Here is a 57,422-nt window from a genome sequence, read left to right as displayed (position 1 = left end):
ACATTGCTAAAACTGACATTAGAAGCACCATCAACAGGAGACTGGTGTGTAAAATAATAATTATGGATAGCAGGAAGATTAGTAAAGCAGATCCAATAAGAAATTTTTTCATTGTCCGGCTCTCATTTCTTGCCAATGAGTAAAGGTTTTTTAGTTCACTATCATTCATTTCCTCATGCTCAAATTCTCGAGAACTATTTATCTTCATAATTCTTTGACCTCCATACCGATAAGCATAAACCCCAAAGGGAATTGATAGGAGGTATAGAAATATTAGAATAAGAAAATTTATCATTTTAGAGTTTGAAAAAATTAAGTATTTCGCCACCATTGCTATTACTCCGGCAGACAACCCTGAAAAATATGGCAGAAACTTGATAAACTTCGTTTTTTTAGCTGCTTCAATATCTTCTTTGTTATCATGCGGTGTTGAATATACTTGATATGTTTCAGTATCAATAAAGTAATCTCTATAAGCTCCTGTACGGAGTAATAACTTTCCCTTAAGGGGCATTTCCTTTCTCCTTTTTTCTCCTAATATCGTTTATTTCTTATCATGTTTTTTCATATACCGATAATAAAAATTATAGCTAATGAATCTTTAGCGGTTATTGTCTCCTCTTTTCCTCGCCAACATTTTTCAAAATAAATGACATTATGAAGCAAGAGGCCTGGCTTAATTCAATTACTCCATTCGAAACATTCCCATAAGTAAAAGCTCGAATCGTCAGAAATAACCCTAAAATTCCCAAGATGAAAAGAAATACTCTCCATCCTTTTTCGTTTGGAGTATCCAAGCACGAAAAAGCAAAAATCTTAGCTAAGGCAAAAAGTATACCTATAACCGATTCGAGTACCAAAGCCTCTTGATTTACTTCTCTTCTTTCAATTGCTATTATTCCTAAGGGAATATTAATTAATGAAACAGCGAGCGCAAAACCTACACCGAAAGCTGCAAATCTTTTCCCTATTCTCATTTTTTCTCCTTGTCCAAGTAATCATCAAAAGCACTTAAAGCATTCTAAGACCTTTTATACTTTTATTACACACCTTTTTCCCTTTCTTTTTCAGTATCTCTTATTTTTCATGGTTTTTACTCTCATGGTAGCTTTTAATAACCTTGCTTGCAGTATGCCATTTTTTAACTCCTGATATTCCAAGTGTCATAAAAAGCAGGGTCGCTATGTATAAAATTAGGGTATAGTTTGTTGCTGAGAAGACAAAATAAGTAGCCGTTACAATCACAAGAATAATTGAGATTACTAAAACAATTTTTGCGGTATAAAGTTGATTAGTAGTTTCTTCCAAAAGTTTGTCTTTTGCGTCTAAGGAGATTTCTACTAGAATAAACTCGCTCTTAGCTTCTTTCTTTTTCCAATAACTTGCCTCTATCATACCTATGAGATAAAGTAACAACAAAATAAACACGAAACTCAAAATGACAATTAAGCCATTAATAAGTTTACTTGTGAATTGATTTTTTAATCCCTCAACCAATGGTTGCAGTATTACAACACCTACTCCCGAATAATAGATTAAATTTCTTGAACCTGCTGTTTGCTTGACATTTTTTCGAGGAAGTTTATAAATCTCGTAAGTTTCCGAATCTATATAATAATGAAAATCAGACTTTTTCTCTTTTGCTTGTATTAGTATTTTACTCATTTTTTCTTACTCCTTTTATCATATTCATATGAGAACCACATTCCAAAACAGCTTTTCTTCAATTCTTTCTTGAAGTTTATGAAAATAGTTTCTTTCGGTATCTATATAATGATTTAAAAAACTATTCATTTAGAGTGCCTGTTCCAATTTTGATTTGAGTCCGTACTTATTTGGTATTTTCTACACTCTTCCTTGTCTTTTGGTAGTCTTGAATAAGATTTGGATATTTTCCCTTCAAACTTTTTGCTGTTAAAAATGTAAGAATAGCAGCTATCATACGCACTAAGAGTGATATGATATTAATTATCAGTACTGCCACATATAAGCCATAAGTATTTTGATTCGTCGCTACAAATGTTAATGTCGTAGAAATTAATCCTAGTAGCTCGGAAAGATATATAAGAACGGGGCCTGTACTTCTGATTTTCAGTTTTCTACCTTGAATGTGCGCAAAAATTGCAAAAACAAATACAAAAAAATCAAGTATTATTCCATATCCGCTTACATCAATAACTCCCGTAAAATTAATTAGTACGAAAGCAATAATTAATGCAATGTAAATACTTATAAACTTATTAAAGAGATATGCCTTATATAATATTTTTATTTGTTTTTTATCAATATATTCTTCCATTTTTAAACCTCTAAAGAATCCCATCCATATAAAATCGTAAAAACCAAAACAATATAAGAAAAACTATTACAAGTATTGTCAGGAGGTTATTTATTCTTTGCTTCTTTACTTCTGGTTTTGTCAGTATTTTTTTTACAGGGATTTTTCCTTCAGGCAGTATTTCTTTGAGTTGCTCAAAGCTGATTTCTTCCCCATTTTGGATGATTTTTCGAATTTTATATTTGCTACTATAAGTCATCGGTGTAGAGACAATAGTATCAGGTAAAAAAATCCCCCAAAAAACAGGATATATAAGTACCGTTAAAAAATTGCCACCATAGTTTAGAATGACCCAATAATTTATAATCGATACACTCGCAAGCACGAAAACATACACGATGTTTATCAATACCGTTGTTACTTTCGGAACTAGATAAATTTTTATTCCTTTTGTCTGTGGTACATTTGAGTAGCCGCAAAATATTCTACCATAAGCATGGGTAATACGGAATAACATCCAAAAAATCGCTACACAAGTTATAATCAAACAACAAATAATCGGAGAATCTTGAAATACAGCGAAGCTCAACATAGCAAGCAACATTGCAAAAAACAATCCCCCCGTGTACCAGTCAGCAAAAGGCGCCACTTTTTTATCTTGCTCAAAGAATTTATCATCAAATTTCCGAAGCTCCATACCGTGATAAATATAGGAAAAAGGCAGGGGGAGATAGGGAACAAAGCGTAACAAAATAAATGTTGTACCTTGAATTTCTATTCTATCAGTGAAAGTTTTTAACGTGACAATTCTATTATCCATATCATTTTTTCTTTTTTAATTTTCCATAATCTTAAATTAGTGTTAGGTATTCTTTTCTCAATTCCCTAGCAGCTTTAAATGCAAAAATGGCTGCAACAATTTGAATCAGCAAATTGACGATATTTATTAATGCGTATAGATCCAATTCATCCCTATTGCGTGATTTGATTGCAATAATAAATATAAAAGCCCCGCCAATACTTAAGACGTTTGCAATATATATTAAAATCGAAGGGACACTTCTCCTTTTCAGCTTAATATTTTGAATGTGTAACATGACGGCAAATATGATAATAGCCAACCCTAACCCTAGGGTTAGGGTATGATTAAGGGGTATACCTATAATTCTCAACAGGACAATAAATATAACAACCAAAATCCATATATATAGGTCTGTATTATAGCGATAGGCTTTGCGAAGAGTCATCTCTCTTTGAAAATCATTATTTTTTTGAATCATTCTTTCATTTCCTTATTGGTATTTAGCTTATTGAGAACAAGGTTTTTCATATTTTTTTGTCTAGCTATGAACCAACAACTGTAAAGTCCAACTTGCACCAACAGAGTTGCTAGAATGTACATTAGCCACATTTCTATATCTGGCGACATTATATAAGCATTTGCAAGCGGTAGAGCGACCGCAAGGCCTATAACCGAAAAAGTGCCTAAAAAAACAAACGCTCCGACTCCATCTTTGGTTTCTTTTAATATTTTAAGACTTTTTATATCAATATTGTCAATACTTCCTAGTCTCTCGAAATTCTCATAATTTGTACAATGTTCTGCGATTAATAATTTAAGTTTTACAACCATAAAGACAATAACTATGAGAGTAAGTGTTGATAAAATGACCCAGTAGAGGGGAGGAACTCTTGTGTAGAAATAAAATAATCCACCATACAACCCTGTACCTATAACAGGTCCAAGTCCGATTGCTTTCCATACAACACTTTGTGTATCATTATCTCTTGCATAGATTTCTTGATTCTCAAAATCAAAAGCAAATAGTTGTTCCTCATTTCCTCCAATCTGTTTAAGAATAGGTTTTTTAGTCATTTTCTTCCCTTTCTATGGTCATACAAATAGTCATATCCAGCGGACAATACCCCCCCAGCCGACATGGTCAGAGCCAATCAATATTCCTGTTGCAATAGAAGTTATCATTCCTGTAATGTACACCTATTTATTTCCCTTTTACTCGTTTCTCCCTCAATAGTTTTTGTCTCAAAAATGCTGATTTCAGTGATGGAGAAAGAAGGAGAAACAAAAATACAGCGATAGAGAACAAAGTTAAGTAGGTAAAGACTGAGGTGACAATAAATAAATAAGAAAAGATAATCATCGCTGCTAATATAACCATCAGAAAAATGCAAAACACTCGGAGTCCTTTTATACTTTTATCTATCACATACCTTTCTTCAACTACTACTTTTTCATAGTCCCTTTTTTGTTCTCTCCATCCGTCCAATTTTAGATATTTCATAAAACAGAATGTCAAAATAAAAGTAATGGTAATCGAAATAACAATTAACACCATTCTCGTGGCAACAGTTGAATATGGCATAATATGGTGTGTTAAAACCGCACCTCCACTTGTCAATGCACCAGAAATCATGGGAAGTTGACCAGCCTTTTTATCAACTTTTTTTGCTCTCTCTGGCTCAATGTAAAGTGAAGAAAAGATTGAATAATTGAAATCATCTATGAAATACTCAAAATATTCATCTCTAATCAAGAAGATTTTCTTACCTTCTTTAACCGTTTTCGCTTTCTTCACTTCATTTCTCGTGTGTTTGCTATTTTTCATTATTTTTTACGCTTTTTCTTTTTATTGAATATAGAATCATAAACAGCATCAAAGTTCATATTGAGTAATGTTCCGATAGCTATACCGACCCCGAATCCAACAGCTATACCGACCCCCGGTTCAACAAGAGTACCTAAAAACGCACCACAGATAAGCCCTGCCGGCCTCAATGTTCCACCCAGTAATGCAGCTAAGGAACCTGCCCAAACCCAATCTACTATGGCATCTGCCGCAGCTGTTGCTAAGATTGCAATAGCTGTATATCCAAAAGTAACAGCTAGCGCCTTTCCTTTGTATTATTTCTAGCGATATATTTTATATTTTTTCCACTTAGCGCAAATCCTAAAATAAAGCAAATTCCTTGAACTAACTGTAAAAGGCTATTAAATATTTCAAAATAAAAACTACCATTCTTATTGTTAATTTTCGCTCGTTTTCACCTTCCAACCGCTTGCTAAAAGACCTTGACGTAAATCTTCATTTGCTCGAAAAGCATAGTATAAATTTATCATCATGGGAGCCCAAATAATTGACCTCAGATTAAAGATAGATTCGATAATTGCTAAAGTCAAAAGTGTAACAAGGATAAATAGCAATCCTCTCCACTGTCGACGAATAATTAAGGCAAACATTCCCCACAGGAAAACTGTCCAGCTAAAGCCATTTTTTACTCTACACTCTACTGTTTGACCTTGGTTATTAATTTTATAGAAAGTCTCTTTCTCCCCTTTAGGGACGGTGCTAGATGTTTGATTTTCCACTTTATTATCCCTCCATTTCCAATTCCAGTTCTTTTGCAATATTTATACGGATTTTTAACTCATCTTTTCCAAAGAAGAGACTACTTTCAAAAATCAAACAGAACATCATGAGAAGTAGAGATTGGAGTAGTGTCGTTATTAGATAGAGTATCAAACATATTACTAATAATATATTCATAATGGTATGCACTCTTCTGATATTCTTTGGACTACGCAGTGCGATTTGTATAAGTTCTAATTTTTCAGAGCTATCTATATCCATCAAAACATATTTTCTCTTTCTATTTCTAGTACTCTTATTAGCTAAATATCCTAAAAATATTGAAATTGGAATAGCAATAATCAAAAATATATATGTTAGTGGGCTATCCCACCCTAAACTTTTTGATAGTACCGGAATATCCTTTCCTTTTACTAGGGCCATAAAAACAAATATAGTCAAAAACCATATCCCAAATGTATTCTTTGAAGTATAAAATTCTTTTGTATTTGGATCAATATAATAAGTAATGCGCTTTGAGGTTGTTGCAAAATTTATCATTTTCATCTTATTTCCTTACACTTGTTGATTGAGTTAACGTAAAAGTTCCTTCTATCACTTTGTACATCTGATATCCTTATTTTTCTCAAAACTATTTTTTCTCTATCACTTTTTTTGTAAATTCTGAACACTCTTGAACATCCTTTTTCAACAAATGAGAATGAACATTTATAAAAAGCGTTAATGAAAGTATGATAAGGAAAACAACCAAAGTACTCAACATATACAAAATGTATAGCAAAATAGTCAATATATTAAGAAACAGTATTTGTTTTTTATATGTTTTATACGCTTTTACTGCTCCTATCAGGAGAAATTGTTTTTCATATGCGTTTAGATTTGCTCTTATATATTCTTTCTTTATGAGCTGGGAAAGTTTATTACCAGCAATAGCAACAAATATAGGAAGGATTGTTGTGGCCATCAGAATAATAAAGCTAGTAATTTTATCAGGATTTAAACACTTGTCGTACTAAGCAATCCAGAATAGTCAAGCCACCCTGCAGCTAAACTGTGAATAATAACTGTTACCACCGATAAGATTTTTCTTACCTTTCCCTTTTTTATATAATATATCTCCAAACTTTCAGTATCGAGATAATGTGGGGCGTATCCCTGACTAACGCCTGTCGTCCATCTTATTAATTTCATATAGTACTCATTCCTCTTTAGCTCTTCTTTTCATAGCTGGATATATATATTTGTCCCATAAAAAATCAAATAGTGAATTAGCTGCAGCCGAAACTAGCCAAGCAGCAGGTATGCCAATTATCGTTCCATCGAGTGCGGCATTAAGCGCAGCAGTAATCATCATATGAATGCCAGTTTTCATCAATGCACTTGTAGTATCTCCGTCTGAATTTCCAAAGTTAACCAATGCATCTAGGAGCGTTCCAAAAAAAATACTCATCGTTGATAGCACTAATTACTTTTGAAACACCACTCGCAACATCATTACTTTTTACTCTGTATGGATATCTTATATACTTTTTTTAAAACCCCAAACTTGTAATAATGTAGAAAAATCATGCTGTATAGACAAACATTTGCCAACAGAAGCCAAATCGTAGATGATGTAATAACAAAAGAAACAAGAGTTGCTATAAGTATTACGCAAGATACCAGAACAACGAAGAGGGCATATTTGTACTGCTTTTTTATAATTTTCCTAATTTGCATTTGCTCTTCTTTTTTTAGATTTTTAATTAGTTTGACACCTGCCCCTACTCTCCTCCCATCGTACAGAAATATCTTTTTCAGAATAATGTTTGTAATAAGATATACTGCTCCTCCTAAAGCAAAGAAAATCAAGAGCTTTCCAACGGTTATTCTCTGAAAGACAGCAAAAATTAACTCAAGCACACTTATTACTACTACGACTAGTGCGCCAACAACAGCCCCAATATTTTGGTATCTTCGATCGTTGATTTCGCGTTTTTCATCATGATTTGTAATATAGAAAGATTTGTTTTCAGAATCAATGAATAAATCTAACTCTTTATTCTCGCTAATAAAAATTTTTGACATATTTCCTCCAACACAAATCTAGCGATTTTCATTCCACATTTCCTTTAACTTTTGGTAGTCCGTATAATCACAACCACTGGTTATTTTTCCATTATGTTTTGTTATGATATCTAGATTATCCTTTGACGTCCTCAGTCCCACTCCTCCGATTATAAAAGTTGGATAATAGTTAATTTCTTCCACATTGCTCCAACTCAATGGTCCAATTTTTTTTCTTTCCTGTTTAATTTTCTGAGAATTAGCTGATAGACTGTCAAGGAAATATACTTCTTTGAACACAGTCGTGGGAATATATGTTAACCCCTTCTCATTTATAACTATTATTGAGTCACTCTTTAACAATGTAAAACTCAAAAGCAAAAGAACTATACCAACAATCATTAGAAATATTCCCCATGCATGAGCAGTATATGGTATTGGAAGCCCATGAGCTGATGACCCTCCAGGCTTTACAAGTTTTGCAAACCAAATTACATCTATTACATTGCTTTTTAAAAGTAATAGATGTATACCAAGTCCTAATAGTCCCCCTCCAATAAAAATCCAAACTACAAAACCTCCAACCCTTGAAAATAGCGAATTTTTTATGATTGTTTCATTTTTATTATCCATCATATTATTCCTCATCAACTTTCTCTGCAAGATCATCTATAAAATCATTCAGAAGATTATCCACAATCGTTTTTAATCCCCAAGCTAACACCTTAATTATCCCTGCTGCAATTCCTCCAATAGCCAAAGCGAAAGTAAACAGCCCCAAATCCATTGCCACTCCGACAGCTTCTACCCCAGTATCTATAGCTAAAGGTGTACTCCAGCCATCTATGGCATTATTTATGAGATTATCTAGAATTACCTCCATGGCGGAAACTCCGACATTATGATTATGATTATAAGCGACCCAAAAGTCGATTCCTGAAAAGATTTTTTCTATCTTTTCTTCCAGGTCAATAGCTGTTGCAAGTTTTTTGAAGAATTTTGTTGATGCCTTCTCTGATATATAGTGAGATAACCCTTCCACTATATTATCCTTGATGTAATTATAAATTTTGCTAGGCAACTCTGTTATGTATGAATAAATCGAGTTTGCAATTTTAGAGAGGGTATTTTTATTAGATTTGTCATGCCTAGAACCTCCATGATATATTTCTCCATCGTTGACTTTGCTACCAGATGAACCTGAGCGAGAAGCTACTACTGCTCCGCCTGATCTTCCAGAATTGGGACGGGCTGAATCACTTTGATTTTCTCCACCTGAAGAGCCTTCAGAGGCTGAAGCCGTAACTGGTGGAGAGTAGTAATAATAGACATTTACCGATTGATTATAATTCGCAAAACCTCCTGTATAAGTTGTTCCTCCTTCAATATAGTAATCTCCAAAACTAGCCGGAACATTGTAGGTAAATCCAGTTCCATACCAACCTGAGACGACAGCCGAGCCGAGAGGTTCTCCGTCTGTGCCGATATAGTAAAAAGTAACACTGGTCGTGATGTGATAATAGTTAATAATCCGATAAATCTGAGTTTGATTAAAGTAGCCAGAGATAGTGTTTGGTCCCGGATAAGGCGTGAGATAAGGGTCATTTTCATTTGGGATATGGAAGAAATAATTATAGCCCAGCCAGCCCTGATTGACCGTGGTAACACCAATCGGACGATTATCCAAATCAAGCGTTGTATGAACATAAGCAGGGATGTGCTTATAGATGACCGTGATTGTCGCTTTAGGTTGACGGTAAATCCCTGTCAATACTTTTTGGGCGGGATTTTGCAAAGTCAAGTTCCAATAACTTGGATTTTCAATTCGATACGGGTAATTCTCATAACTGGTAAAGGTACGCGTTTCAAGAATCTTTCCCCAATCATCTTTGTCAATCACAGTAATCGAAGCTTGTCTTCTGGTATAGTGAACCGTAATATCCGTCTTAGGTTGATTGTATTTTCCCGTGATTTTCTTCTGACTTGCATAAGTCAGACTATCAAACCAAGGAACTTCCGGATTATAGGTGTAGGAGTCATTGTAAGAGCCTGTGATGGTCTTATTTTGGTAGACGGTCTGGTTGATGTCATTGATAAACTTGAAGGTGACTGTACATTTTTGGGGTTGATATCTGAAAATCAGATGTTGGTAGAGCTGATTAAAATCGACTGGATAACTACTCAGCGTGCCTGCTTGTATCTGGTAGCCTTTAATGGGTAAAGCCTTGATGGTTCTCGCACTGCCATAATAACCTACGATAGTTTGAGAGGGGGCGATTGGATTGCCTTTGGTATCCAGATAGTCCACTTTTACAGTATCTACGTTGGGGTCGTAGTAAAGACTGCGCGTTTGGTTGGGTAAAAGCTGTTGAAAAGCAACTTCGTTGCCCGTGTTGATAAAGTCGTAATTTCCGATATTTGGAATATCGATGATCTGCCAGTCACCGATGTTGCTGGTGATTCGCTCACTTGGCAAAAGTGATAAGCCCGTTTGAGCATTGAGATAGTTAAGGGTTAGAGTGCCTGTATTTTTGACATAGTATACTGCAATGGTTTGTGCTGCATTGGTATAGTTTCCTGTCACACTAGGAGTGACTGGTTTTTGATAGTCTTGGAGCTGTGGCAAGTTATAAGTATAAGCATCGCCAGAATATCCTGATAATGGGATAGACTGAATTATTTTTGCAGTACTCGTTGTCTTATCAACAAGATTAACCGTGACTGAGCTGGCTTGAGCGTAGTAGAGATTGATGTCTCGATTTTGCGCTTGATAGGTACCTGTTAGAGCATCTGAGATGCTTGGGTCAAAACGATGATTCGTGATGGCTGGTGCTACAAGATTATAGTTTTGAAGCTGAATACCTTTGAGGACTTGCGTAGCCTGAATGGGTTGGTGGGTTTCAAAGTCTAAAAAGTGTAAGGTTATCGTTCCAATGTTGGTATACTGAAAAACGGTGGTCGTGTTGCCTATCTTATGATTATAAGCACCCGTGGTAACACCCGTCGTATGCTCAAGCGAATAACCATGAATTGCTGGAGCAGTGCTTTGATAAGTCGTGCCATCCGCCCCGTCGGTCAAAGTTGGGGCTAGTAATGCCTTGCCATCTTGGTCAACATACTGTGTGATATGTTGGGCATTTTTGTAGTAGCTATAAGTTGCTGTTGAAAAAGGATTCGTAGCTGTTGGCGTATAGCTACCACCTGAGTTGAGCGTAGGGCCACTTGAGAGGGTATAATCTGGCACTTTTGGCGCTGATAAGGTGGGAAAAGTATCGCCTAAAACACCTGTCAAGGTAAGCTGACCGTTCGTTATCGTTTCTGCTTGGGCAGGACTAGTAGCTTCCTGTGAGCTGAAGCTCCCTCCAAAAGTCCCATTATAGTCCAAAAGGTCACCTGCTAAATCTACCAGATGGTAGTTCATGACGATTCCGGTCATTGGTAGAGTTGCGCCAAAGCCTTGGATCACTTCGGGTGCAGTGATATCAGAATTGTGAAAAGTGATTTGTGCGTGAAGCTTTCCTGCCGCAAAATTGTTTTGCATAGAGGCATTAGTCGGTACAGAAGCGCTGGGGGAGGTCGAGACAGCATCATCTGCTGTGATACCATCAATGCCAAATGTCATTGTGTCATTCAAATCAGGCGATGTAACTTGTGTGTTGATGGTCACTTTTTGACCAATAGCTGGGGTTATTCCCGGCTCAGTTGGCATATAGACATCTTGTGTTGCTCCACTTGACTGATAGTCATCGATTGCAAAAGTATTAACTACAACTTCTTGTAAAGGCAAGTTGTCATTTTCAATGACAAAGTAGGTGTAGTAGCCTCCAGCACCAGCTCCCGAAACGTTAGCACTGTCCGCTGAAAGTGAAATGCTGTAAGTTCCTACTCCAAGATTTTTAAGACCGGATTGGCTGAAATCATTGGCTTGCATGATGCCATTTTGAAGTCCCCCTGATGCAAGCTGACCACTCGTGTTAAACATATCGCCAATACCAGTAAAAGTGTATTGAGCCGTGGGATTGCCATAATAAGATGTCCCATCAGCTGTAAGGGTCATTCTGTCTGACGTTGGGAGCTGCGAACCAACTATTTCAGAACCATAACCTGCATAGGCACCGACAATAATGTCCCCTGAGTTAAGGGTAAGTGCATAAGTTTTTGAGCGCTCGGTGACAAGACGATAATGGCCAGCAAAATGATAGGTTTGACCACTGTAAAAATTATGAGGTGCTGCATCTAGTGCGAAAGCTTTAGATGCCGAGAAAAGCGCCACAAAAGCAGTCACAAACGAAAGAATAATCAAAATATTTTTGGATTTTATATTTTTCATAGCAACCCCTCATCGTAGCGCAAGCGCAATCTTTTTAATTTTTTGATTATATTATATACCTTTTTAGACAAAATGAGTTAAATAAAGTTACATTATTTTACTTTTTTCCTAAAAAAGCAATATTTCTGATTTATTGATTCCTTTGTTCTGAAATTTTGGACAAAAAAAAAACGACCTTACGGTCGTTTTAATTTACAAAGATTATTTTTCAGTCAAAGCTGCAAGTCCTGGAAGTACTTTACCTTCGAGGAGTTCCATTGAAGCTCCACCACCAGTTGAAATCCATGAGAATTTTTCTGCATAGCCAAGGTTGATTGCTGCTGCTGCTGAGTCACCACCACCGATGATTGATTTAACACCTGGTTGTTTAACGATAGCTTCCATCAATCCAACAGTACCTGCTTGGAAGTCTGGGTTTTCAAATACACCAACTGGGCCATTCCAAACAACTGTTTTAGCACCTTCAAGTTGTGTGTTGTAGTCAGCGATTGTTTTGCTTGCTACGTCAAGTCCCATGAAGCCTGCAGGAATATTTTGGTCAGCAGTTTCTTTAACTTCTGTGTAACCAGCAAAGGCGTTAGCCACTTTGTGGTCTACTGGCAAGATGAGTTTGCCTGCTGCTTTTTCAAGCAATTCTTTGGCAAGATCAAGTTTGTCGTTTTCAACAAGTGAAGTTCCGATTTCGTAACCTTGGGCTTTCAAGAATGTGTAAGCCATTCCCCCACCGATGATAACTTTATCAGCTTTTGAAAGAAGATTTTCGATAACACCGATTTTATCTGAAACTTTTGAACCACCAAGGATGGCTACGAATGGACGTTCTGGAGCTTCAACTGCTTCTTGGATGTAAGCAATTTCGTTTTCAAGAAGGAATCCTGCAACAGCTTTTTCAACGTTTGCTGAGATACCAACGTTTGAAGCGTGAGCGCGGTGAGCTGTACCAAATGCGTCGTTTACGAAGATGCCATCACCAAGTGAAGCCCAGTATTGACCGAGTTCTGAATCGTTTTTAGATTCTTTTTTACCGTCGATGTCTTCGAAACGAGTGTTTTCAACGAGCAAGATTTCACCGTCTTTGAGTTCGCTGATTGCTGCTTCAAGTTCAGCTCCACGAGTAGCTCCTGGGAAAACAACGTCTTGACCAAGTTTTTCAGAGAGTGCTTTTGCAACTGGTGCAAGTGATTTACCAGCTTTGTCAGCTTCTTCTTTTACACGTCCAAGGTGAGAGAAGAGGATTGCACGTCCGCCTTGTTCAAGGATGTATTTGATTGTTGGAAGCGCAGCAGTGATACGGTTATCGTTTGTGATTACGCCATCTTTAATTGGAACATTAAAGTCTACACGTACGAGGACTTTTTTGCCTTTAAGTTCAACGTCTTTTACAGTCAATTTTGCCATTTGGAAAAATTCTCCTTAAGTTTTTGATGATATTGAAAAAGCGCTATGCTTATCCAATTCAATTTGATAGGTTAATTATATCACAAATTCAGCTTTTTTGGTTTTGAGAATTTTAATTTTTAGCCTGTAAAGGCTTACCTTTCAAAGATTTTTCTTTGTTCTGGTTTTTAATCGACAATATATTTTTCAATTCCATAAGCTACGCCATCTTCATCATTCTTTTTCGTGATTAACTTGGCAAGTTTTTTGATTTTATTTGAGGCGTTTTCCATGGCGATGGGGCAGCCAACTGCTTGTAGCATTGACAAGTCATTTTCATTATCACCGAAAGCTGCAAGTTCTTCTTTTTTTAAGTGATTGATTTTAGCGATTGTTTTGATGGCGAAGGCTTTTTGAGCTTTCTTACTTGTGATTTCAAGATAGGATTCCCACGTTTTTTGGATAATGATGTCAGGCAAGTGTAGGGCTTCCAGAGTTAATTTCGTTTGTTCTAGTTGTTCTTCGTCAGGGAAAATCAATAGGATTTTAAAAATTTTTGTTGCGCTCTTTTTTTCTAATTGTTTCGTGAAATTAACAATTTTTGGTTGTTGGGGGGTGAATCTCATCTCTTCTTTAATGGGTTCATCAAGCTGTTCAACATACCAGTTTTCTCGTGTATAGAAGCTGAGGCTGAGTTTTGGATAATTTTTTTTGATGATTTGAACTAAATGCTTGACTGTGGAGCGTGCGAGGGTGTTTTCAGCGATGGTGTGTGTTTTATCAAAAATCAATCCACCATTGAAGGCTATTTGGGGGCTTGTGAGGTCTAATTGTTCAATAAATTCTTCCATTGCTTGGGGTGTCCTTGCTGAAACTAGCGTGAAAGGAATTTGACAATTTTTGATTATTTTTTGGCTCTGCTCAGAAATTTTTCCTTCTGTGTTCAACAGAGTGCCGTCTAAATCTGAAAAGATGTATTTGATTTTTGTCATTTGAACCTCCCTCTTTTTCTATTGTAGCAAAAATGTTTAGTAATTCTTGTGGTTTTTAGATATAAAAAAATCACTGACGAATGGTCAGTGATTAAAAATTCTAATTAGTATTTTTTACGTTTACGTGCTGCTTCTGATTTACGTTTACGTTTTACAGAAGGTTTTTCGTAATGTTCGCGTTTGCGGAGTTCTTGAAGAGTTCCAGCTTTTGTTACTGAACGTTTGAAACGGCGGAGTGCGTCGTCAAGCGATTCGTTTTTACGTACAAGTGTTTTTGACATTTAATTTCACCCCATTTCCAGTGCTAGATTTCGTGGTCTTTCACACGACATTTCTAGTATAGCAGATTAGGTAGTCTTTGTCAAATCACTTCGCGCTGGCTTTTGAGTCGTTCTTTATGAATTTTGATTTTCTTTTCCAGATAGGCCATGGAGGTTTCGAGTTCGTAGAGTTCTTTTTTCATTTCACTTTTGCGGTCTTTCAAGACTTCAATGATCATTTCGTGGTTGTCTGTGTTGGCAAATATTTCTTTGATTTGGGCTAAGCTCAAACCTGCTCGGCGATAGTGACGAATGGCATAGAGGCGTGTTTCACTGTCGATATCAAAATTACGTATTCCCGTTTTGGTGCGGGGAATGCTGAGAAGGCCTTCTTTTTCATAAAAGCGGATATTGTAGGATGAAATTCCTGTTTTATTGGCAATTGTAGCGATTGTGGTCATTTTTTCCCCTTGATTGTTAAAAAGATTATCTTTAATTTTTTTACTTGACTTAGAGTTACTCTAACTTGTTATAATCATATCATGCTCCTTTTGAGCTGTCAATTTTTTAAGATTAGAAAGATAGAAAATGAATAAAATAGAAGAAAAACGCTCGATAAGGGCTTTTATGTTGTCCAACGTGATGGCTGGGCTGGAAGGGTCTATCGTGGCAACTGCTTTACCGGCTATGATGGCTGAGTTGCATGGGATCAAGCTCATGAGTTGGGTGGTGACGATTTATATGTTGTTGATGGCTGTTTCGGCGCCGATTTGGACGAAATTAGCTGAACGCTTTGGTTATAAAAAAATGTTTGTGCTTGGAACGCTGCTTTTCACTTTGGGTTCTTTGGGTGAAGGTTTGGCGCTCAATATGACTTTAGTGATTGTCGCACGGGCTTTGATGGGACTTGGTGCAGGGGTGATGATTCAATTGCCTTTTGTGATTTATGGATTGATGTATCAAGCAAATGAACGGCGAAAGATTATTGGTAACACGGTCGCGGCTTATTCGTTTTCGACGATTGCGGGGCCGATTGTTGGTGGATTGATTGTGACTTTTCTGGACTGGCGCTGGGTTTTCTTTATCAATATTCCCATCGGGCTTTATATGGCTTGGGTAGTTGGACGAAATTTTGATTTGAAAACGACGCATACGAAAAAAGCAATTGATTTTGTCGGATCTGCGACTTTGTCTGTTGCGGTGATTGCCATGATGCTCGTTTTTCAAATGATTGGAAATGAGCATATCAATTTGCTTGCGATTTTTATTTTGTTGTTCTTGAGTTTTTTGTTTTTTACGGGCTTTTATTTTGCTGAAAAACGGGCGGCTGATCCGATTGTTCCGCTTGAATTGTTTAAAAACCCTTCTTTTAATGCTAAAAATGCGATGTTTTTCCTTCAATATGGCTTCTTTGGCTTTTATACGAATTATTTGCCTACTTGGGCGCAAGGGGTCATGGGTGCAACGGCACTGGTGGGAGGAATGGTATTGATTCCTTCGGCGATTATGCTTGTGGTTGGGACGCGTAATGTGAATGTTTTGGTTCAAAAATTTGGCGAAAAAGTGACGATTTATCTGGGGTTTGGTCTGATGATTTTTGGAGCCTTCTTCCTTTTTGCTTTGCCTGAACATAGTTCGATTGTCTTACTTTTTGTTGCGACAGGAATTTTGGGGACGGCTTTTGGAATTGTCAACATCACTTTACAGGTCGCTGTTCAAGAGGCTGTGGCGCAACATTTGATTGGTGCGGCAACGGCGGTTAATGCGCTATTACGGACGATGGGAACGACGCTGGTCTTATCTGGTTTGTCAATTGCGCTCAATCGGACGTTTACTGGGGCTGTAGCGCATGATTCGCGGCTGACGAATAATTTGTTGAACAAAATTTCTGATGCGTCAGCGCTTCGATTGATTCCTCACAATTTGATTGCGCCGCTTCGCCATACTTTGTTTAATGGGATGCATTTGTTGGCGATGATTGCTGGTTTACTTTTACTTTTGGCGCTAGTGGTCAATTGGTTGGATCCTTGGAAAAAGGCGTCGCGTTAAATGGGCTAGAAAAAATACTGACGGATTTTACGTCAGTATTTTTTCTTGTATTTTTTTCGTTGAGAATGGCGTCAGTGATTTGGGCGGAACTTTTTTGCTGACGTCAGTCAATTTTATCGAATAAATGTGGAGTTATGGGCAAGCTGATTGATTTTTTCGGCTTGGTCAAAGGTCAAAATTTTGTTTTCAAGCAACATATTGTATTCTTTGGGCAGGCTGGTATTTTGCAAAATTGGGCCGTCAGTGTTAATTGTAAAGGGGACTTGGTGTTCAAGAAGGGTGCTATAATTTTTTTGCATTTCTTCGAGATTTTTGACGGACTTAGTCTTGAGATTGGAAGTCGGGCAAGTTTCCAAAACAATCTGATGCTCAGCAAGGTAAGCCATCAGCTGTTCGTCATGCACGCTGGCAATGCCATGGCCAATGCGGTTAGGCTTGAGTTTGGTGACGACTTCCCACATTTCAGAGGCGTCGGTCGCTTCGCCTGTGTGAATGGTCAAGCCCAAGCCTTCGGCATGGATGCGTTGTGACAAATCAACCAGATCATCAAAGGCAAACCTAGGGTCAATGGGCCCCGCAAGGTCAAGTCCAATGACGCCACGATTGGCGTATTTGATGGCTTTATCGACGATGATTTTATTGACTTCGGGGCTAAATCGGCGATCCATTGACAAAATAAGTCCTGTTTTTAAGACGGGGAATTTTAAGCTCGCCCGCTCCAAGCCCTGAAGGGTGTAAACGATGATATGGTCAAGGTCAATTTTCCCTTTTCGGGAGCGCAAAAGGGGATTCATCCGAATTTCCACGAGGTCAATCTGGTCGTGTTGGTAGAGTTTGGTGGGCACTTGTTCAGCGAGCCGAAACATTGACTCAGGCGTGGACTGAATTTCCTCGAGAATGTCGTACATTTTCAAATATTCATCGTAGCCAATATTGCCATCAATGACGACAGATTTGGCAAATTCAAAATAGTCCCGATTGGGCAGTTTCATGCCCTGCTCATGTGCCAAGTCCCAGAGAATTTCTGGCGTGACAGAGCTTGAGATGTGCATATGTAAATCTGCTAGTTTTCCAAGTTCGATTGCTGTTTTTGTTTTCATAATTGACAAACGCCCCTTCGAAATTTTATTTTGTTATGATGATGTCAGCATTTTTGACCAGAGAATTTACTGACGCATTTGCGATAGAGAGAGAAATTGCTGACGAAAAGTTATTTGCTCCAATCAATTGGCGTCTGGCCTGTTTTGACGAGAAAATCATTGGCTTTAGAAAAAGGTTGAGAGCCAAAAAAGCCCCGATTTGCCGAGAGTGGAGAAGGGTGTGCGGCTTCCAAAATCAAATGTTTTTCGCCGTCGATCAATTTTGCTTTTTTGCGAGCAAAGCCGCCCCATAAAATGAAAACTTTGGGTCTGTCGTCATCCGATGCAATCTTAATCAATTCGTCAGTCAAGGGCTCCCAGATTTTACCTGCATGAGCGTTTGAAGCAAATTCTGGCACAGTCAAAACGGCGTTGAGCAAAAGTACGCCCTGCTCCGCCCAGTTGGTCAAATCACTATCTGTCTTTGAAAATCCTTCCGCCGCCAGCTCTTTTTGAATATTAACGATGGAATCAGGTCGATTCACCTTGAAACTAGCAGGATAGGAGAAGGCCAAACCCTGCGCTTTTCCCGGCTGTGGATAGGGGTCTTGTCCGACAATCACGACCTTTGTCTGTGCAAGTGCCGTCAGCTCAATCGCTTTGAAAATCTGATTTTCTGGTGGATAAATGGTGCCTTCTCGATAAGTATCATTGATAAATTCCACCATTTTGGGAAAATATTCCTCAGGTAATCTGTGCCGCAAAGGGGCTGACCAATCTGTTTTTTTCATTTTATGCTTCCTTTTCCACAAAAATTCGCAAAACTGTTTTTAAATTTTCAGTTTTTGTTCTTCTAAAATCACTCATATAAATTTCACGATGATGAAATGTTTTATGCACAGGTTTCAACTTGTTGAGCTGGGCAAATTCAAACAGTTTTGAAAAAGTTGCTGCTTCATTATCAAAAGAGCCAATGTGCAAGGTTTGTAGGCAAAGTCCATCAGTGATTTCGCCAAATTGAAGAGCTGACACATCCAATTTTTTCTTAGCAAAAACGAGTTGTTTGGCTTTTTCCACAACGTCAACCGTCACAAAATCGGGCATTCGAATCATCAGCCGCCAAATAAAATCCTCTTTGATGATTTCGCCATTTTCAGGCACATTTTTGCTCGTCCACAAGCCCTCAAGCGGGGGCACGACAAAAGGCTCGAAGTCATCAATCGTAAAATCTTCATTCCGATAAGACATGGAAATCGTAAAGGCCACAGGATACAAAAGCGCCAGTGCTTCCTGAAAAGCCGCACCAGTTGGCGCTCCTTCACCGTCCACCATGATAAAATTCATTTTGGGGATATCCACCAAAGTGATTTTTTTAGGAAAATAATAGTCTTTTTCTAGTTTTTTAACATCCAATTTCTCACTTTTCATAGCTTTATTATAACAAAAGTGAACATTTCCGCAAATTTTACCCAAAATGGCTGACGCTTCTTGCTGAAGGAACTTTTGGTGAGGATAAAAAAATACTGACAGTTTCGTCAGTATTTTTTACTTTAAAATTAAAGATTGGCAACGTTGTGATAAACTTTTTGCACATCATCATCATCTTCGAGGGCGTCAACAAGTCCTGCAAAAATTTCCAAATCTTCGTCTGAAAGTTCTACTTCAGATTGAGGAATCAACTCCAGTTCAGTTGTTGAAAACTCAGTGATACCAGCATCTTTGAGCGCAGCAATCCCTTTGTGCAAATCAGTTGGCTCAGTGTAAACGATGATATTTCCTTCTTCTGCAGTCACATCACGAACATCGATTTCAGCATCCAACAAAATTTCAAAAATCGCATCGGCATCATCGCCAGCAAAAACAATCACCCCTGTGTTATCAAACATATAGCTAACTGATCCAGCCGCACCGATATTTCCACCATTTTTGTGGAAAGTTGTGCGGACATTAGCAATTGTCCGGTTAACATTTGAAGTCAATGTTTCAGCAACAATCATTGAGCCGTTTGGCCCGAAGCCTTCGTAGCGTCCTTGAACAAAAGTTTCTTCACCGCCACCTTTTGCTTTTTCGACCGCTTTGTCAATGACGTGTTTTGGCACTTGCGCTTGTTTTGCACGTTCAATAACGAATTTTAATGCTGAATTTGATTCTGGATCTGGCTCACCCTGTTTAGCGGCAGCATAAATTTCCACACCAAATTTGGCATAGACTTTAGAAGTTGCCCCGTCTTTAGCAGTTTTTTTGGCAACAATATTGGCCCATTTACGTCCCATTGGAATAATCTCCTTGAAATATTATCTAAATTATTGGCAGGCTAGTGACCTGCATGATTTTTTCTATCATATTATATCACAAAAGTCGCGCTCTTGCGTACTTTTTTGTAGCTGCTTAAGGCAAAATAATTGGTTTACGTCCGTAATTTTGTTCCTTGGTCGCTGGATTGCCCAGTTGATAAATTTGATCTGCTTTTTGCGTCAGCACGTCCCACGGATTTTGACCAATCTTGCTCACTATTTTTCCTTTATTTTGCGCCAAAATCTCTTGACCTGCTTTGGTAAAACCAAGAACATGAATGGTTTTGGGCTTTTCAAATTCACGAGGAATGGCAAGGAGCACATAGGTCAGCAAGCGCCGCACTCGGGCTTTTGTATAGCGTTTGGTATAAATCAGATTGACCAATTCGTCAAAGTTTTGCGCTGTTTGAGCAGCTGCTTTTATCCGCACAGAAAGTTCCTGATTGATTTGGAAAATATCCTCCAACGAATTGACCAAAATTTGATAACGCAAAAGCGGGAAAAAATCGTCCCAACCACTTTTAGGCTGTTCATAAAGCGCCCAAATTGCTGACGGAATGTGTTTTTTTAGCGCAGACAAATCCGTCAGTGATTTCTCTGTATTCGTCAGTAAAAAAAGTTGCTGACGCAAAGCCGTCGCACTCGCAAATTCGTCATCCAAGCTCGGAGAATGAAAATGCCCCTGACGTTTCACCGTTTCTAGCTCAATTTTCTTACCTGCCGCTGCCTTAGCGTAAGCTAGCGCCAAGACGTGATTAGGTGTATTTCCATCAAAAGAAAGCTTGGTAAATTCTTGCCACATCAGCTGCGTTTTTTCAGGATAGGACAGGGCATCTGGCAAATTTTTAACAAAACTTTCCATTTCGGCGGCCTTTTGCTCATAAATTTGCGCAATTTCATTGTAATTCAGGTCAGATTCTGAGCCAAAAATAAGCCGGTCAATCCCCAAGTTATCAAGAATTTCCACCGCTCCTGTTGCAAAAAAATCCGCAGACTGCACAGAGACAGTCACTGGCAATTCCACCACCAGATCTGCTCCAGCACGGAGCGCCATTTCAGCACGCGTCCATTTATCAAAAATCGCCGGTTCGCCTCGCTGCATCCAATTTCCGGACATAGCGACCACTTTCAAACCTTTGGCTTGCGCCAACAAATACTCATGTCCCTTATGGAAAGGGTTAAATTCTGCGATAATTCCTGTGATTTCGGTCATTTTTCACCTCTAAAAAAATCTGTCACCAGTGACAGAAATATTTTTTAGTTTACTGATAAAATTGTCAGCAATTTGGCAATTTTTTTATCCGTCAATTCTCTTTTTTCTTAAAAATTTGAACCCACAGATCCGTCAGTAAATGTTTTATTTTTTACATACAAAAAACCAACGACTACTCTGTTCATCAGGCGCTTCGTCAGTAAAATCGGCACAGACCACTGCTTCTTTAAAACCAGCCGTCGCCAGATGCGCCAGATAATCATCAATCGGATAAGTCCGTTCCTCATGAACCTCATCTTTACGTGTAAAGCGCCCATCATCACCTTGAATGAAAAAGCTCAGCTCATGCACAATCGAGTGTGGCACATCCCCTTCAAAAGAATCCCATAGAAAAGCAAAATCTTCCGCATTCTCATGATAAGAATAATTCGGGAAAACTTCATCCACCTGATAAGTCGAATGCACATCAAAAATAAAAGTTCCACCATCATTCAATAAGTCAAAAACCCCATCAAAGGTCGCTTGCACTTCCGCCAGATTTTCCAAATAACACAGCGAATCCGAATAGCAAGTCACCGCATCAAACTTACCCAACCCCGAAAGGGCGCGCATATCCCCAGCTGTAAAATCCAACTGAAAACCTGCTTGACGTGCTTTCTGGCTGGCCAAAGTCAACATTTCCTCAGAAATATCAAGCCCCGTGACCGCATAACCTTCCTGTGCCAAACGCACCGACAAGGCACCCGAGCCACAAGCTAATTCAAAAATAGATTGCGTTTCTTTTGGCAAATGACGCTTTGTAAAAGCTAACCATTTTTCATACAATTCTTGATCCATGACTTGATCATAAACACGCGAAAAATCTTCGTAAAAAGCCATTTTCTCGTCTCTCCTTGCCTAAGCCTTAGCGCTTTTGATGAGTTTATTCAGAGATAAACGCCGAAACGTCCACCAATGGCGCATCTGACCACAATTTTTCCAAATTGTAATGCGCACGTTCATCATGCGTAAACACACTGACCACGATATCACCAAGGTCAATCAAAACCCAGCCAGATTTCACATCGCCCTCGATATGGCCCGCTGCTTTTGCCCCAGCAAGTTCAGCTTGATCCGCAATATTATCTGCGATTGCATCCAATTGACGCGTATTCATCGCTTCCATAATCACAAAATAATCCGCTACAAAAGTCACATCAGCCATATCCAAGGCCACAATATCAAGTGCTTTTTTGTCATCTGCTGCTTTCACAACAACTTCAAGTAATTTTTTTGAATCCAAATTTTATCTCTCTTTTTCTATATTTCAATATTTCTGCTAAGCTTTCGCCAAATGGCGACCTCTCATTTTACCATAAAAAAGCCTACAAGCCAAAATTTGCCCGCTCAGCTCCTCTTTTTCACAAAAACTTCAAAAAACGCTTTTGTGAATGATTGCTCTCGTAGCCTTGATGTTCATAAAATAAATGCGCACCCTGCCGTTGCGAACCTGAGTTCAACCGAATCGCACGAATCTTCCGCTCTTTAGCCTTTTCTTCCAACGCAGTGAGCAATTGAGCGCCAATTCCTTGTCCTTGCATTGTTTCGTCCACAACTAGTCCAAGAACATTAAACATCACTTCCTCAGAATAAACCGCCTCATAAGTTTCCGCCTCAATGAAGCCCACAACCTGCTGACCATTATCAAAAACTAAGAACTCATGTTGTGGATTTTCCAAAACACGCGCAATATTTCGCTCAACAACCGCTTGACTCACAAGATAACCGAGCACCTCAGAAAGATGCGCAATAGCCTGAGCATCAGCTATTTTTACTTTTCTAATCATCAAAGTTCTCCCCTCACTCACTACAAGGTCAGCCAAAAACAAGCAAGTTTTTATCCCAAAAAACTAGAAGCATAACTTTCTCTCACTTCAAATAACCAATAAACGCATTGTAAGCCTCAAAAGTCTGAGGATAAATGGTCAAGCGGCGCTCCGCCAAATAATCCACCAAGCGCATGGTTTCAAAAGCCACCGCTTGATTCAAATCTTGTGCTGCCACTGCCCGCGCCTCAATCACACCAGGAAAAGCACGCCCTTCCTCGATGTAATCCGCAACGTACAACACCTTAGCCAAGCCCGACATTTCAGAGTCACCCACCGTGTGAATCTCAATCGCACGCAAAATTTCTTCATCTTCGAGTCCGAAATCTTCACGCATTTTATAAATCCCGACTTTTCCATGCCAAATATTATTATCCCAATTTTTCAGGTCAGCATCCAAGTCATACTTATCAATCAAAGCCAGAAAAGTTTCATCATCCACTTCTTTACAATAATCATGCAAAAGTCCAGCAAGACTTGCCTTATGCGGGTCAACTCCATATTTTTTAGCAAGAGAAATGGCCGCTTTTTCCACGCCCAACAAATGCTCAAAACGCGAAGTTTTCACAGCCCCCGCCAATTTTTCAAGCAAAGCTTCCCGTGACAAATTAACCTCAGGATAAAAATCAAACATACAAGCCCTCTTTCAAAATATAATCTAAAACTTTTGGTGCCAGTAAGAAATTTGGCTTAACGCCACGGTGCAATTGCTCTCGAATCAAACTTCCCGAGACATCCATCACCGGAACATCCACCCACATGATTGGATAAGAAGTCCCAGCTCGATACCGCAATCTTCGGACACCTACAAACTGCATCATTGTCAGCAATTCATCAATATGTTCCCATTGCGACAAGCCGGAAATCATATCTCCACCAACAATAAAATAGAAATCACACTCTGGATTTTCCTCACGCAATTCTAGCACCGTCTGATAAATTCCTGCACCATTTTTGGCTTTTAAACGACAAGCATCAACTTCTAAGCCCGGATGCCCTTCAAGCGCCGCGGTCAACATGGCAGCCACATGACCATCTGTATTATGCTCCGGTAAAAAAACTACCTTTTCCAGATGAAGCTGCTGACGCACCTGATCAGCAATTGTCAAATGTCCAATATGTACAGGATTAAAATTCCCCCAAAAAAGCCCGATTGCACGTCGTTTCTCATCTTCTTCAGTTTGTAATTCGACCTTTGTAAAAGGCGTCAAAAGCTCTATTGCCATTCTCTCACCTACAATGATTTAATATCTGCTTTGTTTTGTCACTCATTCTTTAAGACGACTTCGCTACGAAGTGTAAATTATTTCACCAAGTTTTTAACTTCAGTTGAAATTTTACGATTTTCCTTACGGTTTGAAACTTTAAAGACAATGATATTTCGTCCAATGATTTGCACCACATCAAGACCCATTTCTTCAATTGCTTCTGCCACATCAGTCGTTGTTTCATCTGAGTTTTGCAAAATATTAACTTTAATCAACTCTCGTGCATCACAAGCTGAGCGGATACTTGTCAAAATTTCATTAGACAAACCACTTTTTCCAATCTGAACAATTGGTTTAATATTAACCGCCAAAGCGCGCAAGTAGCGTTTCTGTTTTCCATTCATTTCCATAAGTTCTTCCTTTTTTCTATTCTATAATTTTTTAATAAGATGATTTTGATTTTCATCATCACCAATTTTCACAAATCCTTTAGCTGAGTAAAATTTTTCAGCTTCAAGGTAATGCTCAGGAAATCGAGTGTGAAGCTCCGTAATTCCCTGCTTTTTTGCATATTCTTCAACGGTTTGTAAGAGTTGCGAACCAATTTTACACCCTTTATATTCAGGTTTGATAAAGAAGCGTTTGAGAAAAAGCCCGTGATCTGAGATGCGATGTTCACCAAGCATCCCCACTACACGATTGTCACCAGAAATTGCTAACCAAAATTCATCACCACACTCAAAATAATTGCTTTGAATATCCAATAAATCTTCTCGCAAATGCGGCTTTCCAAGTGCTTCTTTAGCTAACAAGTAGCAAAGAAACATATCTTCGCGATATTCATCCGTATACCTTATGATTTGATAAGTTGGCTTTGATAAAAGTTGCTCACTCCAATGATTACCATACTTATCGTCATTCAAACGTTCTTTGGCAATGAACCACTCGCTCAAATTCATCTCGTATAAATTCGCAAGACAAGTCGTGTAGTAAAGCACATCGCAAATCTCTTCTTGTACTGAACCTTTCAGTTCTACTGTTGAATTTGCAATTTGCTTTTTCCGCATGGCTTGAGCCAGCTCACCCATTTCTTCAGCTAATTTTAGAAAATAATCTTTCTTTAAATCTGGTTGAAAATCTTTTGATTTTAGATAACTTTGCAATTCGTCAAGTCTTAAATTTTTCGTTTGAAAAACCTCTCAAACGCTGAATAATATTACCAAATCTTATTTTACCATAAGCTGAGCTTGCATGGCGCTTCTTTTATTTAATCCGTTGGTAATTTCCATGCCAACTCAGGGGCAATCAATCCTGTAATCTGATAAGCTCGCTCTCCTTCGGTTACGGATTGAACCAGAGCAAATTTACGGATTTCAGGCAGTTGATAGGCTTTTTCATAGGGCAATTCTAGCTCAAAATGTTCAAAAAGTTCATGCAATTTTTCTAAAATTGCCGTTTTCAACCACTGAACGCCCGCTTCTGATTTAATCGAAAGCTGAACTGCTGGTGCCAAAGTTGGAATAAATTCACCGTCAACTTTATCCATTTTATTGTAAACATTCAGCACAGGGATTGCTGCCAATTGTAAATCTTCCATGATTTTCAGCACTGTTTGCTCATGGATTTCGTGGTGGGGATTGCTTGCGTCCACCACATGAATCAACAAATCCACATTTGCTGACTCTTCCAAAGTCGACTTGAAGGCTTTGATTAGCTCGGTTGGTAACTTTTGGATAAAGCCGACAGTATCGGTCAACGAAACGGTGAAATCTTCAACCAATTTGACGGCTTTTGTCGTCGCGTCAAGCGTAGCAAAAAGTTCATCTTGCTCATATTGCTCCTTGTCCAAGCCAACCAAAGCATTCATAATACTGGATTTTCCAGCATTGGTATAACCAATCAAACCAATCCGAAAAATTCCCGAATTAGCACGTTTTTGGCGAATGGTTTCTCGCGTTTTTTCTACCTTTTTGAGCGCTTTTTCAATATTTTCAATCCGCGTCCGAATGTAACGACGGTCTGTTTCCAGCTTCGTTTCACCTGGCCCTTTAGAACCAATTCCCCCACCTTGACGGCTGAGCATGATGCCTTGCCCCGCCAAACGAGGCAAAAGATAGTTAAGCTGAGCTTGTTCCACTTGGAGCATCCCTTCGTGGGAGCGCGCACGCATGGCGAAAATATCCAAAATTAGCTGCATTCGGTCAATGACTTTGACGCCCAAAGCTGCTTCCAGATTCACATTTTGGCGTGGAGTCAAGCGCTCATTGAAAATGACCGTATCAATCTCGCCCACTTCAATTGCCCAACGCAGCTGTTCTAACTTTCCCGAACCAATCATTGTACGAGATTCTGGGCGTTCACGCTTTTGGGTAAATTGATCAATGACCAAACCGCCAGCTGTCTTAGTCAGCTCAGCTAGCTCGACCATTGAAGATTCAAAAGACTGGTAATTCTCGGCTGTTTCCACTCCGGCAAGGAGTATTCTTTCTTGTTTTTCTTCTAAATTTATCAAATTTTTTGTAAATTTTCCTTTAACTTTAAAATATCAATTTCATGAGGCAATACGTTTTGATTGTCCCAAAATCTGTCATTTTTATAACGTGGAATGACATGAACGTGGCAATGCGTCCCTTTGTCCATGATGGAGCCATTATTTTCAGCAATGGTCACCCCGTCAACCTCCAGCGTTTCAGAGATTTTGCTGACGCATTTTTGCTCTAGCTTTATCAAATCAAATAAAATTTCGTCAGACATTTCTCTAATATCCATGATATGTGTCTTTGACATAATCAATAAATGTCCTGCTTGCACAGGATTGATTTCAAAAACAACTTTGAAATATGACGTTTCCAGTAAAATTTCTTCTGCTTTGATTTGCTGACAAAAGTTGCAATTATTCATACGTCACTATCCTTTTTACTGACGTATTTGTGTCCAGCTCTGGCAAGGCGTCAGCAAAAAATCTTGGAAAAGCTTTGTATTTTGCGTATTCCGTAAGCGGAATCCATTTCAAAAATTCCTTGCTGCCATCCGCACCAAAACTTTTGGATTCAAGCCTTGACAAATCGGTCAGTGGTTTCAGCAGAAAATAAAAGCTCAGCTCATGACAATTTACATCATTTAAGAAATCAGCCTCTTGACCTGTAAAAAAATTTTCATGAATAAAGGCTAATCGCTCAATTTCACAGCGCAGCCCTGCTTCTTCAAAAACTTCGCGTAAACAGGCCTGCTCGGCTGTTTCGCCAAATTGCACCGCACCACCAAGCGAGTAAAAATAATCATTATGATCGTTACCGACCATCAACACAGCGCCATCATTGATGATAATTCCAGCCGCTCGATAGCGAAACCACTGATGATTACGTTCAAATCCAATATTTTGATTCAGCTCTTTCATTTTGAAACCTCCTGACAGATTGACTAACTTCTCTCCCTCAAAAATTCCATCAACTTTTCATTTGTTCCTTCTTTCAAAATAAAGGCAATCAGCGCTTCCTTTTGAAAAATGGGACGAACGAACGCCGCAGGTAAAGCCTCTAAAATAGCAATCATATCTGTTTGAGCCAACGCTTTTATTGATTTCAACATGGTCGCATCCGCCCTTTTCCGCTCAGCTGCTGCCTTGGGATAGCCCGTGTTGAGAGGTTCTTCAAACAATTTCTCAAGAGTAAACCTCAAATTCAACTCACCTGCCCAACCAAAATTCAAACCCAACGGTAATGAAGCACAGTTCCCTTGATTGATTCGTCCAAAAAGATAGGCATCGCTAGGTGTCGGCAAATAGCCAGAAATAACATTGGGCAGTGCATTAGCTGCACTATTCATCCCATTGCCTGACGAACAACCTGTTACTACAAAGTCAACCGCACCTGAATTAAGCAAAAGCCCAACACAAAGCGCAATTTGGACATAAGAAAATTTTTCTTCATTTTCAAAGACACCAAAGTTAACCACCTCAGCAGGCAAATGTGCTGTCGCTCGCCTTGTTTCATCAAACAAAAGTTGATTACGAGCCACTTGGGTGCTGGCTTGAATCACTGCAATTTTCATTGAGCATAACCCCACTTTCCAACCACAATTTTAAAATTTAAACGTTCCTTGTGCTTGATTGAAAAGTGAGGCTGTTGACTATCCCAAATGAGGACATCCTTTCCCAGCCAAAGCCGCAGATAGAAAGACGCTACTTTGAACTTTGCAACCTTTCCTTTCACTCGAAATTCACTGCCATCAGGACGTTCAACTTCCACACTTCTCCCTAAACCACAGGGATTATGATCAAAATCTAAACCAAATTCCACAAAAATTTTGTCCATTTTTACTTCACTTGCCCCACAAGAAACACTTCGTTTTTATCCAATCAAGGCCTTACGTATCACAACTTCCACACCTTCTGGCACCCAAGCTGCAACGATTGCTTTTTGCGGCACGCGCACCCAGCCAAGTCCAGAAAAGACGATATCGGATTTGTCCATTACTTTAAATTCACGACGAACCAGTTTAGCATTAACTAAAGCAGGGGCAAGCAATTCACCCTTGTGTTTTTCGTAAAATTCAGTTGCTCCGGCAAGTTTCGTGCGATGCACATTGATTTCATTGTCAAAATAACCCGTCATCCCTTGACGCTCGCCAGAGATAAAGTCAAAACGTGCCAAACCACCAAAGAACAAGGTTTGTTCAGGATTGAGCTGATAAGTTTTGGGTTTAATTTCTTTACGTGGCGACACATATTTCAAATCTTCAGGCTCAAGATAATGCGCCATTTGTCCACGGTGAATAATCCCCGGTGTGTCAATCAAAGCTGAATCTTCATCCAATGGAATTTCAATCTTATCCAGCGTTGTTCCAGGGAAACGCGATGTTGTAATGACATCCTCAGAGCCAGATGCTGACTTGATGATGGCGTTAATCAAAGTAGATTTACCAACATTGGTCACACCAACCACATAAACATCACGCCCCTGACGATAATACTCAATTGCTTCCATCAACTCAGCAACATCAGCCTTATTTTTCGCTGAAGTCACCAAAATATCTTTGGGTTTCAAGCCACGAGAAGCCGCTTGTTCTTTCAACCAAGCCGTCATTTTCCCGACTTTTAAAGATTTTGGCAAGACATCACGTTTGTTGGCGACCATGAGCAAGTCGTTGCCCCCAGTCAGTTTATGCAAGTTTGGAATCAAAGAGCCATTAAAATCAAAAATATCAACCACATTGACAATCAAAGCATTGTGCTGACCAATTTCCTTCAACAAGCGCAAAAAATCAGCATCCGTCAGACTTGTCGGTGCAATTTCATTATAATGACGCAGGCGGAAACAGCGTTGACAATACAAGTCCTCGTCATTCTCCATTTTTTTCTTCAAAGCGCCCGCAGGCAAAAAGCCGATCTCGTCTTTATTCTCCGTTTGGATTTCTGCACCACAACCAATGCAGTACAATTTTTCCATCATATTTTCATTTTCATACATAGGCCTATTATACCACATTTCGTCAGCGTTTTTTCTCTCATTTTGACAGAGAATTTACTGACGAAATTTCAAAATAATTTACGTCAGCATTTTCTCTACAAAAAAAGTGAATTGATGGCTGTCAATTCACTTTTAAAATTCAAAATGACTAGAAAAAATTTACGTCAGCATTTTCTCTCGTAAATTTTATTGTACAGAGTAGTTTGGTGCTTCTTTTGTGATTTGCACATCATGCGGATGTGATTCTTTCAAGCCTGCACCAGACATTTCGATAAATTGTGCTGACTCATGCAAAGCAATGATATCAGCCGCGCCAGTGTAACCCATCCCCGCTTTCAAGCCACCAAGCATTTGAAAGACGATATCTGTCGCTGTTCCTTTGTAAGCCACACGTCCTTCGATTCCTTCTGGCACAAGTTTATTTGCTTCATTGACAGAACCTTGGAAATAACGGTCTTTAGAGCCATGTTTCATTGCTGCAAGACTTCCCATTCCACGGTAAGTTTTAAACTTACGTCCTTGGAAAATTTCAAATTCACCAGGCGATTCATCCGTACCCGCAAGCATTGATCCAAGCATTACCGCATCCCCACCAGCAGCAAGTGCCTTCACGATATCACCAGAATATTTAATCCCGCCATCAGCAATGATTGTTTTGCCCAATTCACGTGCCACATTTGCCGCATCATAAATCGCTGTGATTTGTGGAACACCAACACCCGCAACGACACGAGTCGTACAGATTGAGCCAGGACCAATCCCAACTTTCACCACATCAACGCCCGCTTCAAACAAAGCACGCGCACCTTCACCCGTCGCAATGTTTCCTGCAATCAAAGTACGATCAGGGAAATGATCACGGATTTCACGAATCTTGCGCAAAACACCCGCTGAATGTCCATGTGCCGTATCAATAACAATTGCATCTGCTCCTGCATTAAACAAAGCTTCCGCACGTTCAAATGTATCCGAAGACACACCCACAGCACCAGCTACCAAGAGACGCCCTTGATCATCTTTCGCCGCATTTGGAAACTCAATCACACGTTCAATATCTTTGATTGTAATCAAACCAGCCAATTTACCAGCTTCATCCACCAAAGGCAATTTTTCAATCTTATGCTCTTGCAAGATACGTGCCGCTGTATCCAAAGTCGTCCCCACAGGGGCCGTAATCAGATTTTCAGACGTCATCAAACTCTTGATTAGTTGATCATAATCCGTCACAAAACGCAAATCACGGTTTGTCAAAATCCCAACCAACTTGCGATTTTCCAAACTATCAACGATTGGCACACCAGAAATCCGATAAGTCGCCATCAAATTTTCAGCTTCTTCGATTTTATGCTCAGGCGTTAAGAAAAACGGATCCGTAATAACCCCAGACTCCGAGCGCTTCACTTTGTGAACTTCCTCAGCCTGTTGTTCAATTGACATATTTTTGTGAACCACACCAAGTCCACCTTGACGCGCCATAGCAATCGCCATTTTTGACTCAGTCACAGTGTCCATCGCTGCCGAGATAATCGGAACATTCAACGTCAAATTTTTGGCCAATTTCGTTTGTAGCTTCACCTCATTAGGCAACACATGAGATTCCGCTGGAATCAGCAACACATCATCAAAAGTAAATCCTTTTTTCAAAAACTTAGTTTCCCAGTTTGACATCGAAAATATTCCTCCATTATCGTAGCCCACCTAAGCAGACCAGTATTTCTATGGCTAGCGCCAATTTTTTATTTTTATCATTCTACCACTATTTGACAAGCATTGCAATAGTAAAAAATTTAATTCAATAAAAATATAAAACTCATTCGAGCAATACCATATCTCTTCACACCCCCTACCAATCTATGTTAAAATAAGATATAATCAATTATGCAGTGATTTTTATAAACAACACTGTTCAAATACGAATTAATCATGTTAGAGCATCGTCTCAAATCCATGGTCTTAACCCCCAAAGTGTAAAAGTTTAGAAAGTAATAAGGTATGAAACTAAAAAAACGCTTCCTCCTCCCCGTCCTCTTAGTCGCAGGTCTAATTGCATCGCCAGCCTTCGCAGAAGAAATCGTCTCAAATGGAAATTATCCAATGGGTTACTTCATTCAGCAGCAAGAATTAGCTCAACTCGCCCAAGAAAATCTTCCTGCGCCCGAGAAACAAATTGCGCCCGAAAGCTCCCCTTCAACTTCTGAAAGTGACGAGACAGCCGAGACGGCCACCCCAATGACGAGATATACCTCCTCAGCAATCAAAGTTCAGCCACTTTCACACATTGTCCCAATGCTTAACCCGAATGAAGCTGCTCTTCCAAGAAGAGATGCCGTTGATATCGCAAGCTATCAATCTTGGATGACACAAGCTGACTTTAATGCCCTTAAATCTGCCGGAGTCAAAACAATCGTTGTTAAACTTACCGAAGGGACATGGTACACTAACCCTTACGCTAAGTCTCATATGCAAATGGCCAGAAATGCCGGACTGAATGTTGCTACCTACCACTTTGTTGAAGACCCGACTCGTATCCAAAACGAAGCGGCTTACTATGCTCAAGTTGCTCAATCTCTTGGTGTTTCAAAAAATACCGTCATGATTGAAGACGCCGAATACCCCTCTTCAGCTTATAATTGGACAGCAGCTTCTCAAGTATTTGCAAACACAATGAAAGCCGCAGGCTACCATAATATTCGCTACTATACCTCTCAATCTTGGGTTAAGTCAGGAGTAATGAATGCTTCGGTCCTAGGTGCTAAAAATTTATGGGTTGCTCAATACCCTGCAGGAACTCCAAGCTCTAACCCAAGCAATTCTTATAACAACGGTTGGAAAGATTCCAACACCACCAACTCTGTTTACGGAGCATGGCAATACACTAGTCAAATGTACTTCCAAGGCACAGCAAGTCTTCGAAGCCATGGCGTAGATACCAGTGTTGATTACAATAACATCTTTGCCCCTGTGGAAAGCTCATCCCCGTCTGGTTATAAAAATATTTACCGTCTTTACAACACGAGAAATATGGAACATCTTTACACCCAAGATGCTAACGAAAAAAACCAACTTCCTAATATTTCTAAAGACTGGAAATACGAAGGGATTGCTTGGTATTCTCCAAACTCATCAAACGCACCCGTCTATCGCGTTTACAATCCAAAATCTGGCGAACACCTCTATACCAGAGACTCAAATGAGATAAACGTACTCAGTAGCAAATACGGTTAGAAAAAAGAAGGAACCGCATTTTATTCTGGTGGGAATACACCAGTCTATCGCCTTTTCAATGCCGCAGCCGGTGTAGGATCTCACTTTGTCACAACAAGCCTTACAGAGAAAAACAGCCTTGCTTCACGTGGCTGGAAATATGAAGGTGTTGCTTGGTATGCGAGATAAATCATTTTAAGCAACCCTTAGCTAAGCTTATTGCTTAGTTTTTTTATTCCCTTTAACTTCATTATTAGGATAGGGGGAGTAAAACTTATTAGTGATAGGGGGCTACGAAAAGTTAATCAAATTTGTCTTTATAAACAAAAAAACTCCTAAAATACAGGAGTTTTAGGGTTGATGGCAGACTCATATCTCTATAAGAGTATCATTGTTGAAGGGTGGCTAGAAATTTTTTATGATATGAATAATTTATCAATCAGCAAGATATGCTTAATCTACTCTAATCATTAAAAAGACAAACCTAAGAAAGCCTAATAATTATAGGCTAGCTTTTAATTCCTAAGACCATAACATATTTAAATACCACAACGTTGTAAAAGCATAAATTTATCAATTTTAGAAAGATCCCCTCTATACAAAAAGTAATGACTTGTTCATACTATCTAATATATAAAGTTAAAACACAAAAACTAAAATTGCTGTAGTTATGAGAATTCCAGAAATCAATAACAATATCGGTAAAAATATTACCTTCATTGTATTTAGTTCTTTTTTAGATACTTGCGTTACCGAAAGTACGTTATACTCCATTATGCCTGCTTGATATCCAGGAATTTTTCCATTTAATTCATATACTTGATTTTTTGCAAAACCAATGGAATTAGGTGTTGAATCGAAATCTCCATCTTTTTTATATACTTTAAAATAATTTAATTTTTCAATTCTACTATAACCTTTAGGTGGAGTCACTTGCATCATAAAATATTGTTGATCCGTAGCCAGACCTCTTATATCAATAATAGATTGATTTTTATGAGTGATGGATTCAAAATTCTGATTCCAATTTTTATCATCTACATTTAATGGAATTGGAGTAGGATTTCCAAAATTATATGTAAAACCTCCTGACATAATCACGTAGTCTGCTGGGTTAATTGTGAATAAATTAGCTTTATCTACCTCAGACCATCCAGATGTTGAATAAATATAATATTTATCTTGTATTTTTTTACCTAAAACATATTGTGCACCTTTAACAAGTTTTTCTTTTTGTTGATCTATAGTGACAAAATTTATTCCACCAGTAGTTATATCCGGAGAAATTACTGAAAGTATTCTATGAGAATCACTACTAACAACCTGTGCAGCAATCTTTAAAACTGAAGGATTGTTGACATTTGAATTTTCTTCTTGTTCAAAGCTGGGTAACAGAATCGGAAGCTCGAAAGGGGTACCATCTGGAAACAAAAAATTACAATTAACCGCCACCTGAGGATCAATTTCCAAATTACCAGTTATTACAACTGGCTCATTTGACTCCGGTAGAGTATAACTATAAACATTAGCCCAATTTTCTTTAATATTTTTGGAAACTTTCTCAACCAGTTTCCCTTGTAAAGATTTCAAATTTCTATAATTTATATTTAAATCATCATAGTAGCTATCTGGTATTATTTCTTGTAATAGTGACGTTACATTCAAAGGCACAGAAGAATCCTCTAATGAAATAGATATATTGGGTGGAGTAAGGATTCTTAATTCATTACCCTGATTCATAATATCTTTTGAAATCGTTATTTGATATTTGAGCTCCTGTTTATTTTCAACCATATATGTTTTTTTATCTGAAGCAGCTAAACTTTTTATCCCCAAAATTTTTAAACTAACCATATTTTTCAATTGCGAAAGATCAATCGAGAACGTATTATTCTGATTTGAAATTTTAATAAAATCAATTATACTTCCGCCTTGAATAATTGCAGTTAAGCCTTTAGCTGATTTTCCTCTACCCACACCCTTATTATTAGTTTTAGGAATCGTTTTATTTTCAGGAGAAATCAATTCACTTATGTTATTGATAGAATTAGTACTGTAACGTTGTTCAGAATTATTAAGATATTGTAAAACATCAAAATTTGTTTCGTATAATATTCTAATTATCTGTTTTATTTCTACATCTGTGTGAATAACCCCTTCACCAATTTCAAGATTATTTCCTAAGTCTAGAGAAGGCTGGTCTTCTGATACTAAAGCTTTCCATACAGATGAGTTTTTTAAATTGTCTGGTATTATCCCTTTTTTTAGATTTTGATATGCTATTTGTATATTTTCATATTCAATTGATATGTTTTCGGCCGGCACTCCTTGATTTGTTACCTTTACTTCAAAAGAATAATCTGTCGCTTTTTCTTCAGCATGAGCATAAGATGCTAAAAAAGTCACTGCTAGTATTACTAATAAAAAATAAAGTGTTTTTATGTGTTTTTTAAACATCCCTTTTTTCCTTTTCTTATGAAAATAAGCCATACATACCTGATAGAGTATTAATCAAAACTAAGAAGTTTGAAAAAACTACTATAATTATCATTGAAATAATAAGAGGTTTATGTGGGCTAATTTTTAATTTAAATTTATCACTACCAACAACGATAGAAAATAAAGGAAGAAGAGGGGTAAAATATCTTCCTTGAACACCCCAAATTTGTCCTGAACCACTTCCACCCAAAGGAAGAAAAGCTATATAGACTGCTAAGACAGATGCTAAAAATATCCCAAGAGCTCCTCGTGAAATGAATCTTGATTTAACATATTTTTCCTCAACCAATAACATACAAATTATTAAAGCAAACCATACACCGGATAACCAAAACGGAACTAAGTTTTCCCCTCTGTTAGTTTGAGTAAGTAGTGTAAGACTGACAATATTCTGGTTAGTTGTATAAGTAATACCAAAAGATGGCCAGAGCCTTGATAATACATATCCAATCCCTCCTCTACTGTACGATATAGCAAAAAATCCAATTCCTCCTAAAACAGCTAACAATGTGATCATGATTTTTTTATAATGATTGCTCTGCTCTTTTGTTTGTATATGACTATATTGTTTTTTCTTCTCTTCTAATATCTTATTCCCAATTATAATTGGGAAAATAGCTAAAAGAATCAGATAGTTTGTTTTTATCCATATTATGCTAATAACACTTATTAACATTAACGGTAAAACATAGAACCTCCATACTCTTTTCTTTGAGACAATCATATTTATTGAGATTGCTATAAGCATCGAAACCCAAACAAAGTTGATAGCATCATAAGAAAGACTAGCTAATGAATTTATCGCTACTGGACTTAATAGAGTGACAGCAAAAACTTCTTTTCCCTTCTTCACCCATTTTATTATAAAAAATAGAAGAATTGAACACACTGACATATTTAATAATCTCGCAATAGTTGTCATCACTCCCAGTGATGGATAAATTTTGTAACCTATGGCAACTCCTAGTGCTGGAATCAAATGCCCAAAATAATCATAATTAAACTTCGATTTCGCTGAGTTAGGAACTCTAGGGATATTTTTCTGCGGTATAATCTCTACCTTCTGTAAATAGTACTGCGAAAAATATTTTTTATTTTGATAAAAAGTCTCTTGCCCTCTCATACCAGAACCTACAGTATATTCACCGTAATTCGAAAGGTTGGTCGGAAGATTTACCATTTCACTTGCAGCAATATAATGATATTGTCCATCTTGTTCGCTAAACATTGGCATTGCAACCGAGAATATTAATCCAAAAAATATTGACAATATTAAATATATTTTATGTATGGAAGTTGGCCCCCGTTGAGACCTTTTCTTTTTATATAACCTTGTGTATTCGCTACCCATTTTTACCTCTAATAGTAAAGTTAATTTTTAACCCTTTTCTTTATCTAGTTTTGGAAAAAGCATGTTTTTAACCTGATAAAACATACCCGTTCTCAAAATAACATTTAGTACTATATATATTATACACCCTATTAGCATTTGTAAGATAAGATTATGATTATTCATAACCATTTTCCCATTTAAAATATATATTACAATAAACATAATAAGACCTGACAAAAAATATTTCCAAGACCAAATCATCATATTGAAGATGTTAAACTCTTTTCTAACAATGTATAACTGATAAACAGCTACTGAAAATTCTGCTATAACAGTCGCAACCATAGCCCCTACTACACCATAAACCGGAATAGTTATTAAATTTATCACTACATTTAAAATTGCACCTATGCTGACAGAAATTGTAAAGTGATTCAGCCTATTAAACGGTAACAAATATTGAACGCCTATAACATTACTCCAAGCCATGAACAAAATGATGGGGGCTTGAATCATCATTAATAAACCAACCGAATTAAAATCTTTCCCAAAAAAGAAAGGTGCAAACTTTAATGCAATGCCCATGACGCCAAACATCATTGGTATAGCTATTGCAGTCATGATTTCAAAAGATTTTTCTAACATTTTTTTTGCTTCTGAGCTATTCCCCTCAGCAAACATATTGGATACTCTTGGAAGCATTACAGTCCCCAACGAAGTTACAAAGGGTGTCAATGCCAAAATTATACTATTTGACTGATTGAAATACCCTACAGCAGTTATTGAGTCAAAAATACCTAACATATTTTTATTTGCTACGACGTATATCTGAATTGCTATCTGTGGTAAAAACAATTGTAACGTAGGCAGTAAATGATGCTTTATTCGTATTTTTTTCAGCTTAGGGCTATCTACCTCTCTCCTTAACGACGGCCATAACGATAAGTTACCAATTAACATGCTTCCAGTGACAATTACTATATAGATAAGCAAGTCTGATTCTTGTTTAACAAAAAGAAAAATAAAAATGACAGAAAGCATTGATACTAAAAAATTTCTGCCAACAGTCCTACTAAACTTTTCTACGCCCATGAAATACCATGAAATATCAAACGCTGACGCAATCAAAGCTACGCTTTGTAACAAATATACCACAAAATTGTCTTTTTGAAAAAAGAGAAAAATTAAAAACAAGAGAATGGAGAATCCAACGGTTATAAATCTTAGAAATGATATCTCCCAAAAAATTTGGCTTCTTCTCTGCCTGTCGACTTGATTATAAGCAATCTCTCTGTTTCCATATGTTGTAATTCCTACATTCCCAATTAGTATAAAATATTGAATAACTGCAAAGGTAAAAGTATTTAACCCGACCCCCTCTGGCCCTAAAACTCTAGATATGTATGGTATTGTTATTATAGGGAGTATAACAATTAGAAGTTGATACGAACTATTAAGAAAGTAATTTTTTACTATTTTCAATTATTTATACCTATCAAAAGATTAGCCTTTCCCACTCTTTTGCAACCTTGTCTATCATAAATTCCTCTACTCTCTTCAACGACTTTTTTTGATAAGATTGTCTTTTTTCAATATCATCAATAAACTCTTCCAACGCCTCAACCATTGCCTCTATATTTCCATTTTCAACAAGAACTCCTGAATTCCCTGAATCTAAAACATATTCACTACTACTTTGTTTAAAGGCTACAATTGGTAAGCCAAAACTCATCGCTTCTACAAGAACTAATCCAAACCCTTCAGACCTCGATGTCATTAAATAAATGGAGCTATTTAAATAGTGTTTTTTTAATTCGTCTCCAGAAATACTTCCCCGTAGAACTACTTTGTTTTGTGCATTGTTAGCTGCTAGATATTTTTCTAGTAATTCCATATCGCCATCACCAGCTACTGATATCTTCCAAGATTCAGGAAGCTTTCCTGCAATTTTTGCTAAATAGTCTATACCTTTGTGTGGATTTGCTATTCTTCCTGTCCAAGAAATAATTTTGCTATCAAGGCTCGAAATCTCATTATTATCCAAAGTCAAAGGGTTATTAATAACCCGTGTGTTCTTATTTATTTCCAAGAATTTTTCTTTATCTTTAGGAGTGAGACAAACTACCTCATCAGCAGCCCTGAGACCTTTAATCCAAAAATTAGTTGTATATCGTAAATATCCATTTAAATATGTATCAGCGCTAAAATGACACCAAGCAATAATTTTTTTATTTGGATTTTGCTTCTTTAAAAATGGGATTAGATATATACTTCCACTGCTTACAATTACTACTTGATTCTTTAGTTTTTGTGCTAACCTTGTGATTTTTTTTGCTTCTCTTGCCATCCACATACGGTTACATAAATCTAAACGTAGCATCCCTAATATACCACTAACCCCTGTAAATATCCTAAAATTTAAATCGCTTTGTCCATATACTGGACAGTTTGCTTGTAAATATTCATTTTCAGGAGCTGATAGAGTAAAAATAGCCACTTCATGTTTTTCGGCCAATTTATTTGCTACTGCGATATTTACCATTTCGGTACCACCAAGATTCCACGAAGGAACGACAAATAATATATTATTATTTTCCACTTTATATCATAATCCTTTTAGTTTTAAGTTCAGCACTATTTTTCAAATACACTTTTATTTGGGAATTTTTTCAAAAAGGCATCATTCATTATGCTTACAATCTCATAGAATTCATTTTCGTCTATAAAATCACCATCTTCTAGGCACAGAACTTTATATTTACTTTTAAACAGTAACTCAAAATTTATTGAAGTTGACAAGTTGACAAGCTTCCCAAATGTAAAAGAATTTGTTGGAAGAAATTGATTGGTTGCTCGTGCGTAATCCAACATCAACCAATGAGACACACTCTTGATATCTTGAGAATTTCTAAATTTGCTTTTTCCCACAAAATCAAAATATTCTGGAAGACTTTCTCTGAGTTTGGCATATATACTTTTAGTATGGGGAGCTGGTAGGTGATCTTCCCTGAAGCCTATAAACTTACCATAATATCTAAGCATTGGGAGCAAATAAATATTTGACAAGGTTGCAAATAGTCCATTTTTTAGAGAGAACATTTTCTTATTTATTAAATACTTTGAACTAACAACTTTATTTAGTGCCAATATATTATTTGAAAACAGAGCATCACTTGGCATGAATGGAGCATACATGATTTGTAAGCGCGGTAGTCCTTTTTCAAAAAAATCTGTTGGAGCCATAGGGGCGTTTAAAAACATATCATCATTAAAATTAACGAAATGTTCTGAAATTCCAGGTATCTTATCAAAACTAAACTCTATAGCATTTGAATTAAAAGTAGGTAGATACTCTTCTGGAATAAAATCTTTATGATTTACCACATTTATTTTCGGATGTTTTGTGTTTAGCCACTCAGGTGTGTGGCCCCATGTCACGACATGTATTTTGTTTACCCATGGGGCATATTTTTCAATTGCACGTAAAAAGAAATGGAAATTTTCCATATTTCTATATCTACTATTTCCATTTTCATGCTGAGTCCCTTTCGCTTGAAGATATCTATGTTCATCTCTTTCTTTAATCCAAGCAGGATCTGCTCCATCTAAATATGTTACGACAAAATCTATCTTTTCATTCATACTTATATACCCAAAACTTTCTTAAAGATATTCCTTATAAAATCATTGTAGTACACTTTCCCAACAATTTTAAGAGTTACTCTCAAGGCTAATCGATTGATATAAACCAATTTTCTTCCTCCCAAACCTCTGGATAAATCTCTATTTTGTTGAAGAAGTTGATCAAAAAGCTTGTTTGAAACTTCACTACTATCCCTTACACATTCAATCATCACATAGTCATTATCATTAATACAAATTCTTTTTACAGAATCGAACGCTTCTGGATGTTCAGTCTTTACAAAGTCTAAAACTATTCTTGTTTTTTCAATTATTGCAAAATTTCGTTCTGAAACTTTTTTGTTTGTTATACTTTCAGGGTTAAAGCGATAATAATAGCCATAGTAATCAACAAAGGTTATTTTTGAGGCAAGAGATAAAACTTGTAAACTTATTGCAGCATCCTCGTACATTGTGATATCTGGGAAGCGCAACTCACTAAATATTTTCTTTCCATAAAGCTTGGCGCAAGGACCCGATGACGCAAATCCAGGTCTGTAAATAGCCTTTATGCTGTCTGCAAATATAGAAGTTTGATTTTCTACAAATTTCGTCCCTTTCGATATTTTATTAACATCTTTGGAAAATTTACACATCGCCATCTCGGAAGTATCTTCTAGTTTATTAATTAACACATCAACTAAATCACTACAAATGATATCGTCCGAATCTATAAACATTAGAAACTCACCACTAAATTTATCAAGTCCAACGTTTCTACAAACGCCGGGCCCTGAATTATCAATTGTGAAGAAAATAATTCTTGATTCTTTTTCAGCATATTCTTGTATAATATTAAGAGAATTATCGCTAGAGCCATCATTTATTAGTATAACCTCTAAGTTGGTATAGGTTTGATTTAATATTGAATCTAAACATTCCTCTAAGTACTCTTCTGCATTATATACTGGGACTATTATTGATACTAGTGGTGTTTTATCTTTCATTTGACCCTATACATTTCCTTTTTGATTATTCGTATAAAATTTCATTAGAAACTTCGCCATGGGCTTGCTCCAATATCTTAGGAACATTTGATACTCTTCTTTTTCTCTATTTTTATCCAGAGTATTATTTGTCGTCTCTGATTCACTATGGATTCGATGTCCCATCAATCTTTTCGGGATATATTCTATATTTCCCGAAACCTCCATTATTCTTTCCCAAGCATCCCAGTCTACAGCCATCTTCATGTCCTCATCGAACCTAAAGTCTCTTAGTCTTTCCATGTTATAGGAAACCGCTGGACAACAGATAAAATTTCCAAACGAGTATACACGTCTCTGATACTTTTTACTCTTACAAAGAGAGAGTAGTTTCAATCCAATACTCTTTATCTTCAAGTTAGTATTTCTTTCCCTAATATTTGATTTTTCATCAATTTCATAATAGTTAGAAAAAACAATATTGCGGTTTTCTTGAGACTCGAATGCACTAATTATTGTTCTACCATAGTCTACATCGTATATATCATCCTGATGAACAATCGTAGCATATTTAGTTTTAACTGTTGCTAATGCCCCGTTCCAGTCTTTCCCGATGCTTCCACCCGCGCCGCTGTTTACCTGAAGATTATACTTTTCGGAAACATTTACAATATAATCATTAGGAGTGGAAGTATACATAACCACTCCTGATAAATTACTTTTAACTGAGGTCTGTGCCATGATTGATTCAATACATTCTTCTAAGTATGGTGTTTCCTTGTATGCGCATATAACGAATGTGTGTATATTGGAATTACTCATTATTTTTCCTACCTTGATTCTTTACCTCTGTATTTCTCTCATAAACTTCTTTTTTTAGCAAAGAGATTTCTTGAATGAGATTTTTTATTTGTTTTTCAGCTGAAATGAGTGACATTTGATATTTTAGTGAAATCGTCAATAGAGCACCTACCAAAATAAATAGTGCTAAAGAGGTCAAGGTTTTAATCCCTAAAAAATGGGCAAGTTGGCTAGCAGTATTTGAAAAAATTGCACCAAATAATATCATTAAAGCGAGAATTAGCCATTTCAACATATGACGAATTTCTGCTCTGTCTTTCCTCACTAATCTGATGATGTAGCCAAAGAAAAGGACTGCTAAAGCAATTGCAATTATACGAAGCTGTATAGGCATCATACTTTCTCCCCTCCTAACAATGAGCTAGCAATAATGGACAAAGAAACACTGATCATATAATTTACACCTTTTATCATATTGATACTGGACACACCTGTTGTACGCTCAAACATTCGAACCCCAACTTCTTTTACGCGAATATTCTGAGCAAAAAGATGCATATAGGTTTCTGGTTCTGGATACTGTCTAGGGTATCTTTTGACAAATTGTTCAATGACTTTACGGTTTCCAGCGCGATAGCCACTTGTAACATCTTGAATCTTTATTTTTGAGGTCGTATAAATCAAGAAGGACAAAATTTTGATTCCCATCTGACGTGATTTTGAAGATTTAAATTCAGAGTTACTATCATCTATAAATCTTGAACCAACTGTAAAATCTGCTTCATCGTTTATAATTGGTTCTAAAAGTTGAGGCAAAGAATGAATATCATGTTGACCGTCTCCATCAAACTGCACCGCAATATCATAATTATTTTCAAAAGCGTACATATAGCCCGTTTGAACGGCACCACCAATCCCAAGATTCTGAATGAGCTCAACATGGTTAATATTATGAGCTCTCAAGACTTCTTCTTCATTATCTGTCGATCCATCATTGATTACTACATAATCCAGATGATACGGAGATTGTTTCTTGTAGTCCTCTACTACTTTTATGTTATCCACAATCCCTTCCCCCTCGTTATAGGCAGGAATGACTAATAATATCTTCTTATCCTCAGTCTCAGTCATTTAACAAAAATTCCTTTCTTTTCATAAAGCCCTTCTTCACATACAAGATAAAATGCAAAACTCCCTTTGCATTCTACGCTTTTTAATCATACTAATATATAGTATATCTTCTTTTCTTAAATTTATGAAGCATTTTCTTCATTTCGTACAAGAAAATCCCCCAAAGTCTCGCCGCAGATTAAAATAATCCTCTTAAATGTTGAGAAAGTTCTGGTAATAAATTAACTCCTAAATCTTTTGTGTAATAATAGAGTACTGTTAAAATTAAGAAGTAAACCAGATTAAAAAGCATCATCCCTTTAAACATCGTTCTAATTGTTGTTTCTTTAGTAACAATGTTGAGGTATTTTTTCATATATATTCCGAATGGAATCAATGTAATTAGGAATGGTGTGTAATATCTTCCTTGACCTCCCAAGCTCACCATGGCCTGTGGTAAATTCAAGGTATTTCTAGTCCATCCTTTAAACATTCCAACTGCAATCATGACTGGAACTGCTAGGAAAATCAATAATCCAGCGACTGCTGTTCTCATTTCTATCTTTTGCTTATTTTCAGCCAGCAATAAGATAAATAAGAAAATAAAATTAAGAACGACAAGCCAAGCAGGCAAACGATAAGTCAGTTGTCCAAAATTCCCAATCATCCCAGTGACGAGAAGATTATCTAAATCAGTATAGAGATCCGATCTAAAGAAAGTATTAAAAAGGACTTGTAAACCTCTAAAAGCTCCTCCATAATTTTTAAATTCATATAGGATGTAGGCTAAAAAAATAAATATTATAGCGAGAGCCGTAAGTTTTTTATGTTTAGCACATCCTTTCCAAAATGAATCAAGAAGCTTGGTAAAATTATTTTTACCAAATAAAATTGTTGGGACTGTGATAAAGAATAACCCTAAAGCTAAGCCGCCCTCTTTAGGAATCAAAAGAAGTACAATAGTCAGTAATGTGTAGACATATCCCTTCCAATCGAGTGGATTTTTTCTTACCCAAAAATTAGTCAGTAGAGAAAATGCAACAAATATGGCAACATAATAGAGAACATCATACGACAAAGACGCCGCTTGTTGAATACTCATCGGAAGCAAAGCAACTGCTGCCATTGTCCACTGTCCCATTTTAGCTTTCTTGATAGCAAAGTAAATGGCAACGCTGTAAACAAAGAGGTTAAACAAACGTCCTGCTAGAACTATGACACCGACACTTGGATGTATAATTCTCCCAATTAGCATTCCTATTGCTTGCGGGAGCCATTTTATATCACCGAAGCTAATTTTCATTCTCAAATTCTTTTCGACAGGTAGTGTCTTTGAGAAGGTTTGTTTCAAAAAATTCCCTGTTTGATAGCCTCTTTGAAGCTTACTTTCTGGTGCTGGAAGTGCGGTAGCACTCTCTGTGGCCAGTTTTTCTTCACTTTGACTAGGTTGATTGGGAAGCAATGAAATTTGACGATCAATTTCTGAAAATACCCTCTTCGGATTTGAGTCAAAAATACTATAAGCATATTTGAAATGTGTATATTCGTCAGGAGCAGAAAATATCGGTTGAATAACTGATGTGAGTACGCCAAACAAGATTGCTAATACAAGAAATAGCGTCTCGATTTTTAATTTTGGTAATTTTTTCACAGTTAATCCTTTTTTCTTTGTTTTTAAGTGAAGTTGGTTAGATCTTTGCCTAATAATTTATAAATTCGATATTTCACAAATCTAATCATTTTTTTAACTAATAATTTTGCGACAAACCTTAATCTGATATTTTTTACATTTTCTGGACTGATATAAAATCGTTGATTGAGCGTGCGGTTATCAATGAAAGCTGTGAGTTCCTCTTCATTTTTTGAAATTTTAAACTGCTCATCTTTGTCCCAGGCCATATAGACTAAAATGCGTTCAATGGCGTGCAAAATAGTATTTTGGGGAAGGGGTTCTTTAGGAATTTCTCTTTCCATAATGTCTAGATTGAACAAAGGTTCTAGAATTTCAGTTTTTGCCCAGAAAAAGGTGCCGTAGCTCATAGTGAAAGTCGTAATATCATGAAAATTCACTTTTTTTCGCATTTTCATTCGTTTCCAGATGTCATTCATAATTGGAGCAATCATCTGATTTTCGTTATCTGCATTTACAACTTTGTTAAATCTGAAGAATGTTGGTATATCTGCAATAACAATTCCTAATTTTGAGTTTTTCTCAAAATTATACATGATATTATCTGCTGGTTTAATCAACATATTCATCAGCTCTGTTCGCCATGATTCACCAGCAAAGAATGCAGCTTCAAGTGAACGTTTTGTGTGAAAATGACCAACAATTTCATATTTACGGAGTGTTTCTTTTAGTGATAAAAATGGTAGCACATCTCGTCCATAGTTTGATGTAAGAACTAATGTCGCTTTAATATTTTGTTGCTCGAGTACTTCTCTTATGACTATTTCTTTATCTTTTGTATTTGTTGTGAGGTACAAATCATAATCAAAGTGAAAGTTCTTAAATGCTTCCAAGAACTCTACGAGAAGATCTGGATAAAAAACGTGCAAATGAACTGCTATTTTTTTACTAATCGAAACTTTTTCTATCTGTTTTAAATATCCTCTCGCTAGCATATAATTTGCGTCTGGATAACCAACAGTAGCTAGATGATCCACCAATTGCTCTACGGGGTAGCTTGTCTGTTTTTCGATATAATCCACCATATACTTAGCAATTCCTGCATTCTCGGTTCCTTGAAATGCTTTTACTTTAATAAACGGAACTTTCCGTTGCAAAATCACATCTGGTGCATAATATGAAAAATCGGGATGGAGTAACTTTGAATCATCTAAGTCTCTAGTATCTAAAATACTTTCATACTGGAAGCCAGCTTTTAAAAATGCCGTGGTTGATTGAACTTCATAATTATCGATAACATCTTGAACATTTTCAAAGTCTTGAATGTTCGTCCAAAAACTTTTGAATTGCTCAGATTGAATCACTTTCTTACTAAATACTTTGTAATAAGATTGAATGTGCTCTTCAAAATAATGGCGTCTTGACTCTTCATAAGCTCTGTGATTAGTAATCCCCCAAAAATCTGTATTGCTAGCCTCGTATTTTTCATAATAAGGTAACATATCATAGAGGGGGCCAAAGCAAGTGTCATTCATAATGGTCAATGAATCATAAGATTCAAGATTTTCAAGACCTACAAGTTCCATTCCGTCACGCCAAGCTGCAAAGTCAAATCCTTTATTTTCTCGTTGAATAAAATCAGTAATATATGGATTTATGAGAGACTTTTTGCCTTCTGGAAATGGGCTATTACTGATAAAAACGATACGCTCAAAAAGTGGAGCCATTTTTTCTAAGGTATAGAGTACGTGATCAGAAAAATTATTATATTTGTTGAAATGTACAAAGAGAAGAATCCTTTTCATTTTATTTCTTCTCCAATTTCCAAATACCTGATCGTTGAAGAACTCCTGTGCTAGAGTGCTCATCTCTACGGCTTAATTTTTCTTCTTCTTGTGCACCAACGATAATAACTGGAGATTCTGTTTCAGGAATGTATCCTATTAAATCTTCTTCACTGAATACTGATACTTGAAGTTTCACTTTTTGCTTGTTGATTCCCGCAAGTTTGAACTCATAGGTGTAATTAAATTTCCCTTTGCCTGATGTCATGTCTTCTGTGGAATTATCATTATAAAGCCAAAAATTATGATCAAGCTCCGTCAGTGAAAATACGACATGAGTGGGAATATCTTTTAGGACTTCGTAGCTGATATTAAATTTCACAACATCATCTTCTTTTGTGATTTCATCAGATAGCAAAGTTAACTTTAGGTCTTTAATATTAGATGCTGGAAGTTCTTTTTTCTCTTCCTTTTCTACTTGTTGCACTCGGTTAGCATTGTCTAAAGAATATCTCATGGCTACTTTTTCTGGGCTTCCTGATTCTTCAATCAACCCTTGCTTGATGTAGATTGCTTTATTACAGTATTTTTTTACTGCGCCCATATCGTGAGTGACTAAAATGGTCGTTTTTCCTGAATCTCTTCGCTCCAAAAAGTAGTCATTACATTTCTTTTGGAAGGCTTCATCCCCAACGGCAAGAACTTCATCCAAGACAAGAACGTCTCCACGTGCTTTGATGGCAACAGAAAACGCCAGACGGACTTGCATTCCGCTGGAATAATTTTTGAGTTTTTGGTTCATGAACTCGTGTAGTTCGGCAAAATCTACGATTTCGTCGTACATTTCGTCAATTTCTTGGCGAGAAAAACCAAGCATGGCCCCATTAAGGTAGACGTTTTCTCTACCTGTAAGTTCTGGGTTAAATCCAACGCCAAGTTCAATAAAGCTAACTAGTTTTCCATTAACGCTTACTGTCCCTTTTTCTGGTGTGTAGATTTGTGAGATTATTTTAAGAAGTGTTGATTTTCCTGATCCATTTCGTCCAACAATCCCAAAAAAGTCTCCTTTTTTCACTTCAAAATCAATATCTTTAAGGATATGTTGCTCTTTATAGCCTTTCACACCGCGTAATTGATTGACAAGGAGCGTTCTTAAGCTATTTGTGGCTTCAGTGGGTAATCGAAAGGATTTACTAACGTGTTCTACTTTTACTGCAATATTATTGTTCATATTTAGATGGTCTCCGCAAATTTGTTGGAGTTTTTGGTAAAAATCCATAGTCCTAAGGCAAATACAATAGGAGGAATGATGTAAGGAATGACGACGATAAATGGATTGTGAACCATTTGCCATACCGTCGGATTCGTATTATTGCTGAAAGTCAAAATATAACGCATATCCTGAACAATTTGAGCGATAGGGTTCATCATTAATAGTTTTGCTATTTCAGGATGTGTTTTTGAAACTTGAACAATTGGATAGATAATTGGTGTTCCGTAAAGTCCTGCTTGCATTCCTACTTCCCAAACTGGCCCTAAGTCCCGAAATTTGACAAATAAAGTAGAGAGGATGAAGGCAACTCCTGTAGCGAATAAGACAAGTTCTAAAATGAGAGGGACTGCAAAAATAACTGTCCAACTCATTTGAACGCCGTTGATTACAGCAAAAATGATAACAACGACAAGGCTAATCATAAAATTAATCAAGGCGTTAGCAACGACTGAGAAAATGATGATTGGTTTAGAAAAACTTATTTTTCGAAGCAGTGCGCCATTAGAAACAATGGAAAGCATTCCCATGTTTGTGGTTTCTGCAAAGAAGTTCCATAAGGTCAAGGCTAAAAGCAAAGCGACCGCAAAGTGTGGAATTGCATCTCCAAAACGCAGGAAACGAACAAAAACCGTGTACATGATAACGAAGAGTAAAACAGGTTTTAAAATAGACCACAGGTAACCGATCGCGCTTCCTTGGTACCTTAATTTAAAATCGGTTTTGACGAGTTCTTTGAGTAGAATTTGATTTCTACGGTTGAAGAAATTCATTTGTTTTTTCCTTTGTATGCAAATTTTGTGATGATGAGTGTGCGAAAGATTCTTGTATGATAATTTTTATTCTTACGTAAGTTAAATTTTTCAAGAATTTCACGGCGTTTGGCTTTGGGTTGTTCCAAAATGCTGACGTAAGCTTTGATAAGCTGTTTGTTGGATTCCGTCAGTAAATTTTCTTGTTCCGTCAGCAATTTCTCTGCTTGGTTTTGGCTGGACGAGATTAACCACCAGTATTTTTCAAACCATAAGCTAGGATGCAGCCACTTTTTCATGCGTTTTGACAGGGTTCTGGCTCCTAAAACGTTGGATTCGTGCTGTCTATATAGATGGGTCGGTTGGTCGATATAGACCAATTCTCCGACGGCACTGGCAAGTACTGCCAAATACCAATCGTGCATGATGATGTCGCTCGTCGTTTGCCAAAGCGTCGCAAGGGCATGGTTAATCATACTTGCGCCACCGGTAACGGTGTTTTCAGTCAATTCTTGCACAAGTTGAGTATTGGCGTGATCGGATTGACTTTTAATCATGGACTCAGAAGTTACTGACAGATTTTTGTCTGTCACTTTCAAGTCCGTGTAATACATGACTGGTTTAGTATTATCGTGTTTTTGGGCTTGAGCAAGGATGATTTCTAATTTTTCTGGCAACCAATAATCATCTTGGTCAGCAAAGAAATAAAAGTCAGCTTCCTCTGTTTTAACGAGTTCGTAAAAAGATTGAATGACGCCAACATTTTCAGCTTTAATCAGCTGAATGCGTGGGTCATTTTTGGCAAATTCGTCAGCAATTTCGCAAGTTTTGTCAGTAGATCCGTCATCGCGAATCAGCAGCTTCCAGTCAGCAAAAGTTTGTTGCTGTATGCTCTCAATCTGCTCGGCGACAAACTTTTCGCCATTGTAGGTTGACATTAATATATTAACTTTCATGGGGCAAAAAAAGTTCCTCATACTTGGCGCAGATATGCTCCCAAGTGTATTTTTCTTCGATAATTTTGTGCGCTTTGCCTTGCAAACTTTGACGTTCGTCATTGGTCAGGTTTTCTACTGACGACAAAACCGTCAGCAAATTCTCTTTGTCAAAATAAATGACGGAATCTCCGGCTGTCGTTCGGTTGAAATTGACCCCCAAAACCACATTGACTTTGGTTGACCACATGGCCTCCAAGAGTCCTGGGTTCGTCCCACCAACTTCATGACCGTGCAAGTAAGCAAAGGCGTGTTCACGAATGTAGCGCAACTCATTTTGATCATAAACTGTGCCGATAAATTTTATCCGCGAATCTTGATCAAATTGCGTTTTTGCGCGCAACTCTTCAAAATAAGCATTGCCCTCGTGGTTAGTGATAATCACCAAATCGCGTTCAATGGGACTTTCCATGAACCTTCTAATGAGTGTTTCATAATTATTCTCAGGTACAAAGCGACCTACAATCAAATAATAATCACTAACTTTATATTTTACCAAAGTTTTCGATTCTGTCAAATCGGATTGGAATTTTTCGGTGCCGTAAGCGATAACTTCTGAGCTGACTTTACCATATTCAGCCGTCAAATAATCTTTGATTCCAGCGTTATCTGAGATGATCAAGTCCGCTTTTTGTACCATTTTTTTCTCGGCATATTTGAGATAATGACGGACAGGCGCTGGCCATTTTGTTCGTTTCCATTCTAATCCGTCGGGATTGACAAAAATCTTTCCACCAATTTTATGAATTTTTCGGGCAAAATGTCCGATGAATCCACCGATTGTATTGCCCAAAATATAGAAAATTGGCTGCTCAATTTGTTCCTTTTGGCAAATTTTGAGCGCCGCATTGATGGCCAACATATCGTAAGCAATCACGCGCGCAGGGCCAATATTTGGGACTTTGATAACAAAACAATCTGCGCCCAGATAGTCAAAATGCTCACCTGGCCGCCCTTTATCTGAGTTCTCGCTTTGACAAGCCACATGATATTTAATATTTTTATTATTTTGGTGCTTGACGAGTTCTTCCACAAAAGTTTCAAATCCGCCATATTTCGCTGGTAATCCACGACTCCCAACGATAAAAACATGCTTTTTCATGCTGCTCCTTTTATTTTTTATTTTTGCTGTGCAAAATTCAGCCGCAACCTAAATGCTTCCTTCGGGCGCTGCCGAAATTTTGCGATGCAAAATCTTATCTGCAACCTAAACGCTTCCTTCGGGCGCTGCCGAAATTTTGCGATGCAAAATCTTATCCGCAACCTAAATGCTTCCTTCGGGCGCATTTAGCCTCTCAAAACGAGAACTCTGCCAGTACTTTTTAGGTGCTGGCAGGAGTTCTTTTGTTCATTTTTTACTGACGGAATTTTTCGTCAGTATTTTTTCTTATTTTTTGTTGATTTCGCCTTTGGCAACGTCTTTGTTTTCACGTAAATCGCCGACTTCAAGCATTTTCGCCAACGCTTCTTGCCATGTTGGAATGACAAAGCCTGTGGCTTTGGCTTTTTCAAGGCTCATCGTTGAGTTGAAAGGCCGTTTAGCTTTGGCTGGGAATTTGCTTGAATCCACAGGTTTTACAACCACGTCAGTGTCTTTCAAGATTTCCTTGGCAAAATCAAACCAAGTCACATCTTCACCAGGCGCTGCGTCGTTAGTCAAATGATAGAAACCAAAGTCCGCTTTTTCATTCACCAAATAAACCATGAACTCAGCCAGCGTACGAGTCCAAGTTGGACGGCCGTGTTGGTCGTTGACCACCGTCAACTCTGGGAAACGTGTCGCCAAGTTTTGCATGGTGAAAACAAAGTTTGGCCCGTAGCTGCCAAATACCCAAGCTGTGCGGACGATGTAGAACTTCGCTCCACTCGCTTTGACCGCTTCTTCACCTAAGTGTTTAGTACGACCGTATTCAGATTCAGGCGCTTTGGGTGCATCAACTGGCCATTCTTGACCAATCGGCAAAGTGCCACCAAAAACGTAGTCAGTTGAGATGTAGACAATCGTTGCGCCTACTCGAGCAGCTGCCTCAGCCACATTTTTCGTTCCATCAACGTTGATTTTTTCGTCTAATTCTTTACCTTCATCTTCGGCCTTATCCACTGCCGTGTAAGCTGCACAATGGTAAACCAATTCAGGTTTATGAGCATCGAAAAAGGTGTCAACTGCCGCTTTATCCGTAATATCAAGCTCGTTCACGTCCGCTGCCGTATAAACCACACCACGCTCATCGAGCAAATGGCGCAATTCTGTCCCGAGTTGTCCATTTCCACCAGTAATTAAAATCATGTGTTCTCCAAATTCTTACTTTTTGCTTGTTTTATTTTATCAATAATTTAGTTCATCACGCGTATCATCACAAAAACAGTAATCATGACGAAAATCAAACTGAGAAGTCCAAGAATTCATAAAATCCAACTTGATGGCTTTTTGCTCTTCAAAAACTCAGTCCCCGTCAGCACTTTTTCCTGCCCAAACAGGAACACCAATATGTTTGGCGACACCTGAATGACTGACAGGCTGTTTCAACCGCTATTTTCATCCTTACTCCTTCCCTATGAAACTAATGTTCATTGGAATTTCAGAAAATTTACTGACGAAAAGCGCGCAGCTCAGAAAAAACACTGACATAAAGCTCCCAAGTTAGAAAATTTACTGACGAAAATTTCCGTCAGTATTTTTTCCTGACTAACAGAAGATTTTTGTTTCCGTCAGCATTTTCTCCATCAATAAAACGATTTATTTATCCAAAACTTTTTGGGTTTCAGCATATTTTGCTTCAACAGCTTCTTTTTCAGCTTTCCACCAGTTTTCATTTTCACGATACCAGTCAATTGTCGCTTGCAAACCAGATTCAAAGTCCGTATGTTTTGGTGTCCAACCCAACTCTGTGCGCAATTTTGTATTGTCAATCGCATAACGCAGATCGTGTCCTGCACGGTCAGTCACGCGGTCGTAGTCATCCGCATTTTTACCCATGCGCGCCAAAATATCTTCGAGAACTTCTTTGTTATTTTTTTCACCGTCAGCACCGATAAGATAAGTTTCGCCCATACGACCTTTAGTCAAAATCGTCCACACGCCTGAAGAATGGTCTTCGGTGTGAATCCAGTCACGCACGTTTTTACCATCACCGTAAAGTTTTGGTTTGATGCCTGAGAGAATATTTGTGATTTGACGAGGAATAAATTTTTCGATGTGTTGGTAAGGACCATAGTTGTTTGAACAGTTTGAAATCGTCGCTTTCAAGCCAAACGAACGCACCCAAGCACGCACAATCAAGTCAGAAGCTGCTTTTGTTGAGCTGTATGGACTTGATGGATTGTAAGGCGTATGATCAGTGAATTTCTCCCCTTCACCTTCACCATGACCTGGCAAATCTTCACGATAAGGCAAATCGCCATAAACTTCATCAGTTGATACATGGTGGAAACGCAAATCATACTTGCGCGCCGCTTGGATCAAAGTGTAAGTTCCGATAAAGTTGGTGTGAATGAACTCATCTTGTGATTTCAACGAGTTGTCATTATGACTTTCAGCCGCATAATGCACAATAGCATCTGCTTTTGAAGCCACTTGATCCACGATTTCAGCGTCAGCAATATCGCCCACTACAAGCTCCACGCGTCCACTGTCAAAGAGCATATTGATGTTATTAACATTTCCTGCATAAGTTAATTTATCCAAAACTGTGATGTGTACATCTGGATGATTATTATAAACATAGTGTACAAAATTTGAACCAATGAAGCCCGCTCCACCAGTTACGACAATATTTTTAAATTCAGTCATATTTTTTCCTTTTTGTTAAACTTTAGTCTTTGTGAAATTCTCAATCCACACGATACTCACGCATAAATTTAGCCTTGGGTACAGCTTTCAAATATTTTCCATTGAAAACCATAACATCGCCAAGAGGAACCGTCATTTTAAGCAGACCACCGACATTCTGAACAGCTAAACGCTCACCGCTCCAACGAAAACCACCAGTAACAAAGGCTTTCTCTGCCCAAATCGGCTGCTCACTGTTCTTGTCAACCTGCCAAAATTCTAAGCGCTTTTTCGTCCGTAAATGCATCGCAAACATTAGAGTTCTTCTGCTTTCAACGGTGTTACATCTTTCAAAAGGGGATGATTTTTGTCAGCTTCAGAAACCTCAGCGTGTTCAACATCTTCCCACTTAATTCCAAGACTTGGATCAGCATAATTCACAAAAGCGTATTTAGGTTTAAGCTCAAGCGCCCAATAATCATTAACCAAATAACTGTAAGACACTGTATCTGAAAGCACTTGGAAACCATTGGCTACGCCGCGAGGAACAAAGATTCCCTTGCTGGCATCAATCACAGTTTGATAAACATTCCCGAAAGTTTCACCTTCGCGAAGATCCACCCATGAACCGAGTACAGAACCGCCATCTGCTACCGAAATGTATTTATCCCAAGGTTCCGCGTGAAGCCCGCGCAAAACATTTTTACGAGAAAAACTTACATTGTTTTGTAATTTCCCTTCGGCAAAAAAGCTTTCTGGAAAACCAAGTGGCATCATTTTTTCTTTTTGGAAATTTTCTTTAAACCACCCACGATTGTCACCATGGACAGGAATGTCAAATTCAAGCATTCCAGGAATTTGACTAATTTCACGGCTTGCAAGTGTCTTACCGAAAAAGTTCTCAGTCATTATTTATCTCCAATCAAACGAAGTAGGTATTGTCCATACTCATTTTTCTTGAGTGGTTGTGCCAAATTACGAACATCATCAGCGGTGATATAACCCATGCGGTAGGCAATTTCTTCCAAGTTTGCCACTTGCATATTTTGCATCCGTTGAACAGTTTCGATGTATTGCGCAGCTTCAAGGAGTGATTCGTGTGTTCCTGTATCAAGCCATGCAAAACCACGTCCCATGAGTTCAACTGACAAGTCACCACGTTCAAGGTAAGCTTTGTTCACGTCTGTGATTTCCAATTCGCCACGAGGAGAAGGTTTGATATTTTTAGCAATTTCAACGACATCATTATCATAGAAGTAAAGACCAGTTACCGCATAATTTGATTTTGGTGCTTCTGGTTTTTCTTCAATAGACATCGCATTCATGTCTTCGTCGAATTCAACGACACCAAAACGTTCTGGGTCTGGCACGTGATAGCCAAAGACAGTTGCCCCTTTTTCTTTAGCAGCAGCGTTTTGAAGCATTTTAGACATTCCCGGACCATGATAAATGTTATCTCCCAAAATCAAAGCCACATTGTCATCACCGATAAATTCTTCGCCGATGATGAAAGCTTGCGCCAAACCATCTGGAGAAGGTTGCACAGCGTATTGAAGGTTAATTCCAAATTCAGAACCATCTTGCAAAAGTTCTTTAAAACGTGGTGTATCCGTAGGGGTTGAGATAATCAAAATGTCTTTAATCCCAGCCAACATCAATGTTGACAATGGGTAGTAAATCATTGGTTTATCGTAAATTGGCATCAATTGTTTTGAGGCTGCACGAGTAAGCGGGTAAAGGCGCGTTCCAGAACCGCCTGCTAAAATAATCCCTTTCATTTTAAAAGGACCTCCATAATCATAGTTATTCATCAAACATTATACCACAAACTTTATCTCATTTCACAACCCCTCTAACAAAACATGTTATGAAACCTTGTCAAATGGGGCTTTGTCAAGAAATAATCTCTCTTAAATTCTTCTTTTTTCACTCTTAAAACGCTAGAAAATAAAAAAGCCTCTCACGAGGTTTTTTATTTTCTAGGTTGAGCAACCAGAGCAGATTGAATATTGAATTGACGTTTAAGCAGCCAGCGTGCGCCAAGTCCCAACGCTCCGATGACAATCCAAACGATAGCTGACACTTGCAAATTGATTGATTCCGGAAGCATATTAGAGAAGGTGGTTACCCCAATCCAGACAAGTACAGCTAGGGCTGTTGCCAAAAAGCCTTTCCAGTTCCATTGTTGACGGCTTCCATCAGCTTTGGGACGATAGAAGAAACGATACATCAAATACAGGACAAGCCCTGCAACCGCTGCAGAGAGAACCGTTGTCACCAAACGATAAACAGGTTCCTTGGAAGTAAGAAGGGCCGTGAAACCATTGAGCAATGAGATAAAACCTAAGAAAAGTAGAGCACTATCTAACCACATCAAACCAGCAGCCTCATTTTTGTCATTTACTTTTTTGACTGCTGTTTTTGGCTGATATTGATGAACAAAATCGGTTGGTGCACCTAATAATTTACGAGCAAGAATACCATTTTTTTGTCCTTCGATGATTTCTGGTAGAATTTCATTTAAAATTCCCTTAACTTCTTCATCTGTTTTGCCAATAAGCATGAGCTGTTTCGTCACTGAACGAATGTATTCTTCGTTCTTTCCTGTGAGTTCTTCAATATTATTTTCCATAGTTTCATTTTAGCAGATTCTGCGAAAAAAAACAGCAAAAAATTGAAAAAAACTTGATTTTTTTAAACGAAAAATGTTATACTTAACAAGTATGTTATTTTTAAAAGCATAAAAATCTAATGGGAGGTAAATACCATGTCTAAAGAATGTTATTTTACTGGTCGTAAGACTGTTTCAAGTAACAACCGTTCACACGCGATGAACCAAACTAAACGTGTAGTTAAACCTAATCTTCAAAAAGTTACTATTCTTGAAAACGGCGAAATCAAAACTGTTTGGGCTTCAGCTAAAGCTTTGAAGAAATTGCCAGCAGGCGTTGAACGCGTATAATTTTTGTTTTTTGCAAAACACAAAAATATCCTGTCACCTGACGGGGTTTTTTATTTGTTGAGAATGGCTGCATTTTCCACTACTATCATCCAAATCAAAAAATTAATTATTAGGAAAAAGTTACCGAGGGAGTCCGTCAGTAACTTTTTATTTGTACAAAAAGTCATGATATCGCTGACAAAAGTTAAATTTCTAAAAAGACGTTCATAATAACTGTTTTATTTTACAAAAGTATGATAAAATGAGTAATGATATTTAAATAATATGGAGGAAAGTGCCGTTTGTCAGTGAGCTCTTCGTTTTTGCGATTTTTCGTAAAAATTTGGCGACGGTACAGCTACGAAAATGAGTGTTACTATCAACAACCAACATGGTAACGTCGATATTGCTACCGAAGTCATTGCGACTGTCGTTGGTGCTTCGACGACTGAAATTTTCGGCGTCGTCGGCATGACCAGCAAATCAGCTGTTAAAGACAATGTCCGCAGCGTTTTGCGCCAAGAAAATTATTCAAAAGGGGTTGTGGTCACAACGACTGACAACGAAACGTCAATTGACGTCTATGTCGTCATTTCTTATGGTGTAAAAATCAGCGAAGTGGCAAAAAATATCCAAGAACGTGTACGTTTTAACCTTGAAAACCAACTCGGCATCACAGCAAGTAGCGTAAACGTGTACGTACAAAATGTGAAGGTGGTTGAAGACTAGTGTCAAATATCAATTCAAGTAAATTTCAAGAAATGATTCAGGCCGCAGCCAGCCGCTTGAATGAGCAAGCTGAATATGTCAATTCACTTAATGTTTTCCCTGTACCAGACGGTGACACAGGAACAAACATGGGGATGACCATCACTAATG

The 57,422-nt window shown here is 37.7% G+C and carries 64 protein-coding genes and 1 pseudogene (2 of these 65 cut by a window edge); 6 read left to right on the top strand and 59 right to left on the bottom strand.

Going from position 1 to position 57,422, the window contains the following annotated elements:
- From EQJ87_RS09510 to EQJ87_RS09420, 19 genes are all read right to left on the bottom strand, one after another.
- Positions 1-514, bottom strand: partial view of a hypothetical protein gene (locus tag EQJ87_RS09510; RefSeq protein WP_130124362.1) — the 5' portion only. 77 nt of this gene lie to the left of the window's left edge; 514 of the gene's 591 nt are visible here — the first part of the coding sequence; it begins with the start codon at positions 512-514; the stop codon falls past the left edge of the window.
- 94 nt (positions 515-608) lie between these two features.
- A complete protein-coding gene (locus tag EQJ87_RS09505; RefSeq protein ID WP_130124361.1) occupies positions 609-977 on the bottom strand; it encodes a hypothetical protein in 369 nt (122 codons plus the stop codon).
- A 100-nt stretch (positions 978-1,077) separates the two neighbouring features.
- Complete coding sequence (locus EQJ87_RS09500; RefSeq protein WP_130124360.1) at positions 1,078-1,665, bottom strand: hypothetical protein; 588 nt, start codon at positions 1,663-1,665, stop codon at positions 1,078-1,080.
- 166 nt (positions 1,666-1,831) lie between these two features.
- Complete coding sequence (locus EQJ87_RS09495; protein ID WP_130124359.1) at positions 1,832-2,299, bottom strand: hypothetical protein; 468 nt, start codon at positions 2,297-2,299, stop codon at positions 1,832-1,834.
- 10 nt (positions 2,300-2,309) lie between these two features.
- Positions 2,310-3,098, bottom strand: coding sequence for a hypothetical protein (locus EQJ87_RS09490; RefSeq protein WP_130124358.1), 789 nt, complete (start codon positions 3,096-3,098; stop codon positions 2,310-2,312).
- 31 nt (positions 3,099-3,129) lie between these two features.
- Entirely contained in the window at positions 3,130-3,558 is a 429-nt protein-coding gene (locus EQJ87_RS09485; protein WP_130124357.1) for a hypothetical protein, read from the bottom strand.
- Positions 3,555-4,154, bottom strand: coding sequence for a hypothetical protein (locus EQJ87_RS09480; RefSeq protein ID WP_130124356.1), 600 nt, complete (start codon positions 4,152-4,154; stop codon positions 3,555-3,557). Before EQJ87_RS09480 ends, EQJ87_RS09485 begins: the two co-directional genes overlap by 4 nt.
- A 127-nt stretch (positions 4,155-4,281) precedes the next feature.
- A complete protein-coding gene (locus EQJ87_RS09475) occupies positions 4,282-4,905 on the bottom strand; it encodes a hypothetical protein (RefSeq protein ID WP_130124355.1) in 624 nt (207 codons plus the stop codon).
- Between the two features lie 419 nt (positions 4,906-5,324).
- A complete protein-coding gene (locus EQJ87_RS09470) occupies positions 5,325-5,666 on the bottom strand; it encodes a DUF2628 domain-containing protein (protein ID WP_190289070.1) in 342 nt (113 codons plus the stop codon).
- Positions 5,667-5,670: 4 nt separating this feature from the next.
- A complete protein-coding gene (locus EQJ87_RS09465) occupies positions 5,671-6,207 on the bottom strand; it encodes a hypothetical protein (RefSeq protein ID WP_130124353.1) in 537 nt (178 codons plus the stop codon).
- A 91-nt stretch (positions 6,208-6,298) separates the two neighbouring features.
- Complete coding sequence (locus EQJ87_RS09460) at positions 6,299-6,631, bottom strand: hypothetical protein (RefSeq protein ID WP_130124352.1); 333 nt, start codon at positions 6,629-6,631, stop codon at positions 6,299-6,301.
- 234 nt (positions 6,632-6,865) lie between these two features.
- Complete coding sequence (locus EQJ87_RS09455; protein WP_130124351.1) at positions 6,866-7,117, bottom strand: hypothetical protein; 252 nt, start codon at positions 7,115-7,117, stop codon at positions 6,866-6,868.
- Positions 7,118-7,161: 44 nt separating this feature from the next.
- Positions 7,162-7,734: a hypothetical protein gene (locus EQJ87_RS09450; RefSeq protein ID WP_130124350.1), complete on the bottom strand. Its 573-nt coding sequence runs from the start codon at positions 7,732-7,734 to the stop codon at positions 7,162-7,164.
- Between the two features lie 18 nt (positions 7,735-7,752).
- Positions 7,753-8,349 carry a hypothetical protein gene (locus EQJ87_RS09445; RefSeq protein ID WP_130124349.1) on the bottom strand — a complete coding sequence of 199 codons (597 nt, stop codon included), beginning with the start codon at positions 8,347-8,349 and terminating at the stop codon, positions 7,753-7,755.
- A 1-nt stretch (position 8,350) separates the two neighbouring features.
- Positions 8,351-12,043 carry a MucBP domain-containing protein gene (locus EQJ87_RS09440; protein WP_130124348.1) on the bottom strand — a complete coding sequence of 1,231 codons (3,693 nt, stop codon included), beginning with the start codon at positions 12,041-12,043 and terminating at the stop codon, positions 8,351-8,353.
- A gap of 201 nt (positions 12,044-12,244) precedes the next feature.
- Entirely contained in the window at positions 12,245-13,441 is a 1,197-nt protein-coding gene (locus EQJ87_RS09435; protein ID WP_130124347.1) for a phosphoglycerate kinase, read from the bottom strand.
- A 167-nt stretch (positions 13,442-13,608) separates the two neighbouring features.
- Positions 13,609-14,412 carry an HAD family hydrolase gene (locus EQJ87_RS09430; RefSeq protein WP_130124346.1) on the bottom strand — a complete coding sequence of 268 codons (804 nt, stop codon included), beginning with the start codon at positions 14,410-14,412 and terminating at the stop codon, positions 13,609-13,611.
- Positions 14,413-14,516: 104 nt separating this feature from the next.
- Positions 14,517-14,693 (bottom strand): 30S ribosomal protein S21, encoded by a 177-nt coding sequence (rpsU, locus tag EQJ87_RS09425; protein ID WP_003129844.1) that lies wholly within the window; start codon positions 14,691-14,693, stop codon positions 14,517-14,519.
- Between the two features lie 80 nt (positions 14,694-14,773).
- Entirely contained in the window at positions 14,774-15,133 is a 360-nt protein-coding gene (locus EQJ87_RS09420; RefSeq protein WP_130124345.1) for a MerR family transcriptional regulator, read from the bottom strand.
- 127 nt (positions 15,134-15,260) lie between these two features.
- On the opposite strand from EQJ87_RS09420, the gene EQJ87_RS09415 reads away from it, so the two are divergent.
- Positions 15,261-16,721, top strand: coding sequence for an MDR family MFS transporter (locus tag EQJ87_RS09415; protein ID WP_130124344.1), 1,461 nt, complete (start codon positions 15,261-15,263; stop codon positions 16,719-16,721).
- Between the two features lie 113 nt (positions 16,722-16,834).
- Here the strand turns inward: EQJ87_RS09415 and EQJ87_RS09410 are convergent, their stop codons facing one another.
- The 19 genes from EQJ87_RS09410 to guaB form a co-directional block, all read right to left on the bottom strand.
- Complete coding sequence (locus tag EQJ87_RS09410; RefSeq protein ID WP_130124343.1) at positions 16,835-17,821, bottom strand: amidohydrolase family protein; 987 nt, start codon at positions 17,819-17,821, stop codon at positions 16,835-16,837.
- Positions 17,822-17,931: 110 nt separating this feature from the next.
- On the bottom strand, positions 17,932-18,591 hold the full coding sequence (locus EQJ87_RS09405; RefSeq protein ID WP_130124342.1) for a uracil-DNA glycosylase: 660 nt from the start codon (positions 18,589-18,591) through the stop codon (positions 17,932-17,934).
- A gap of 1 nt (position 18,592) precedes the next feature.
- Positions 18,593-19,228 (bottom strand): GyrI-like domain-containing protein, encoded by a 636-nt coding sequence (locus EQJ87_RS09400; protein ID WP_130124341.1) that lies wholly within the window; start codon positions 19,226-19,228, stop codon positions 18,593-18,595.
- Positions 19,229-19,356: 128 nt separating this feature from the next.
- Positions 19,357-20,073, bottom strand: coding sequence for a YebC/PmpR family DNA-binding transcriptional regulator (locus EQJ87_RS09395; RefSeq protein WP_130124340.1), 717 nt, complete (start codon positions 20,071-20,073; stop codon positions 19,357-19,359).
- A gap of 115 nt (positions 20,074-20,188) precedes the next feature.
- On the bottom strand, positions 20,189-21,307 hold the full coding sequence (locus EQJ87_RS09390) for a nucleotidyltransferase (protein WP_130124339.1): 1,119 nt from the start codon (positions 21,305-21,307) through the stop codon (positions 20,189-20,191).
- A gap of 144 nt (positions 21,308-21,451) precedes the next feature.
- Entirely contained in the window at positions 21,452-22,186 is a 735-nt protein-coding gene (locus EQJ87_RS09385) for a class I SAM-dependent DNA methyltransferase (RefSeq protein ID WP_130124338.1), read from the bottom strand.
- Positions 22,187-22,229: 43 nt separating this feature from the next.
- Positions 22,230-22,589, bottom strand: a complete 360-nt coding sequence (gene rsfS / locus EQJ87_RS09380) for a ribosome silencing factor (protein WP_130124337.1) — start codon at positions 22,587-22,589, stop codon at positions 22,230-22,232.
- Between the two features lie 118 nt (positions 22,590-22,707).
- A complete protein-coding gene (locus EQJ87_RS09375) occupies positions 22,708-23,133 on the bottom strand; it encodes a GNAT family N-acetyltransferase (protein ID WP_130124336.1) in 426 nt (141 codons plus the stop codon).
- A gap of 82 nt (positions 23,134-23,215) precedes the next feature.
- A complete protein-coding gene (yqeK, locus tag EQJ87_RS09370; protein WP_130124335.1) occupies positions 23,216-23,806 on the bottom strand; it encodes a bis(5'-nucleosyl)-tetraphosphatase (symmetrical) YqeK in 591 nt (196 codons plus the stop codon).
- Positions 23,799-24,398, bottom strand: a complete 600-nt coding sequence (locus tag EQJ87_RS09365) for a nicotinate-nicotinamide nucleotide adenylyltransferase (RefSeq protein ID WP_130124334.1) — start codon at positions 24,396-24,398, stop codon at positions 23,799-23,801. The genes yqeK and EQJ87_RS09365 overlap by 8 nt, the downstream gene beginning before the upstream one ends.
- Before the next feature lie 77 nt (positions 24,399-24,475).
- Positions 24,476-24,790 carry a ribosome assembly RNA-binding protein YhbY gene (gene yhbY / locus EQJ87_RS09360; protein ID WP_130124333.1) on the bottom strand — a complete coding sequence of 105 codons (315 nt, stop codon included), beginning with the start codon at positions 24,788-24,790 and terminating at the stop codon, positions 24,476-24,478.
- Positions 24,791-24,811: 21 nt separating this feature from the next.
- A complete protein-coding gene (locus tag EQJ87_RS11575) occupies positions 24,812-25,543 on the bottom strand; it encodes a GNAT family N-acetyltransferase (protein ID WP_190289069.1) in 732 nt (243 codons plus the stop codon).
- Positions 25,544-25,647: 104 nt separating this feature from the next.
- Positions 25,648-26,892, bottom strand: a complete 1,245-nt coding sequence (gene hflX, locus EQJ87_RS09350) for a GTPase HflX (protein ID WP_130124332.1) — start codon at positions 26,890-26,892, stop codon at positions 25,648-25,650.
- A complete protein-coding gene (locus EQJ87_RS09345; RefSeq protein WP_130124331.1) occupies positions 26,889-27,281 on the bottom strand; it encodes an HIT family protein in 393 nt (130 codons plus the stop codon). Before EQJ87_RS09345 ends, hflX begins: the two co-directional genes overlap by 4 nt.
- Positions 27,274-27,777, bottom strand: a complete 504-nt coding sequence (locus EQJ87_RS09340) for an NUDIX hydrolase (RefSeq protein ID WP_130124330.1) — start codon at positions 27,775-27,777, stop codon at positions 27,274-27,276. The genes EQJ87_RS09345 and EQJ87_RS09340 overlap by 8 nt, the downstream gene beginning before the upstream one ends.
- 23 nt (positions 27,778-27,800) lie before the next feature.
- Entirely contained in the window at positions 27,801-28,430 is a 630-nt protein-coding gene (locus EQJ87_RS09335) for an RpiB/LacA/LacB family sugar-phosphate isomerase (RefSeq protein ID WP_130124329.1), read from the bottom strand.
- Complete coding sequence (locus EQJ87_RS09330; protein WP_130124328.1) at positions 28,427-28,693, bottom strand: DUF3977 family protein; 267 nt, start codon at positions 28,691-28,693, stop codon at positions 28,427-28,429. Before EQJ87_RS09330 ends, EQJ87_RS09335 begins: the two co-directional genes overlap by 4 nt.
- 36 nt (positions 28,694-28,729) lie before the next feature.
- Positions 28,730-29,827 (bottom strand): ribosome biogenesis GTPase YqeH, encoded by a 1,098-nt coding sequence (gene yqeH / locus EQJ87_RS09325; protein ID WP_190289088.1) that lies wholly within the window; start codon positions 29,825-29,827, stop codon positions 28,730-28,732.
- 207 nt (positions 29,828-30,034) lie between these two features.
- Positions 30,035-31,516: an IMP dehydrogenase gene (gene guaB, locus EQJ87_RS09320; RefSeq protein ID WP_130124327.1), complete on the bottom strand. Its 1,482-nt coding sequence runs from the start codon at positions 31,514-31,516 to the stop codon at positions 30,035-30,037.
- 324 nt (positions 31,517-31,840) lie between these two features.
- On the opposite strand from guaB, the gene EQJ87_RS09315 reads away from it, so the two are divergent.
- Both EQJ87_RS09315 and EQJ87_RS11845 read left to right on the top strand, forming a co-directional pair.
- Entirely contained in the window at positions 31,841-33,073 is a 1,233-nt protein-coding gene (locus tag EQJ87_RS09315; RefSeq protein WP_255411627.1) for a GH25 family lysozyme, read from the top strand.
- Between the two features lie 12 nt (positions 33,074-33,085).
- A pseudogene (locus EQJ87_RS11845) lies at positions 33,086-33,241 on the top strand (GH25 family lysozyme); the annotation flags it as partial.
- Positions 33,242-33,691: 450 nt separating this feature from the next.
- Here the strand turns inward: EQJ87_RS11845 and EQJ87_RS09310 are convergent.
- The 21 genes from EQJ87_RS09310 to EQJ87_RS09210 all read right to left on the bottom strand — a co-directional run bounded on the left by EQJ87_RS09310 (position 33,692) and on the right by EQJ87_RS09210 (position 56,234).
- Complete coding sequence (locus EQJ87_RS09310) at positions 33,692-35,509, bottom strand: hypothetical protein (protein ID WP_130124326.1); 1,818 nt, start codon at positions 35,507-35,509, stop codon at positions 33,692-33,694.
- Between the two features lie 16 nt (positions 35,510-35,525).
- On the bottom strand, positions 35,526-36,902 hold the full coding sequence (locus EQJ87_RS09305) for a DUF2142 domain-containing protein (RefSeq protein WP_130124325.1): 1,377 nt from the start codon (positions 36,900-36,902) through the stop codon (positions 35,526-35,528).
- Between the two features lie 27 nt (positions 36,903-36,929).
- Positions 36,930-38,366, bottom strand: a complete 1,437-nt coding sequence (locus EQJ87_RS09300; protein WP_130124324.1) for a flippase — start codon at positions 38,364-38,366, stop codon at positions 36,930-36,932.
- A 13-nt stretch (positions 38,367-38,379) separates the two neighbouring features.
- The gene (locus EQJ87_RS09295) at positions 38,380-39,426 is read right to left on the bottom strand and encodes a glycosyltransferase (RefSeq protein ID WP_130124323.1); all 1,047 of its coding nucleotides are present in this window, start codon (positions 39,424-39,426) and stop codon (positions 38,380-38,382) included.
- Between the two features lie 92 nt (positions 39,427-39,518).
- Positions 39,519-40,526, bottom strand: coding sequence for a glycosyl transferase (locus EQJ87_RS09290; protein WP_130124322.1), 1,008 nt, complete (start codon positions 40,524-40,526; stop codon positions 39,519-39,521).
- A gap of 2 nt (positions 40,527-40,528) precedes the next feature.
- On the bottom strand, positions 40,529-41,512 hold the full coding sequence (locus tag EQJ87_RS09285; RefSeq protein ID WP_130124321.1) for a glycosyltransferase family 2 protein: 984 nt from the start codon (positions 41,510-41,512) through the stop codon (positions 40,529-40,531).
- 6 nt (positions 41,513-41,518) lie between these two features.
- Positions 41,519-42,313, bottom strand: a complete 795-nt coding sequence (locus EQJ87_RS09280; protein ID WP_130124320.1) for a glycosyltransferase — start codon at positions 42,311-42,313, stop codon at positions 41,519-41,521.
- On the bottom strand, positions 42,306-42,686 hold the full coding sequence (locus EQJ87_RS09275; RefSeq protein ID WP_130124632.1) for a DUF2304 domain-containing protein: 381 nt from the start codon (positions 42,684-42,686) through the stop codon (positions 42,306-42,308). Before EQJ87_RS09275 ends, EQJ87_RS09280 begins: the two co-directional genes overlap by 8 nt.
- Complete coding sequence (locus EQJ87_RS09270; RefSeq protein ID WP_130124319.1) at positions 42,686-43,423, bottom strand: glycosyltransferase family 2 protein; 738 nt, start codon at positions 43,421-43,423, stop codon at positions 42,686-42,688. Before EQJ87_RS09270 ends, EQJ87_RS09275 begins: the two co-directional genes overlap by 1 nt.
- A 178-nt stretch (positions 43,424-43,601) precedes the next feature.
- Positions 43,602-45,053: a DUF2142 domain-containing protein gene (locus tag EQJ87_RS09265; protein ID WP_223804527.1), complete on the bottom strand. Its 1,452-nt coding sequence runs from the start codon at positions 45,051-45,053 to the stop codon at positions 43,602-43,604.
- A gap of 23 nt (positions 45,054-45,076) precedes the next feature.
- On the bottom strand, positions 45,077-46,837 hold the full coding sequence (locus EQJ87_RS09260) for a rhamnan synthesis F family protein (protein ID WP_130124317.1): 1,761 nt from the start codon (positions 46,835-46,837) through the stop codon (positions 45,077-45,079).
- 1 nt (position 46,838) lies between these two features.
- Entirely contained in the window at positions 46,839-48,047 is a 1,209-nt protein-coding gene (locus EQJ87_RS09255) for an ABC transporter ATP-binding protein (protein ID WP_130124316.1), read from the bottom strand.
- Positions 48,048-48,049: 2 nt separating this feature from the next.
- Entirely contained in the window at positions 48,050-48,859 is an 810-nt protein-coding gene (locus EQJ87_RS09250) for an ABC transporter permease (RefSeq protein ID WP_130124315.1), read from the bottom strand.
- The gene (locus EQJ87_RS09245) at positions 48,856-49,794 is read right to left on the bottom strand and encodes a glycosyltransferase family 2 protein (protein WP_130124314.1); all 939 of its coding nucleotides are present in this window, start codon (positions 49,792-49,794) and stop codon (positions 48,856-48,858) included. The genes EQJ87_RS09250 and EQJ87_RS09245 overlap by 4 nt, the downstream gene beginning before the upstream one ends.
- Positions 49,784-50,935 (bottom strand): beta 1-4 rhamnosyltransferase Cps2T, encoded by a 1,152-nt coding sequence (cps2T, locus tag EQJ87_RS09240; protein ID WP_130124313.1) that lies wholly within the window; start codon positions 50,933-50,935, stop codon positions 49,784-49,786. The genes EQJ87_RS09245 and cps2T overlap by 11 nt, the downstream gene beginning before the upstream one ends.
- 285 nt (positions 50,936-51,220) lie before the next feature.
- Positions 51,221-52,120: a dTDP-4-dehydrorhamnose reductase gene (gene rfbD / locus EQJ87_RS09235; RefSeq protein WP_130124312.1), complete on the bottom strand. Its 900-nt coding sequence runs from the start codon at positions 52,118-52,120 to the stop codon at positions 51,221-51,223.
- 450 nt (positions 52,121-52,570) lie between these two features.
- The gene (gene rfbB, locus EQJ87_RS09230) at positions 52,571-53,623 is read right to left on the bottom strand and encodes a dTDP-glucose 4,6-dehydratase (protein ID WP_130124311.1); all 1,053 of its coding nucleotides are present in this window, start codon (positions 53,621-53,623) and stop codon (positions 52,571-52,573) included.
- A gap of 40 nt (positions 53,624-53,663) precedes the next feature.
- The gene (locus EQJ87_RS09225) at positions 53,664-53,918 is read right to left on the bottom strand and encodes a hypothetical protein (RefSeq protein WP_130124310.1); all 255 of its coding nucleotides are present in this window, start codon (positions 53,916-53,918) and stop codon (positions 53,664-53,666) included.
- Entirely contained in the window at positions 53,918-54,511 is a 594-nt protein-coding gene (locus tag EQJ87_RS09220; RefSeq protein ID WP_130124309.1) for a dTDP-4-dehydrorhamnose 3,5-epimerase family protein, read from the bottom strand. Before EQJ87_RS09220 ends, EQJ87_RS09225 begins: the two co-directional genes overlap by 1 nt.
- Entirely contained in the window at positions 54,511-55,380 is an 870-nt protein-coding gene (gene rfbA, locus EQJ87_RS09215; RefSeq protein WP_130124308.1) for a glucose-1-phosphate thymidylyltransferase RfbA, read from the bottom strand. The genes EQJ87_RS09220 and rfbA overlap by 1 nt, the downstream gene beginning before the upstream one ends.
- 194 nt (positions 55,381-55,574) lie before the next feature.
- Positions 55,575-56,234, bottom strand: a complete 660-nt coding sequence (locus EQJ87_RS09210; RefSeq protein ID WP_130124307.1) for a DUF1129 domain-containing protein — start codon at positions 56,232-56,234, stop codon at positions 55,575-55,577.
- 135 nt (positions 56,235-56,369) lie between these two features.
- On the opposite strand from EQJ87_RS09210, the gene rpmB reads away from it, so the two are divergent.
- The 3 genes from rpmB to EQJ87_RS09195 all read left to right on the top strand — a co-directional run.
- Positions 56,370-56,564 carry a 50S ribosomal protein L28 gene (gene rpmB / locus EQJ87_RS09205; protein ID WP_130124306.1) on the top strand — a complete coding sequence of 65 codons (195 nt, stop codon included), beginning with the start codon at positions 56,370-56,372 and terminating at the stop codon, positions 56,562-56,564.
- Between the two features lie 345 nt (positions 56,565-56,909).
- Positions 56,910-57,272 carry an Asp23/Gls24 family envelope stress response protein gene (locus EQJ87_RS09200; RefSeq protein WP_130124305.1) on the top strand — a complete coding sequence of 121 codons (363 nt, stop codon included), beginning with the start codon at positions 56,910-56,912 and terminating at the stop codon, positions 57,270-57,272.
- On the top strand, positions 57,272-57,422 hold the 5' end (the start) of the coding sequence (locus EQJ87_RS09195) for a DAK2 domain-containing protein (RefSeq protein WP_130124304.1). 1,514 nt of this gene lie beyond the right edge of the window; the window shows 151 of its 1,665 coding nt (coding positions 1-151); the start codon lies at positions 57,272-57,274; the stop codon falls past the right edge of the window. Before EQJ87_RS09200 ends, EQJ87_RS09195 begins: the two co-directional genes overlap by 1 nt.

The sequence above is a fragment of the Lactococcus sp. S-13 genome, from assembly GCF_004210295.1.
Taxonomy (GTDB): domain Bacteria; phylum Bacillota; class Bacilli; order Lactobacillales; family Streptococcaceae; genus Lactococcus.
The sequence above is the reverse complement of the archived record's forward strand: the minus strand, read 5'-3'. Positions and strand labels throughout refer to the sequence as shown.

Coding starts and splice junctions, on each gene's coding strand:
- EQJ87_RS09505 (WP_130124361.1), bottom strand. CDS start 977: ATGAGAATAGGGAAAAGATTTGCAGCTTTCGGTGTAGGTTTTGCGCTC.
- EQJ87_RS09500 (WP_130124360.1), bottom strand. CDS start 1,665: ATGAGTAAAATACTAATACAAGCAAAAGAGAAAAAGTCTGATTTTCAT.
- EQJ87_RS09495 (WP_130124359.1), bottom strand. CDS start 2,299: ATGGAAGAATATATTGATAAAAAACAAATAAAAATATTATATAAGGCA.
- EQJ87_RS09490 (WP_130124358.1), bottom strand. CDS start 3,098: ATGGATAATAGAATTGTCACGTTAAAAACTTTCACTGATAGAATAGAA.
- EQJ87_RS09485 (WP_130124357.1), bottom strand. CDS start 3,558: ATGATTCAAAAAAATAATGATTTTCAAAGAGAGATGACTCTTCGCAAA.
- EQJ87_RS09480 (WP_130124356.1), bottom strand. CDS start 4,154: ATGACTAAAAAACCTATTCTTAAACAGATTGGAGGAAATGAGGAACAA.
- EQJ87_RS09475 (WP_130124355.1), bottom strand. CDS start 4,905: ATGAAAAATAGCAAACACACGAGAAATGAAGTGAAGAAAGCGAAAACG.
- EQJ87_RS09465 (WP_130124353.1), bottom strand. CDS start 6,207: ATGATAAATTTTGCAACAACCTCAAAGCGCATTACTTATTATATTGAT.
- EQJ87_RS09460 (WP_130124352.1), bottom strand. CDS start 6,631: ATGGCCACAACAATCCTTCCTATATTTGTTGCTATTGCTGGTAATAAA.
- EQJ87_RS09455 (WP_130124351.1), bottom strand. CDS start 7,117: ATGAGTATTTTTTTTGGAACGCTCCTAGATGCATTGGTTAACTTTGGA.
- EQJ87_RS09450 (WP_130124350.1), bottom strand. CDS start 7,734: ATGTCAAAAATTTTTATTAGCGAGAATAAAGAGTTAGATTTATTCATT.
- EQJ87_RS09445 (WP_130124349.1), bottom strand. CDS start 8,349: ATGATGGATAATAAAAATGAAACAATCATAAAAAATTCGCTATTTTCA.
- EQJ87_RS09440 (WP_130124348.1), bottom strand. CDS start 12,043: ATGAAAAATATAAAATCCAAAAATATTTTGATTATTCTTTCGTTTGTG.
- EQJ87_RS09435 (WP_130124347.1), bottom strand. CDS start 13,441: ATGGCAAAATTGACTGTAAAAGACGTTGAACTTAAAGGCAAAAAAGTC.
- EQJ87_RS09430 (WP_130124346.1), bottom strand. CDS start 14,412: ATGACAAAAATCAAATACATCTTTTCAGATTTAGACGGCACTCTGTTG.
- rpsU (WP_003129844.1), bottom strand. CDS start 14,693: ATGTCAAAAACACTTGTACGTAAAAACGAATCGCTTGACGACGCACTC.
- EQJ87_RS09420 (WP_130124345.1), bottom strand. CDS start 15,133: ATGACCACAATCGCTACAATTGCCAATAAAACAGGAATTTCATCCTAC.
- EQJ87_RS09415 (WP_130124344.1), top strand. CDS start 15,261: ATGAATAAAATAGAAGAAAAACGCTCGATAAGGGCTTTTATGTTGTCC.
- EQJ87_RS09410 (WP_130124343.1), bottom strand. CDS start 17,821: ATGAAAACAAAAACAGCAATCGAACTTGGAAAACTAGCAGATTTACAT.
- EQJ87_RS09405 (WP_130124342.1), bottom strand. CDS start 18,591: ATGAAAAAAACAGATTGGTCAGCCCCTTTGCGGCACAGATTACCTGAG.
- EQJ87_RS09400 (WP_130124341.1), bottom strand. CDS start 19,228: ATGAAAAGTGAGAAATTGGATGTTAAAAAACTAGAAAAAGACTATTAT.
- EQJ87_RS09395 (WP_130124340.1), bottom strand. CDS start 20,073: ATGGGACGTAAATGGGCCAATATTGTTGCCAAAAAAACTGCTAAAGAC.
- EQJ87_RS09390 (WP_130124339.1), bottom strand. CDS start 21,307: ATGACCGAAATCACAGGAATTATCGCAGAATTTAACCCTTTCCATAAG.
- EQJ87_RS09385 (WP_130124338.1), bottom strand. CDS start 22,186: ATGGCTTTTTACGAAGATTTTTCGCGTGTTTATGATCAAGTCATGGAT.
- EQJ87_RS09375 (WP_130124336.1), bottom strand. CDS start 23,133: ATGATTAGAAAAGTAAAAATAGCTGATGCTCAGGCTATTGCGCATCTT.
- yqeK (WP_130124335.1), bottom strand. CDS start 23,806: ATGTTTGATTTTTATCCTGAGGTTAATTTGTCACGGGAAGCTTTGCTT.
- EQJ87_RS09365 (WP_130124334.1), bottom strand. CDS start 24,398: ATGGCAATAGAGCTTTTGACGCCTTTTACAAAGGTCGAATTACAAACT.
- yhbY (WP_130124333.1), bottom strand. CDS start 24,790: ATGGAAATGAATGGAAAACAGAAACGCTACTTGCGCGCTTTGGCGGTT.
- EQJ87_RS09345 (WP_130124331.1), bottom strand. CDS start 27,281: ATGAATAATTGCAACTTTTGTCAGCAAATCAAAGCAGAAGAAATTTTA.
- EQJ87_RS09340 (WP_130124330.1), bottom strand. CDS start 27,777: ATGAAAGAGCTGAATCAAAATATTGGATTTGAACGTAATCATCAGTGG.
- EQJ87_RS09335 (WP_130124329.1), bottom strand. CDS start 28,430: ATGAAAATTGCAGTGATTCAAGCCAGCACCCAAGTGGCTCGTAATCAA.
- EQJ87_RS09330 (WP_130124328.1), bottom strand. CDS start 28,693: ATGGACAAAATTTTTGTGGAATTTGGTTTAGATTTTGATCATAATCCC.
- yqeH (WP_190289088.1), bottom strand. CDS start 29,827: ATGGAAAAATTGTACTGCATTGGTTGTGGTGCAGAAATCCAAACGGAG.
- guaB (WP_130124327.1), bottom strand. CDS start 31,516: ATGTCAAACTGGGAAACTAAGTTTTTGAAAAAAGGATTTACTTTTGAT.
- EQJ87_RS09315 (WP_255411627.1), top strand. CDS start 31,841: ATGAAACTAAAAAAACGCTTCCTCCTCCCCGTCCTCTTAGTCGCAGGT.
- EQJ87_RS09310 (WP_130124326.1), bottom strand. CDS start 35,509: ATGTTTAAAAAACACATAAAAACACTTTATTTTTTATTAGTAATACTA.
- EQJ87_RS09305 (WP_130124325.1), bottom strand. CDS start 36,902: ATGGGTAGCGAATACACAAGGTTATATAAAAAGAAAAGGTCTCAACGG.
- EQJ87_RS09295 (WP_130124323.1), bottom strand. CDS start 39,426: ATGGTAAATATCGCAGTAGCAAATAAATTGGCCGAAAAACATGAAGTG.
- EQJ87_RS09290 (WP_130124322.1), bottom strand. CDS start 40,526: ATGAATGAAAAGATAGATTTTGTCGTAACATATTTAGATGGAGCAGAT.
- EQJ87_RS09285 (WP_130124321.1), bottom strand. CDS start 41,512: ATGAAAGATAAAACACCACTAGTATCAATAATAGTCCCAGTATATAAT.
- EQJ87_RS09280 (WP_130124320.1), bottom strand. CDS start 42,313: ATGAGTAATTCCAATATACACACATTCGTTATATGCGCATACAAGGAA.
- EQJ87_RS09275 (WP_130124632.1), bottom strand. CDS start 42,686: ATGCCTATACAGCTTCGTATAATTGCAATTGCTTTAGCAGTCCTTTTC.
- EQJ87_RS09270 (WP_130124319.1), bottom strand. CDS start 43,423: ATGACTGAGACTGAGGATAAGAAGATATTATTAGTCATTCCTGCCTAT.
- EQJ87_RS09260 (WP_130124317.1), bottom strand. CDS start 46,837: ATGAAAAGGATTCTTCTCTTTGTACATTTCAACAAATATAATAATTTT.
- EQJ87_RS09255 (WP_130124316.1), bottom strand. CDS start 48,047: ATGAACAATAATATTGCAGTAAAAGTAGAACACGTTAGTAAATCCTTT.
- EQJ87_RS09250 (WP_130124315.1), bottom strand. CDS start 48,859: ATGAATTTCTTCAACCGTAGAAATCAAATTCTACTCAAAGAACTCGTC.
- EQJ87_RS09245 (WP_130124314.1), bottom strand. CDS start 49,794: ATGAAAGTTAATATATTAATGTCAACCTACAATGGCGAAAAGTTTGTC.
- cps2T (WP_130124313.1), bottom strand. CDS start 50,935: ATGAAAAAGCATGTTTTTATCGTTGGGAGTCGTGGATTACCAGCGAAA.
- rfbD (WP_130124312.1), bottom strand. CDS start 52,120: ATGATTTTAATTACTGGTGGAAATGGACAACTCGGGACAGAATTGCGC.
- rfbB (WP_130124311.1), bottom strand. CDS start 53,623: ATGACTGAATTTAAAAATATTGTCGTAACTGGTGGAGCGGGCTTCATT.
- EQJ87_RS09225 (WP_130124310.1), bottom strand. CDS start 53,918: ATGTTTGCGATGCATTTACGGACGAAAAAGCGCTTAGAATTTTGGCAG.
- EQJ87_RS09220 (WP_130124309.1), bottom strand. CDS start 54,511: ATGACTGAGAACTTTTTCGGTAAGACACTTGCAAGCCGTGAAATTAGT.
- rfbA (WP_130124308.1), bottom strand. CDS start 55,380: ATGAAAGGGATTATTTTAGCAGGCGGTTCTGGAACGCGCCTTTACCCG.
- EQJ87_RS09210 (WP_130124307.1), bottom strand. CDS start 56,234: ATGGAAAATAATATTGAAGAACTCACAGGAAAGAACGAAGAATACATT.
- rpmB (WP_130124306.1), top strand. CDS start 56,370: ATGTCTAAAGAATGTTATTTTACTGGTCGTAAGACTGTTTCAAGTAAC.
- EQJ87_RS09200 (WP_130124305.1), top strand. CDS start 56,910: ATGAGTGTTACTATCAACAACCAACATGGTAACGTCGATATTGCTACC.